Consider the following 55,970-nt stretch of genomic DNA (forward strand, 5'->3'; position numbering starts at 1 on the left):
CCGACCAGCGGCCCGATCGCGGTGCCGCCGGAGACGCTGGCGATCACGACGCCGACGGCGACCTTCCTGGCCTACAAGCGCAACGAGCTTGATCGGTTCTCTCGCTGGGTCACAGACTGGGAGTTCCGCGAGTACAGCTACCACCTGTGACAACACGGTGACCCAACACGACCCAGGCGCTCCGCCGAGCCAACCGGTTCGGCAGTTGCTCCGGGACCTGATCGCTCAGGGCGGTCGGCCAGGCAGCGTCCGCCGCTGTGCCGACGACCTGTGCGTTGGTTGCAGGTGGCCGATGTCGTGTGGAACCGGGCCATATCGGCGGAGGTGAGGGACTTTGTATCGTAGCTCGGGCAGGCGACCAAGTCGCCGAACGCGCCTCGTAGGGCACAGCCTTGCAGGACACGCTCGGCAGCGGCTACTGCATTGCAGTGAGGGTCGTCACGCCGTAACGGCGTCAGGTCGGTCCTCGCCGACGACAGCAATGGCGGACGTCGCGCCGTGGATCACGGCGTGACTGACTGAGCCGAGCAGCATCCCTTCGAACGCACCCCGGCCGCGTGTGCCGACCACGACCATCCCGGCATCTGCCGACGCCTCGACGAGTGTGACTTCTGCCGGACGGTCCTCGACGCGGGTCGTCACTGTGAGTTCCGGGTGGGATCTCCGCAACTGTCCTGCTGCAGACGCCGCAATCCGGTGTGCCGAGGCACGCAGCTCGCGTGCGGCGACGGGCGCCACTTGGCGTCCGCCCGTCGACGTGACGACCTCCAAGGGCGCGGATGTCGTGGCGGCTCGGTCCGCGGCGAAGGTCACGGCGGCTGTTGCTCCGGCGGACCCGTCAGTTCCGACGACGACGGGATGCTCCGGCCCGGCACGTCGGTCCACGGACTCATCTTTGACGACGATCACTGGGCAGTGTGCTCGGGCTGCGACGGCGAACGCGACGGAGCCGAGGAGCGCGCCGGTGACGCGGCCGTAGCCGCGGCTGCCGAGGACAACCACCGCGGCGTCGTTGCTGGCTTCGGTGAGAGCCCGTGACGGACTGGTCACCTCGGTGGCGCCGACGACCCAGCGCCCGGGAAAGGCAGCGTGGGCTTCGACCACCCCCCGAGCGGTCACTTCCTCGGCGGCCTCCAGCGCGCCCGGATCGCGACGGAGGAGCCCTGGTCCGGGTTCGGTGGTCATTCCGGGGTAGTTGGCGGCGAAGAGCACGAGCAGCGGTGCGCCTCGTTGAGCCGCTTCCTCTGCGCCCCATGCCAGAGCGACGCGGCTGTGCTCCTTGCCGTTGTAGCCGACCACAACGGCTCCTCGCGGATGGCGTCTTCCCGACCACGCACCCACCTCGATGTACATCAATCAGCCCCCTGGCGGTTTCTCGCTCGCAACCACGTCGGTAGGTACTAAAAGGGTCGCTACGCACCTGACACGCCGGGCCCGACTCGACCCCATTGACGACGCGGACTCGGCGGCTGCGGTACCTCATTGTCCCAACGCGGCACGCCCAGCCCGGCGACGAGTCGAAGACCATCTCCATGCACGGGTAGGCGAGCATCCTCGAACTTAGTGACGATGCTCTTGCGTGATACGGACACGCGCCGCCCCTCGGAGCACCCCGGGGGCCGGAGGCAGTTGTTCGTCCGCCACCGGTGGGCGACGGGCGTCGTCGGCCTAGCAGTCGAATCACACACCAGGAGCGTCGCGTACGACGACGACCGGGCGCTTGGCGCCGTGGAGCACCGAGCGGCTGACGGAACCCAGCAGCATGCTGCGGACCTGGCCCCGTCCTCGCGAGCCGACGACGATCATTGCTGCGTCCTGGCCGGCGTCGACCAGCACATCGGCGGGATGGCCGGCATCGGTCCGGACGGTGACCGCGACGTCGGAACCGACGGTTTCGCGTGCTCGGTCGATCGCCTCCGCTACGAGATTCTCAGCGTGGCGGTGCTCCGCTCCTGTCGCCTTCACGAGCGCGTCTGGTTCGAAGGCTCGCACTGACAGTGCCCGGCCGTGATAGGCGTTCAGCGCCACGACCTTGGCCGATCTGCGACTCGCTTCGATGAGCGCGAACCGAACGGCGGCGTCGCTCTCGGCCGAGCCGTCGACGCCGACGACGATCGATCCGTCGTCCGGCCTCGTGTTCGGTGGCACGACTACCGTGGGGCGAGGTGATTGGACGGCGACTCGGCCGCTCACCGAACCGAGCGCGAATGCGCCGAAGGTGTTGAGCCCGCGCGTGCCGGCGACAATGAGTGTGGCGTTGCGTGCCACGTCCAGGATCGCATCGACCGGGTGTTTGAGCATCAGGAACGTCTCGGCGCTGACGTCCGGTGCAAGGTCCTTGACCCGTTGCCGAGCCTTCTCCAGGATGTCCTCGGCGTTGACGAGCAGGTCGTCGGACGGTGGAAGGACGGCGACGTCGCTGAAGGGCACTAACGCGACTGGCATGAACAGGCCGTGCACGACGAGCAGTTTCGAACCGCGCAACTCGGCCTCGGCCGTGGCCCAGCCCAGAGCGACACCGCTGTCGGGCGAGCCATCGACACCGACAGCGATGTGGTTGATCATCTTCTGACTCCGATCATTCGTGAGCGGTCAGCTCGAGTGCTCGGAGACGATGTGCTCGAGCTGGCGGACGAACCGCAGCGATTCGTCGTGGCCTGGGGCGGGATGACTGTCCTGCCGTGGAGCGTGAATCAGCGGGACCAGCTCGTCCAGCGGCGTCCGGGACCGTGATACCGATTGGTCCCTTTTTGTCGATGTCGCTCGGTGGTCAAATCTGTCGGGCGTAGACCGGCGTGACGGAGCGCTCGGCCCGGAGCACGATCAGCCGCTCCTGAGGGTCCTGACGCTCCAGCCAGCGGCTGCGCAACGGGTCGTCGGTGGGCAGCCCGGTGTGGCACGCGATGGCGCGGCGTTGCCTGCCGCGGTCGACGTCGACAACCACGACTTGGTGGCCGCGTCCGGCTTCCGATGGGCGGATGGTCCAGGCGTAGAGTGTGCTGCCGTGCTTGGCGGCGGCCCGGAAGGCGGCACTCATCGTGGCGACGTGGTCCGGATGTGCGTCGGCGCCGGTCGCATCGATCGTCAGGAACGCGTCCGTTCCGGCGGCTGCAGTGAGGATCTCGTCTGTGAGCTCGTCGGCGCTGGCGGCGGCGAGTGTGGTCAGGGCGTGGTCGAGCAACGTCACGTCCTCGGCGCCTAGGTGGCGGGCGGCTGCGCCGAGGTCGCGTGCCCGGTCGAGGCGCAGACGTGGGCCACTGTCGGGTCGCCGGCCGTGGGTGAGGCACAGGATATGGACTGATGTTCCGGCGCCGGCGAAGGCACCGATCACACCACCCAGCGCGAACGTCGCATCGTAGGGATGTGCGCAGACGACGAGCAGCCGCCGGACCGCGGGCACGGGCTTCGCGAACTTCCTCATGCTGACGGGTCGCCTCTCTCCACTTCGTGTGCGAATTGGCATGTCATGCAAAGTCGGACCATCGGCAGCGCTTGCAGCCTTTCCATTGGAATAATCGTGCCGCACTCTTGGCATCGTCCGTAACGGTTGGACGCTATGCGGTTCAGTGCGGCGTCGATATCGGCCAACGCCACAGCTGCCGCTGCTCTCAATTCCAAAGTCACCTGGCTCAGCGCATCATTCGTTATCCGTGCTGCGCCGGTCCCTGTGGTGGTATCGAGAGTCTTCAGCTGTTCGGTCCGAAATCGTCGCTGGTGCCTGAGATCTGCGCGTATCGCGTGTAGGTAAGCGGCGATGCCGGAGCGCCGTGCGCGCTTCGGTGCGGCATGTTCGATCGCTGTCACAGATGATCCTTTATTGCGTTGCGTAAAACCCGGTTGCGGGAGGCTTCCAAACGGAAGCCCCTGTCGCACCAGTGGCGACTCTGCCCATCAGGTGCTCGTTGGACGCGAGCAAGACCTCACAGTTCGTGGCGGTCCCTCGGCCTGCCTTCTCTACTCGAGGTCCGAGTACATCTACCATTCACTATGCAGTCATTCATGCATCGATGGAAGGGTCGGTGTCGGCGAACGTTCAGCCACTGTCATTGCCGAGTTGCGGCAACGTTGACGCTGCGCCGGCACACGGGACCGCGGGACAGTTGAACCCTGCGGGGAGATGGGCACGAGTTTGGCACGACGAACCCGTTCCGCGGCGGTCAGGAACGCCATGAGCGCGTCGTGGAGTCTGCTCGCCTCGATGGCGCAGGTGTGGCCCTTTCAGTTCCGCTCCTCGCCCACGTCAGGCGGGCCGAGAGCCTGGGTGAGCGGCCCGGCATCGGCCGGCTTGCGCTCGGCCGTGGCGGTCACTTCTGGGTACTTGAGGTCGAACGCGGGCCGCTCGCTGCGCACCCGCGGCAGCGACGTGAAGTTGTGCCGCGGCGGCGGGCAGGAGGGGGCCCACTCCAGCGAGTTGCCGAAGCCCCAGGGGTCGTCGACCTCGACCTTGGGCGCGAGCCGGGTCTGCCAGACGTTCCACAGGAACGGCAGCGTCGACGCGGCCAGCACGAACGCGAACACCGACGAGAACTGGTTGAGGAACGTGAAACCGTCCTCGGGCGCGTAGTTGGAGTAGCGACGCGGGAAGCCCTCGACGCCCAGCCAGTGCTGCACCATGAACGTGCCGTGGAACCCGATGAACAACAGCCAGAAATGGATCTTGCCGAGGCGTTCGTTCAGCATGCGGCCGGTGAACTTGGGCCACCAGAAATAGAACCCGGAGAACATCGCGAACACGACCGTGCCGAACACCACGTAATGGAAGTGCGCCACCACGAAATAGCTGTCGGACACCTGGAAGTCCAGCGGCGGCGACGCCAGGATCACACCGGTCATCCCGCCGAACAGGAACGTCACGAGGAACCCGAGAGCGAACAGCATCGGCGTCTCGAACGTGATCGACCCGCGCCACATGGTCCCGATCCAGGCGAAGAACTTCAACCCCGTCGGGATGGCGATGAGCATGCTCATGGCCGCGAAGAACGGCAGGTTCACCGCCCCGGTGACGAACATGTGGTGCGCCCACACCGACACCGACAGCATCGCGATGGCCAGCGTCGCGAACACCAGGCCCTTGTAACCGAACAAGGGTTTTCGGCTGAACACCGGTATGACCTCGGTGATGATGCCGAAGAACGGCAACGCGATGATGTAGACCTCGGGATGGCCGAAGAACCAGAACAGGTGCTGCCACAGGACCGCGCCGCCGACCGACGGGTCGAAGATATGGGTACCGAGGTTCCGGTCGGCGAACATCGCGAACAGCGCGGCCGCCAGCAGCGGAAACGCGATCAACACCATGATGCTGGTGATCATGATGTTCCACGTAAAGATCGGCATCCGGAACATCGTCATCCCGGGCGCGCGCATGCACACGATCGTCGTGATGAAGTTGACCGCGCCGAAGATGGTGCCGAAACCGCTCATCGCCAGGCCGGCCACCCACAGGTCGCCGCCGACGCTGGGACTGAACACGGTGTTGTGCAGCGGCGCGTAGGCGAACCAGCCGAAGTCGGCCGCACCGCCCGGGGTGATGAAGCCGGCGCAGACGATCAGCCCGCCGAACACGAACAGGTAGAAGCTGAACATGTTCAGCCGCGGGAACGCGACGTCGGGCGCACCGATCTGCAGCGGCACGATGATGTTGCCGAAGCCGATGAACAGCGGTGTCGCGAACAGCAGCAGCATGATCGTGCCGTGCATGGTGAACAGCTGGTTGTACAGCTGGTCGCTGACCACCTGGCGGCCCGGCGAGAACAACTCGGCCCGGATCAGCACCGCCAGCACCCCGGCGAACAGGAAGAACCCGAACGACGCGATCAGGTACATGTACCCGATGACCTTGTGATCGGTGGACGTCATCCACCGGACGACCACGTTGCCCTTCCGCCTCGGCCTGACAACTCCAGTGCGCGCGGCCGCGGTCCGCTCCAGGAACGTGGTCACCCTTCGCTCCCGCCCTCGTCCAACGGCGTCTGCGGATACGCGTTGGGCAGAGGTGCCTCGACGAGGTGCGCCTGCAGCGAGATCGGATGAGCACAGACGACCTCCGGCCGGCGCGCCGTCGCGGCGGCAGCGATCGCCATCGAATCCGCAATCCGCTCACGCATGAGTGGTGCTCCCGTTAGCGGCTCGGAGCAGGTCATGGGCCTCGGTGGCCGCCGCCGCGCTGCCCTCGACGAGCCTGCCGAACCGGCCGCGGATGGCCGCAACGACCGACTCGAGCGAGACCACGCCGGTGAGCGCCGCAAACGCGCCGAGCATCGCCGCGGTCGGCACCGGCCGGCCGGTGTGCCGCATGGCCAGCTGGCTCGCCGGCACGACGGCGACGTGCCGGGGCGGGTGCCACCGGGCCTGTTCGGTCTGCCCGAGCTCGGGCAGACCGAGCTCGGAGTTCAGCAGCAGGTAGCCGTTGCGTTTCAGCCCGCCGAACACATCCACCTCGGACAGCAGGGTGGTGTCCTGCACGATCAGCGCGTCCGGATCCATCACCGGTTCGTTCCGCCGGATCGCCACATCCGCGATCCGGCAGAACGCCATCACCGGCGCGCCGGCTCGCCCGGAGCCGAAGGCCCGCGAGGCCTGAGTGTGGCGACCCTCGACGAGGGCGGCCATCGAGCGCAGCTCGGCCGCCGTGACGACCTCGCCCCGGCCGCCTCGCCCGTGTATCCGTATCTGGAACATCGGCGTGCCCTTCGTCAGAGACGGTCGGCCATGTACTCCGTGAGGTCGGCGAGCCGGGCCGAGAACGCCCACTCGTTGTCGTACCAGCCGAACACTTTCACCAGGTCACCGCTGGCCTCGGTCAAGCTCGCGTCGAACACGCACGAGGCGGGGTCACCGATGATGTCGCGTGACACGATCGGTCGCGTCGTGTAGGCGAGGATCCCGGCAAGCGGGGCGGTCGTGGCGGCCGCCTCGAACGCGGCGTTCACGTCTGCCACCGTCACGGCCCGGTCCAGGACGACTGCGAGGTCGACCAGGGAGCCGACCTCGACCGGCACTCGCAGCGACAGGCCGTCCAGCTGGCCAGCCATCTCGGGAATGACGAGGCCGACGGAGCGGGCGGCGCCTGTGCTGGTGGGGATGATGTTCACGGCAGCCGACCGGGCCCGGCGTAAGTCCTTGTGCGGGCTGTCGAGCAGCCGCTGGTCACCGGTGTAAGCGTGGATCGTGGTCATGAAGCCCTTCGTGATGCCGAAGCTGTCGTGCAGGACCTTGACCATCGGCACGACACAATTGGTCGTGCAGGAAGCGTTCGACACGACGTCATGGGCGCGCGGGTCGTAGACGCCCTCGTTGACTCCCATGACGACCGTCGCATCGACACCCTTGCCCGGTGCGGAGAGCAGCACCTTGCGCGCGCCGGCCTTCAGGTGTGCGGCCGCTTCGTCGCGGGTGCGGAATCTGCCGCTGGCCTCGACGACGATGTCGACCCCGAGCTCCCCCCACGGCAACCGGTCCGGCTCGCGCTGCGAGAGCACAGCGATCTGGTGCCGGTCGACGGTCAGCGACGTGTCGTCGTGGTCGACGGTCTGGGCAAGACGCCCGTAGGTGGAGTCGTAGGCCAGCAGGTGCGCCAGCGTCTCGGCGTCGGTGATGTCGTTGACGGCGACCACATCGATGTCCCGGTCCAAGACGTTGCGGAGGTAGGTCCGACCGATCCGGCCGAACCCGTTGATACCCACGCGTACAGTCATGGTGGCCTCCGTGTCGCAATGGTCCTACAACCAGCCTCGGCACCTGCACCGGGCGGAAAAAGAGCCCAAGGTCCCGAGTCAGTGGGCCGACAGGACATCCGTCTCGTGATCAGGCATCAGTTATCGGGTCGTGGTGGAATCATGTGAGCAGGAATCGAAGCCAGCGACGGTAGCGGCGAATGACATAGGGCGAACTGAATGCGACGACCGCAAGCAGCAGGACCAACCCCCGGCCACCGAGCATCGCATCAAACCCGACGACCGCTACCGCGGCAACGCCACTACCGAGCGAATGGGTTCCCACCATCCGCCACATTTCGCCCGGCATCGAATCGGTATAGTCCGGGCCGAGTCTGAGCAACGCCACTACGCCCACACCGATGGTTGCGAGCGCGAAAAGCACCAGCATTGCCGATGCCGACCGCGCGAAGGCTGCCGAGGCACCCACAACGCCCAGCACCCCACACAATGTCAACCAGACAATCTGATAAACCTTCACCACGCCACCCGCCAAGCCCGATCAAGGACTTCTCGATCCGATCGATGTGAATGTGCGGCGCAGCTTCATCGATGCGTGACCGGCACAGCACTTCACCTTTAGAGTGCCGTAGAAGGTGTTCGGCGACTATTCCCATCGCCAGCCGAAATCAGGCCATCCTGATTGCCGACCGTCAGCAACCGCGTCCTTCGGGAGAGGACGGAAACCCGCGCTGGTTCAGCCGCTGGCAGGCAGGGGGCGCGAAGGCCAGTCGAGGAGCCGCGCCCCCAGCACGGCGACCTGCAGCGTGAACCTCTGCGCTGGGTCGCTGGCGTCCTTTCCGGTCAGAGCCTTGACCCTGGCCAGCCGGTAGGTGACGGTACGGACCGACACGTTCAAGCGGCGCGCCGATTCGGTGGCGACCCCACCGGTATCGACATAGGCCCCGAGAGTCTTCAGCAGCGGCTCGGCCCCTCCACGGGCCTGTTCAAGAGGGCTGAGCACGGCCCCGACCAGGTCGGTGATCGCGGCCTGATCTCGGCCCAACACGCGGTAGATGAGCATGTCGTGGGCATCGATCACGGGCGCATCGAGGTGGAGCCGCTCTGCGAACATGAGGGCGTCGCGTGCCTCTTCGTAGGACCGGGCTACTCCGTAAGAACCTGGATATGCCCGCCCAGTCGCCACACACCAGGAGGAACCGGGCCGATGGCGGGTCAACGCATGATGAATGAACTTCCCGACGTCGCGATCATCGGGCGATCGTGCCGCAGGCGGTCCGGTGGCCGGGATCAAGACCACCAGCATGCCGTCCTTGGTGGCCACGAGCACATCGCGATCCCCGAACCGGTCCAGGATGGCTCGCTCCAGCATTCCGACCGCGACGTCGGTGTCGGGCATGCCACTCACCGGAGAAGCAAGCGTCACCTGGTGTGGCCGGCCCAGGTCGAGCCCGAAGGGTTCGGCCCGTTCGATCATCCGAGCCACATCGGCCTCTCCGCGGAGGAGGTCGTCGATCAGCTCGCGGCGTAGCGATTCCTCCCGCCGGATCATCTGGTGGCCGGCGGCCTGGTAACTGTCCACGAGGACGGCGACCGCCTCACCCACGGCGCGCAACACCATCTCGGCGGAGGCGCGTACCGTGTCGCGGTCCCGGTAAGGCACCACTTCGGGCAGATCGCGCCACATGCGCCACGCCGCCGACAGGTATAAGTCGACAACCTCGCCGGCCGACACGCCCTGTTCGGCGGCTCGACGCCCCAGTGCTCGCACGACCGCGAGCTCGGGTTCGCGAGGTCGACGGCCGGAGATCGCCGCGTCCGCGAGCAGGGTGAGGTATTCGATCAGTAACTCGAGGGGTGCCGGAGCGTCACCTGCTGCGGCTTGTGCGATCGCCGTGAGCCATGCCTCATCCGGGCCACTGAGAGGACCGCGCTCCTGGCCGTGTCCGTGACCGCTCATCCCGGTCCCCTCGGTAGGTACGCCTGGAGAGTTCTTCGCGTCAGGTCCAGTACAGCACCGTTGCCGGCCCTCAGCCATCAGGACGGTCGTAGGTTCGCCGACCGGGGGCACGCCCGGCGAAGGGCTGGGACGGCGGCGTGAGAGGTGCATGAGCGGGCATCCACCGCTGAGCCCTGACCGCCATACTCCCTTCGCTCTCACGCCTGATGTATACGGGAATTGGAGCCCGGCAGAACCGGGGAGGACCACCGAGGTCTGGCCGTCCAGCCCGATGCCTGCTACGCCTGCGGCAGCGAGGTTGATCACTCATGTCCTCGTCGGCGAGGACGGGCTTCGCGCCGAGGCCGGCGTTGTCTCGCCTTCGCGAACGCATTCGAACGCACCCACCTGAACCAGAGCGGGGGAGGGGAGTGGGTCTACGTCGCAGCTGGTGCTTGTTCGCGTAGCCAGGGGATCAGCCCGCCGGCCAACAGCATCGCTACCTGCCGCTCGGACAACCGGTGTCGGGTTGCGTACTCCTCGTCCCGGCTGGTGTTGTGCACAGTGACATCCGGTCCTGCTCCGATCGCATGCCGCACGCCATGCAGGACGAGAACGTCACCTTGCTCGACACGGTGGTAATCGCCGGGATCGGCGAACTCGAGCGCCAGCACCCCGAAGTTGGCCAGGTTCTGCCAGTGGATACGGGCGAAGGACACCGCGATAACCGCACGCAGCCCGAGGTAGCGGGGCGCGATCGCAGCGTGCTCGCGTGAGGACCCTTGGCCGTAGTTGGCGCCGCCGACCACGATGTGTCCGCCGTCGTTGCGGCTGGCGAGCGCCCGCTCGGGGTAGCTCTCATCGAGCTGGGTGAAGGCGAACTCTGCCAGCTTGGGGATGTTGCTCCGGTAGGGCAGCACCCGTGCTCCGGCGGGCAGGATCTCGTCGGTCGAGACGTCGTCGCCGACCTTGAGCACGACCGGCGCCGCCATGCGGTCCGGTAACGGCGGGAAGTCGGGCAGGGACGAGATGTTGGGTCCCCTGACGAGTTCGACACGATCGGCCTGCTTCGGTGGCGGCGGTTCGAGCATGGCGGTGTTCACGCTGGATTCGTCCGGTAGCTCGATGTGCGGGTACTCGATCCCGAGCAGTTCGGGAAGGTCGCGCGGGTCGGTGATCTGGCCGGTCAGGGCGGCCGCGGCGGCAGTCTCCGGAGAACACAGATACACCGAGTCCTCGCGGGTTCCGGACCGTCCCGGGAAGTTCCGCGGGACCGTGCGCAGGCTGTTGCGTCCGTTCGCCGGCGCCTGACCCATGCCGATGCAGCCCATGCAGCCCGATTGGTGCAACCGGGCCCCGGCCGCGATCAGGGTCAAGGTGGCGCCCATCTTCGTGAGGTCCTGCAGGATCTGCCGAGAGCTCGGGTTGACGTCGAAGGACACCCCCGGATGCGTCTGGCGCCCGGCGACGATAGCGGCGGCCATCGCGAAATCGCGCAGCCCTGGGTTGGCCGACGAGCCCACCACCACCTGGGCCACCGGTCGACCCGCTACCTCGCGCACCGTCACGACATTGCCCGGTGAGCTCGGTAGCGCGATCAGCGGCTCCACGGTCGACAGGTCGATCTCATCGGTGACGTCGTAGGTGGCGTCAGTATCGGCGAGGAGTTCGACGAAGTCCTCTTCGCGTTGTTCGGCACGAAGAAATGCGCGTACCTGCTGGTCGGCCGGGAACACGGTGCTGGTAGCGCCCAACTCGGCTCCCATGTTGGCGATCACGTGCCGGTCCATAGCGGTCAGCTGCGCCAGCCCGGGGCCGTGGTACTCGATGATCCGGTTCACGCCGCCCTTGACCCCGTGTCGGCGGAGCATCTCCAGGATGACGTCCTTGGCGCTCACCCAGGGTGGCAGCTCACCGGTCAGCCTGATTCCCCAGATCTCGGGCATGCGCAGGTAGATCGGTTCGCCCGCCATGGCCATCGCGACCTCGATACCGCCGAGGCCGATGGCCAGCATGCCCAGCGAGCCGGCCGCCGGGGTGTGGCTGTCCGAGCCGACCAAGGTCTTGCCAGGGCGGCCGAAGCGCTGCATGTGCGTCGGGTGCGAGACGCCGTTCCCAGGCTTGGAGTACCACAATCCGAACCGCTGGCAGGCCGAGCGCAGGAAGTCGTGGTCCTCGGCGTTCTTTCCGTCGGTCTGCAGCAGGTTGTGATCGACGTACTGCACCGAGACCTCAGTGCGGACCCGGTCCAGGCCCAGGGCCTCCAGTTCGAGCATCACCAGGGTTCCGGTCGCATCCTGAGTGAGCGTCTGGTCGATCCGAAGTGCGATCTCCGCGCCGGCGACCATATCGCCGGAGACGAGGTGGGTGGCGATCAGCTTGTGTGCGACGTTCTGCCCCATCGGGTGCCTCCTAGCGATCTTCGAGGTGCGCGCCTCACCTCACGGAGAGCTCACATTGCACGTAAGCCTTGTCGGGCGGCGTTTCGATCGAGCCTAGGTCCGTCGCCGACAGGCACAGCCTGATTGGCGTCGCGAATCTCGAGGACGTCGGGCTGGTGCGGGATCGACAGGCCGTCGTCCATCGAGGACTCACTGTCTGACGCGGTCTGGGCGGGCAGCGTCTCGACGGCGCCGGCCGTCCGAGCAGGCTCGGGCGGTGTCGATCGTTCCAGGAATCGGAGTAGCTCGACGGGGAACGGCAACACGAGCGTGGAGTTCTTCTCGGCTGCCACCTCGACAACGGTCTGCAGGAGGCGCAACTGCAGGGCAGCCGGGTGTTCTGCCATAGTTTCAGCTGCCTCGGCCAGTTTTGCCGACGCCTGCAGTTCGCCGTCGGCGGTGATGACCCGGGCCCGCCGCTCGCGCTCGGCCTCGGCCTGGCGCGACATCGAACGCTTCATCGAATCCGGTAGTACCACGTCCTTGATCTCCACCCGGTCGATGTGCACGCCCCAGTCCAAAGCCGGGCTGTCGATCATCAATTCCATCCCCTGATTGAGGCGCTCCCGGTTGGACAGCAGATCGTCCAGGTCGCTCTTACCGATGATCGAACGCAGCGATGTTTGCGCAACCTGACCGATGGCGGCTACGTAATCCTGCACGTCGACGGCAGCGCGTATCGGCTCAACCACGCTGAAGTAGACGACCGCATCCACCCGAACCGTCACGTTGTCACGGGTGATCCCGTCCTGTGCGGGAACCGGCATCGTGATGATCTGCATGTTTACCTTCTGCAAGCGATCAACGAGCGGAATGAGCACTTGGAGACCCGGCCCCCGGACAGCACGATCTACCCTCCCGAACCGGAACACGACACCCCGTTCGAACTGCTTGACGATACGTATGCTCGCCGCCATCCCGACAAGACCGACGGCCAACACCACCAGTAGTACGTAAATGATGGTCATTTCGCCCTCCGTTCACGACGCCCTCGCTCCCCGCTGTGTGTAAGTTCGTTCAGGGACGCGTCGGCTGTCTGGGCGACGTCATGAACGGGTAGCCGGCACCCTTCGACAATGGCCCGGCGCCCGCATGGTCAAGTGTTCGTGATCATCGGGGACGACGCCCCCGCCTTTCTGAGCGCCCAGCATTTTATATCGTATCACGATATGCTGGCGCCAGCTTGCCACTACGGCGGCGAGGACTCTGGTCTCATACTGGTGATGACAACGAAGGGCGGACACGTGGAGTCGGCACCTCTGACGAAGGACGATTACGAAGCGCTCGCACGCTTTCGATTCGGCATTCGCCAGTACCTCCGCTTCAGCGAGGTGACCGTGCGTAGCCATGGCCTCACCCCGCAGCAGTATCAGTTGCTGCTGGCGCTCAAAGGGTTCCCGGGGCGCGAGTGGGCGACCATCGCTGAACTGGCGGAGCGCCTCCAATTGCGACATCACAGCGTCGTCGAGCTGGTCAACCGGGCGCGTGACCAAGGGCTGGTGCAACGAGCAGTGCACCCGGCGGACGCTCGTGCAGTACGTGTGCAGTTGACTCCGGACGGCCAAGGCGCCTTGGCGCGCCTCGGCGCACTGCACCGCGACGAGCTGAGACGCATGGGCGGTGCGTTGGCCCTTCCGAGCTGGGCCGAAGCACCTGACATGGGAAGAGGCGAGACATGACGAAGCACGAGACACAGGTTCGCCGGGTCTACGATGATCCGAGGCCAGGCGATGGCGTACGCGTCCTGGTCGACCGTGTGTGGCCTCGGGGGCTGACCAAGGACGAGGCGGCACTGGACGAGTGGGTCAAGGACGTCGCCCCGTCTACCGAGCTGCGCAAGTGGTACGGCCATACCCCAGCGAAGTTCGATGAGTTCAGGTCCCGGTATCGCGACGAACTCAAGTCCCCGGCCGAGCAGGCGGCGCTCGACCACCTGCGGGCGCTCTTGGACACCAACACCTTGACGTTGCTCACCGCCACCAAGGACGTGGAACGCAGCCAAGCGGCGGTGTTGGGCGAACTGCTTCGGGAATCGCCATGACAGCCGCCAGCGCAGCGGCACCAGTACCTGCTAGAGAAATCCGCCACTCATGGTGGTATCCACAGCGCGCCGGGCGGAGCGGCCAACCCGGACCGCTCGGGGCGGATCCTCTGCGGGTGGCCGCATTGCCGTCACAGAACTCATGACCGCCCCTGATCGTCGCGCTGACGGATTCGACCGGCTCGATCCGTTCGCCGAACCGGATCTCTGCCCGGCGCGTCTTGGCCCAGTCCGTTACCCGCCCATGACCGACGGCGACGAGTGCTCGTCTGGACCCGTTGACGGGAGGCCCCAGTGACTCCATGACTCGCTGTCGCGACCGCGGCCGCGTTCGTCTGGCTCGGTATGGTGCTTGCCATATCGATCATGGAACGCCGGTGAAGTTTCGTGCGCCAGATGTCACGGTGCGGATTGGGCCTGGCGTCGGCCGCCTCGTCTTTCGTGCCTCAACACTGCGGAGGTCGTCCTCGCCACAGCCGTGGCGGTCGGCACCGCGATCAACCGCCGCCAGCGCGCATCGTTACCGTAGAGGCCGTCGCCATGGCGGTGCGGTTGGTTCAGCTCACCCTCGTCTGCCTGCGGCTGACTCGCCGATCAGACCGTGTGCTCACCGGTGAAGACGCGCCTCGTTCTAGCGGCCATTACATGTACGTCACCCCTCGAGGTGATCAAGGTGCTCGCCCTGGCGACCACAGGAATCCTGCTTCCGGCCTTGTGACCAGCCGTTGCCTTGATCGTCCTCGCGAGCCACGCTGTCGGCCGTCGTTCCCGGTGCAGACATGCCGTGGCCGACGGTGACGACGAGCCCTGACAACTGTTCCGATCCCTGCGTTCCGCCGCCGGGGAGCTGGTCTCCGACCTCGATCGGGTGTGCTGGGAGTTCACCATTCGTAGATGCGTTTCATGATGCCGTGTCGTGGCGCTTGATCGGGCCCGGGGAACGTGATCAGGACGGGGACGTTGTCGGGGCCTCGGCCCTCGACCACGCTGAATCCGTCGCCATTGTGGCTGCTGACATATCTGTCCTGCGCCCGCAGCAACTGTTCGCAGCGGCGGAGGTCGGCTTCGTCCGCTGCCGTCCACATGAGGTACTGGATGCCTACGTGGCCGAGAGGATGATGGGCGTTCGTTCCCATGCTGCGCACGTACAGCTGGAACCCGTCCGGGCCGGCCAGCAGGGCGGCCGTGTCGTCACGCACGGTGACGGTCCATCCCAAGAGCTCGCGGTAGAACGTCACCGATCGCTCGAGTTCGGTCACGAACATCACCGCTGTGGCCAGTCTCAGCGGGTTTCGTCCTGCCGCGTCGCCGCTGCCGTCTCCGTCGCCCGCGACGTCGGGCTCAACGCCGCCGGTTGGCGACTTGTCGCGTGGCATCGGACAACCTCCTTCCCGATGGGGAGGTGCCGCCTTCGATTGCCTCGTGGTGATGCTCACCAGCGTACAGGTCTCCTGTCCCGTCTCGTGTGGTCGATGACTGCGGTTCGCGGGGTTCCTGCGACAGCTCACGGGGAGCTGTCACGGAGCGCTAGCGCGGCCTGGATGAGTGCGGCGTGGGTGAGGGCTTGGGGATAGTTGCCGAGGTGGGCTCGCGTGCCGGGGTCCATCTCTTCGGCGAAGAGTCCGAGCAGGTTGCTGAGTGTGAGTAGCTCCTCGAACAGTTCGACGGATTCGGCGCGGCGGCCGGTGCACGCGAGGGCTTGGGCCAGCCAGAATGAGCAGGGTAGGAAGGCGCCCTCGCCGACGGGTAGGCCGTCGTGTCCCGGTGGGTAGCGGTACATCAGCGGTCCTCCTGCCGACAACTCGCCGCGGATGGCGTCGATCGTTCCCCGTACACGGGGCGAATCGACGTCCTCGATACCGATCAACGGCAGGACGAGCAACGCCGCATCGACGTCGGTGGAGCCGTAGCTTCGCGTGTAGCTGGCCTTCGTCGGGTCGAATCCTCGTGCCTTGACGTCGTCCGCAATGGCGTCTCTGGCGGCCTGCCACCGCTGGCGTTGCCGGCCGGGCAGTCGGTGGGTATCAGCGATGCGAAGGGCACGGTCAAGGGCGAGCCAACCCATCACTTTGGAGTGCACGTGGTGGGCCGCGTCGTCGCGAATCTCCCAGATGCCGGCGTCGGGTTGGTGCCATCGGCGCGCGACAAGGTCCGCGAAGCCCCGCATCGCCCGCCAGGTCTCGGAATAGAGGTGATGACCGGCCTGCACGAGCACCCAGGCAGCGTCCAGCACCCAGCCGTAACCGTCGAGTTGGTGCTGGTCGGCCGCGCCGTTGCCGACCCGCACCGGCACGCTTGCGGCGTAGCCTGCCCAGCCGCGCAGCTGGCGTTCGCGAGGTGCGTACCGGCCGTCCAGGGTGAGTAGCGCCGGTAGGCGCGGCCGCTGGAGCCGGCTGGCGTGCAGGAGCCATCCTAGAAATCCCCGGGCCTCGGTGACCATTCCTACGCCGAGGAAGGCGGCGACGCCGATGCTCGCGTCGCGAGGCCATGCGTAGCGGTAGTCCCAGTTGCGGGCGCCGCCGGGATCCTCGGGTAGGGACGTGGTGGGGGCGGCCACCGCGGCCCCTGATGGCGAGTAGGTCAACAGCCGCATTGTCAGCAGGCTTCGCACAACCGCCTCGCGGAACGGGATATCGTAGTCGATTTGTGCGGTCCAGGTCCGCCAGCGAGCCTCGTCGCCGACGAGTAGATCCCAGGCCGCATCCGGGTCGACGTGGACGAGCGGTTCGCGGTGCGCCACGGCCAGCACGAGGGTGAGCGGGTGGCCCGGCGTGACGGTGGTCGAGAGGGGCCGGCCGGGTTCGATGGCCAGTTCAGGTTCGCTGCCCAACGACAGGGCGAGAGATCCCCACTCGCACACCAGGTCCGGCCGGTGGCCGACCCTGGGTCGCCGGTGATCCTCGCCGAGGCGGGGGTCGAACTCGACGACTGCGTCGACGGCTCCGCCAACGGCTGACAGGCGCCGCACTATCAAGGTTGCCGGTAACAGGCGTCCTGCGACCTCGGCGACCATCGCCTCTGTCAGGGTCAGTCGGCGCTCGCCCTCCGCCCAGGTCGTCTCGAGCGTCGCGGTGTGCTGCCGGTAGCGACGTTCGACGATCCGCGATGCCTGAGCAGGCCCGACCCGGAATGTTCCCGCCGACGATCCTCCGACGAGCCGGCCGAAGACGGGTTCCCCGTCGAACCTGGGTATGCAAAGCCAGTCGATTGACCCGGCGGTGGACACCAGGGCCGCGGTGCGGGTGTCGCCGAGCAACCCGTAATCCCCGATGGGCGTGGACGGCTGGGGATAGGTGCCTGGGTCGTCGGTGGTCACGTTGCCGCCTGCTTCCGACTGGGCGTGAGTTCGTGCGTGGATGTCAGAGCGCGCTGCGTGCCGGCGCGCACGTCTGGTTGGCGCATGTCAGCGGGCCTGTAGGAGCAGTCCGAGCACAGTCCCGTAGACGATGTGGGCGATGATCGCCACAGCGGGGGTTTGGAGGCCGTAGTTGAGGGCGAACAGGCCGGGCGGTTCCAGGGCTGCGGTGCTGGACGGTCCGGCCCGATGCGACGCCATCCTCGGGTGGATGCCGGGGAGTAGCGGCAGGAGCACCGTGAGCGCGACGGCGACGTGCAGGGTTCCGAGCAGCGCTCCGAGCCACCAGGTGGCGCGATGGAGGAGGGCGAACGTTGCCGCATAGCCGAGGGCGAAGCCCTGGCCGACGGCGAGGTGGATGAAGAACCCGGCGGCCCGGGCCCGGTCGGGGTCCTCGGTGACGAGGGTCCCGAGCACGAGGGGGAGGTCCAGGCGGGTCAGCCCGGCCAGTTGGGCGGCGATCATCACAGCAGTGAGTGTGGTGGTGGCGATCAGCCCGAACAGTGCCCACCCCGCCCAGTCCATCTCAGCGCCGGATCAGTTGGCGGGCCTTGGCGTCGAGGACGGCGCTCATCTTCGTGAATGAATCGTGGAAGCCTGCGATGCCCTTGTTCTCCAACGTCAAGCCGACCTCGTCCATGTCGATGCCCAGTGCGGCCAGCCGTCGCATCGTCTCGGCTGCCGCGTCCACGTTGGTGTCGATGGTGCGGGCAAGGTGGCCGTGGTCCTCGAACGCAGCGATGGTGGGCTCGGGGAGGGTGTTGACAGTGTCGGTGCCGATGAGCTCGTCGACGTACCGGGTGTCGGGATAGGCAGGGTTCTTGGTGGAAGTAGAGGCCCACAGCGGCCGCTGGGGATGCGCACCGAGGTCGGCCAGGTGCTCCCAGCGCTGTCCGGAGAATCTCTCGCGGAACAGCACGTAGGCGAGCTTGGCCTGGGCGATGGCGGCCTGGCCCCTTGCCTCGAGGGCTTCGCCGGTTCCGATGGCCTCGAGTCGTTGGTCGACCTCGGAGTCGACCCTGCTGACGAAGAACGAGGCGACACTGTGGACTCCGGTGGGGTCTCCGCCGCTCGCGGTGAACGCCTCCAGGCCGGACATGTAGGCCTCGATGATCTCGGCGTAGCGGGTCAGGGAGAAGATCAGGGTGATGTTGATGCTGCGGCCCTCGGCGATCATCGCCTCGACGGCGGGAACGCCCTGCGTGGTCGCCGGGATCTTCACGAACACATTGGGTTGGTCGATCCGCTGGTGCAGACCGCGGGCAGCTGCGACCGTGGCGCGGGTATCGCGCGCCAGCTCGGGTGCGACCTCGACCGACACGAAGCCGTCCGAACCGTCAGTGGCGTCGAACACCGGACGCAGAACGGCGAGGGCGGCGGCGATGTCGGCGACGACCAGTTCCCAGTAGGCGTCGTCCACCGAACAACCGGCCAAGACCAAAGAGGAGAACTGATCGTCGTAGTCCGGTGAGGCCTCGATGGCCCTGGCGAAGATCGTCGGGTTGGCAGTGACTCCGCGGATCCCCCCGGCGACCATGCGAGACAGGGTGCCGTCGCGCAGATAGCGGCGGGTCAGGTTGTCCAGCCACGGACTCTGGCCGAACTCCGTGTACAGGCGTTCGAGCTTGCTCATCAGGTACTCCTTCCGGCCGGACCGGCGCGGAGCCTGACAGGTGTCGGGCGGCGCAACCCGTTCAGAACCGTAGCTCCGTGTGGATGCGGGTCACGGTTGACGTCGCAAGGCCCGAACGCAGCATCGCCCGGTCCCGGGGTCGAGAACCAGGGTGTGCCGATCGTCGTTCGAGCCCTCCGCGGCGCCACAGAGCAGCTCGAGGTTCAGGTGGCAGACGGTGTCGGTGTGCTGCCGGGCCAGTCGATGGAACGGGCAGTTGCCGAGCGTAATCGCGCCGTCGGCATCTGGCCGGGGTTCGTATCCGTGGTCCTCGAGCACCCGCTCCAGCGATCCCGCGTCGGCGCCCAGGGCACGTCCGGTCTCACGCGCCACCCGCAGCAGCGTCTCCGTTGCCGGGCCACCGGTGCGGGTCGATTCCTCGATCGCTGTCAGAAGGAGCAGGGCGGCGAAGTCGTAGCGACGTTCGGGGACCGTGACCGCGACTTCCTCAGTCGTTCGGGTGTACAGCTTCGAGGGTCGTCCCGCGCCTGGCCCCGTCCGGCCGTTGAGGCGCTTGAACTGGACCGTCAGCAGGCCGTCGTCGACTAGCCGGTCGAGGTGGAATACGGCCGTCTGGCGCGTCAGGCCCAGCGCCTGGGCGGCCTCGTTGCGACTGACCGGTGCGTCCCTGCGGGACACGTAGTCGAACAGCTCCCGACGGATCGGATCGTCGAGCGCGCTGATAGCCGCCACCCGATCCATCAACGGCCGCAGCTCCATGCACACATTGTAAAGCACGAAAGTCTTAATGAAAGAAACTCTGGCGAGACTGCCGACGACCGGCAAGGGAGTCCGATCTGAATCGGCCGGCGACGCCCGCTGCGCAGATGTGGGTGTACGGAGCAGCCTTGGAGTTGTCGGACACGGCCGACCGGCAGGCAATCGCCGGCCCGTGATCCAGGGCCGGGCTCCCCGTGTTCGGGACACAGTCTCTCTCGTCTGGCGTGCAAGCCATGGGACGCCCGGCCGCCCGAGCCGCTGCGGCCGACCGGTTCCAAAGCTCTCTAAAGCAGGAAAATCTTGACGAAAGACTTCGGGCGGAGTCTAATGCAGGAAAGGGTCATTTTTAGAACGGAGTCCACCATGGCCATCATCCGTCGTCCGGGCCGCATCGAGGTCAGTAGCGACCCGGCGCCTGCCCCGTCGCGTCAGGCATTCCTGCTCCTGCGCACGGTCTTCACCGTGGCGCCGATCGTGTTCGGACTGGACAAGTTCACGAACGTGCTGACCGACTGGCCCGGCTATCTCGCACCGCTGATCAACGACATCGTGCCCGGCACAGCCCAGCAGGCGATGTACGCCGTCGGCATCGTCGAGATTCTCGCCGGAGTCGCCGTTGCGCTGCTCCCGCGCTATGGAGGCTTGCTGGTCGCCGCCTGGCTGGCCGGCATCATCGTCAACCTGCTGCTGATCCCCGACCACTACGACATCGCCCTGCGCGACTTCGGACTGCTCGTCGGAGCGTTGGCGCTGTCCAGGCTCGCGGTCGCACACGACGGACCGAGAGCCCCATGACGGCCACAGCGGTACGCCTGGCACCGGCGGGCGTCGGGACACACCGGCTTCGGATCGTGGGTCCGCGGAAGGAGCCGGACGGGCCGGCTGTCGAGCGGGCCATTGCCGATCTGCTCGTCGCGTTGGGCCGTGATCCGACAGACGCACATCTGGCCGAGACGCCGTCACGAGTGGCCGACGCCTACGCCGAGCTGCTCACCCCGCGTTCATTCGACCTCACAACGTTCCCCAACGACGAGGGGTACGACGAGCTGGTCATGGCCCGTGACATCCCCATCCACTCACTGTGCCAGCACCACCTGCTGCCCTTTCACGGCGTCGCACATGTGGGATACCTCCCCGGCCAGCGAATCCTGGGCCTGTCCAAACTGGCCCGGGTAGCGGAACTGTTCGCCCGAGACCTGCAGGTCCAGGAGCGGCTCACCCAGCAGATCGCCAACTGGTTGCAGGACAACCTTGCACCTAACGGCGTCGGCGTCGTGATCGAAGCCGAGCACCTGTGCATGTCCCTTCGCGGTGTCCGCGCTGCGGGAGCACACACGGTCACTTCTGCGCTTCACGGGTCGCTGCGAAACGACGACCGCTCCCGGCAAGAGTTCTTCGCCCTCGCGGTCGGCGCCCACTGAACCACGTCCCATCGTGACCCGACCCAGGAGTTGAGACATGGCACAGCACACGTTCCTCATCGTCGGCGGAGGCCTCGCCGGAGCTAAGGCCGCCCAGACGCTGCGCGAGGAGGGCTTCACGGGCCGGATCAAGATCGTGGGCGCAGAACTCGAGCGTCCATACGAGAGGCCACCGCTGTCCAAGGGCTACCTCACCGGCACCGCCGAACGGGACACCATCTACGTCCACGAGCCAGGCTGGTATGACGAGCACGAGGTCGAGCTGCGGCTCGGCATCCGAGCGGTGGATCTCGACGCTGCCGGCCACCAATTGACGCTCGAGGATGGCGAACACCTTGGGTACAGCAAGCTGCTGCTCGCCACCGGTTCCTCGTCTCGGCGACTGCCTGCCACTGACCTGCAAGGGCTCTATTACCTGCGCGATGTCGGCGAAGCCGACAAGCTACGTGCCGCGCTGGCCACCGGAGGTCGCGGGGTGGTGGTGGTCGGTGCCGGATGGATCGGGATGGAGACAGCTGCGGCCGCATGCGTCAACGGCAACGTGGTCACCGTAGTCGACCCGCAGCCGACGCCGTTACGCGCCGCATTGGGCGATGAACTCGGTGAGATGTTCGCCGAGCTGCACCGCGAGCACGGCGTCGACCTGCGGCTCCTGTCCGGGGTACGCGAGTTCACCAGTTCCGCCGGCCACGTCACAGGGCTGATCACCCAGGGCGGTGAGACACTCTCCGCGGACGTCGTGGTGGTCGGCGTAGGCGCCCAACCCAACGTTCAGCTCGGCGAGAGCGCCAGGCTCACGATCGACAACGGGATCGTCGTCGACCAGGCCCTGCGCACATCCGATCCGGACATCTACGCCGCCGGCGATATCGCCAACACCTACCATCCGATGCTCGGCCGACACGTGAGAGTCGAGCACTGGGCCAACGCATTGCACGGCGGTCCGGCGGCCGCCCGATCGATGCTGGGCCAGCATGTCGTCTACGACCCGGTGCCGTACTTCTACACCGACCAGTACGACCTCGGAATGGAATACTCCGGCTACGTCGAACCTGGTGGCTACGACCAGCTCGTCTACCGCGGCGACCGCCGTGGACGGCAGTTCATCGCATTCTGGCTCAAGGCAGGGCAAGTTGTGGCCGGCATGAACGTCAACGTCTGGGACGTGACACCCGCCGTCCAAGGCCTGATCCGCTCAGGGAGACACGTCGACGTCGAACAACTCACAGACCCAGACATTCCGCTGGAGGCGCTCTTTTCACCTGCCGCCGCGACCCGGTGAGCCCTCTGTTCGTCTGGGCCGGCCGCCGGGGCGAGCGGGTGCTGGCCGTGCCGACGCCCGGGCACACCGTCGGGCACCAGTCCGTGGTGGTCGGCGGATCCCGCGACGAGGTGATCATCACCGGTGACGTGCTGGTCCACGCTGTGCAACTGGCCGACCCCGGCGTCGCCTACGCGCTGGAGAACGACCAGGCGACGGCGCGCGCGACCCGGCGGGCGCTGCTGCGGCGCGCGGAGCGGGCGGACGCGGTGCTGGCCACCGCGCACCTGCACACGCCGTTCGTCCGCAGCCGCCCGCCGAGGTGACCTCCCACGGCGCCCACGCCGCCTGGCCGGGGTGATGTCTAGCCAGGTTGGTCGGGGGGATCTGTGACGACACGGTTTGATGTCGTGGATGGGTGAGGGCCTACGGGTGTGGAGTGGATGTTGAGGAACCGCTCCGCCACCAAGGGAGGCCTTCAATGTCCCACGCTTCCCATGCCGACGCTGCGCTGACTGTTCGTGCCCGACTCCGACTCGCCCGCCTGATCGTCGATCAGGGCAGCTGGTCCCCGGCCCGTGCCATGCCGTCCTCGCCCGGGGCGTCACCGTGCGCCGCCTGCTCGCCAGCAAAGCATCACGTTCCTCAACATCGAGGACGAGACCGGCATGCTCAACGTCGTCTGCGGCGGCGGGCTGTGCCAGCGGCCCCGGCGGGTGGCCCGCAACGCCGCCTGCATGATCGTCCGCGGCATGCTGGAGCGCAAGGACGGTGTCGTCAACCTGGTCGCCGACCGGCTGGTGTCGCTGGCCGAGCTGCAGCCCGAGGCCGCCCGTGCCCTGCACGCCCGGCACCGCTCGCGCGACTTTCAATGACGGTGACGAGGGGCGCCGGGCGTCCGTGCCCTAGACCATCGGTCCGATGGGGGTGCCGTAGGCCTGGCGGATCGCGTCGGTGCGTGGCGCGTACCTGACTGCGGCCAGGTAGGCCGAGCGCATGGTGCCGTGGTCGGCTACGCCTTGGCCGGCGATGTCGAAGGCGGTGCCGTGGTCGACGGATGTTCGCAGGATGGGCAGGCCGACAGTGATCGAGATGGTGCCGTTGAAGTCGTAGGTCTTGGCGGCGATGTGCCCCTGGTCGTGGAATTGCGACAGCACCGCGTCGTGGCGGCCCTGGATGCCTTGGTGGAAGACCGAGTCCGCGGGGATCGGCCCGCGGACGTCGTGTCCGCGGCTTCGTGCGAGTTCACAGGCCGGCGCGATCATGGTGAGTTCCTCGTCGCCGAAGGCGCCGTTCTCACCTCCGTGCGGGTTGAGCGCGGCGACGGCGAACCTGGGCTGCTCCACGCCGAAGACGACGAGCGCTCGGATCGAGGACTCGATCGACTCCAGGATCCGTTCGGTGGAGAGCTGCTCGATGGCTTTCGCCAGGGACATGTGGCGGGTGGTGAAGAAGATCTTCAGGTCGTGTTCGTCGTCGGCGCCACCGACGACGAACATCGTGTCCTGCTGGGTCACGCCGGTCAGTTCGCCGAGCATCTCGGTGTGGCCGAGGTGTTTCGCGCCGGCCGCCCAGATCGCTTCCTTGTTGATCGGGCCGGTGACGACGGCGGCGGCGTCGCCCTTCATCGCCGCCTCGGTCGCCACCTCGATCGCGTCGACGGCGGCCTTGCCGGCGCGTTTGTCCACCACGCCCCATTCCACGGGCCGGCCGCCGAGCGCGCCGGTGTCGACGATGTCGATGGAGCCTTCCTGCGGCGGGGTCGCGAAGGAGTCGATCTCGCGGACGTCGACCTCGAGACCGCACGCGCTGACGGCGCGCCGCAGAGCGATCGCGTCGCCGACGGCCACGCCGCGGGCCTGGCCGCTCGCCGGCGTCTCGGCCAGGGTGCGTGCGGTGATCTCGGGACCGATCCCGGCCGGGTCGCCCAAGGTGATGGCGAGTACATGGGGATGCATCTGGGTGTCCTCCTACGGGGGTGAGACTCGGTGGGGGAGCACGGGTCCGGGTGAGCCGCGGCTGAGCTGTTCGATGCAGTGCAGGAGGGTCTCCTCCTGGCCCACGAGCCCGCCCTTGGTGACGACCGGGAGGCCCGACCACGGCCCGCCCATGACGACGCCGCGAACGGCGAGTGGCTCCACCTCGGCGGCCGGCCGGACGCCCGAGGCGCCGAGCCGGGTCAGCACGCCCGCCGCCACGTCGCCTCCTGTCAGCAGCAGCCCGGTGACCGGCCTCGACGCCAGGAAGAGCTGGACGACCTCGCCCAGGATGACCGGGACGTGCTGGCTGATCGCCGGGTCGAGCCGGCCGCCGCCGTCGGTCATGGAGGTCAGGACGAGGACCGAGCCCGGCGTCGCGGCCGCGGCGGCTTCGGTCAGCTCACGGACGACATCGACGACGCCGCGGAGCGTGACACCAGCTGTGGCCGAGCACTCCAGGACCGAGACCGGCCGGGTGGGCCGGCTCTCGGCTAGGCGGGCCAGTTGGCGGCGGGTCAGCTCCGACGCCGACCCGATGACCGCGAGGACCGGCGCCGCGGGTGCGGCCGGCGTCGCCTCGACGATCCTGTACAGGCGGGTGGTGAGCGGCCCCGGGTCGACGGTGACGACCAGGACGTCGGGACGCTCGGTGATCAGGCGGCGGGCGCACTCCGCCACCCGTTCGACGTCGTCCACGGTCTCGCTGTCGAAGACGACGAGATCGAGTCCGTCGTCGAGAGCCGCGTCGACGGCCTTCCCGCAGCGAGCGGCGCCGGCTCGGACCGTGGCCAGGCGCACCTCGGTGCCCCGGAGACCGCCGTCGGCCGTGAGCGACGGAAGGACTCCCGACCGGTCCAGCGGCTCGATCTCCGCACGGCTGTCCGCGGACGCGTCCAGGGGTACGCCGTGCAGGTGCTGACGGCCGGCGAGCGTCACCCGGCCCGCGTCGGGGTGCGCGGGGCAGGCGAGGGCGATGACACGCCGCCCCGACAGAACGGCCAGCTCACGCACGAGGGCGCCGAGCTCGGAGCCGATGGGTCCGCGCAGTGTGCTGTCGATCCGCTTGCTCACCAGCGACGCCGGCCACCACCGCCGCACCACGGCCCGGACGGCTTCGGCCGCGGGCTCCGGGGACGCATTGCGTGTCCCGGTCGAGCAGACGACGACGGCCGCCAGGTCCGCGACCGCGTCTCGTTGCGCGTCGGTGACCTCGGACGACACCACGACCGACACCGCGCCGCCCGGTCCACGCATCGATTCGGCCGAGGCATGGGCCCCGGTCAGGTCGTCGGCCACGACGAGGACGGAGATCATCGGTCCCACCACCGGTTACCGGACACGGGCCGCCTCCTGGATCCGGCGCAGCCGCTGGGGAGACAGCGGCGGTGGCTGCTTGGGGACCGAGGCCAGCAACCGCTGGGTGTAGGCCTCGCGCGGGTGGTCGAAGACCTGCTCCGTCGGGCCGGACTCGACCAGTCGCCCGTTGGCCAGCACCGCGGCGCGGTCTGACAGGTGCCGGACCACGCCCAGGTCGTGGGCGATGAACACGTAGGAGACATCGAGCTCACGCTTCAGCCGCTGGAACAGGTTGATGATCTGGGCCTGGACGGAGACGTCCAGCGACGACACCGGCTCGTCGCAGACCAGCACCGACGGGTCGACCGCCAGCGCGCGGGCGATGCCGAGACGCTGTCGTTGCCCGCCGGAGAGCTCGTGCGGGTACCGGTCGGCGTAACTCGGGCTCAGGCCGACCAGCGCGAGCAGTTCGCGGATCCGTTCGGGGCGTTCCCGGCGGCTGACGACGCCGGGGTTGGCGATCCATCCCTCGGCGACGATGGCGGAGACCTTGAGCCGCGGGCTCAGTGAGGTCTCGGGATCCTGGAAGACCATCTGCACCTGACGGCGATAGTGGGCGCGGTCCGCGCGGCTCATCGTGGCCAGCGCGGCGCCGCGGTACGCCACGGATCCCGCCGTCGGCGCCTGCAGGCCCATGATGATCCGGGCCAGGGTGGACTTGCCGCTGCCGGACTCGCCGACGACCGCGAGGGTCTCGCCGGCCTGCAACTCGAGCGAGACGTCATCGAGCGCCGGAGCGGTGCCGCCGGGACGCCGGCCGCGTCGCGCCGCCCAGTAGTCCATGGTCACGTGATCGACGCTGATCAGCACGTCGCGCGGCGACACCGGCTCAGTCATGGAACACCTCCTGCGCGAAATGGCAGCGCGACAGGTGAGCGGCGCCGACGGCGACGCCGGCCGGTTCCTGGCCGGCGCAGATCGCCTCGGCCCGCCAGCAGCGCGGATGGAAGGCGCATCCCGCGGGCATGTTCTCGATCTCCGGCGGCGAGCCGCTGATTACCGACAGCTCGCCCGGCGAGTCCAGGCGGGGGACCGAGGCCATCAGGCTCACCGAGTACGGATGCGCGGGCCGGTCGAACAGTTCGGCGGCGACAGCGGTCTCCACGATCCGGCCCGCGTACATCACGGCCACACGGTCGGACATCTCGTAGGCGACCCCCATGTCGTGGGTGATCAGCAACAACGACATGGTGCGTTCGGCCTGGATGTCCCGGAGCAGCTCGAGCACCTCGGCCTGCACGGTCACGTCGAGAGCGGTGGTCGGCTCGTCCGCGACCAGCACGTCCGGGTCGAGCGCCAGCGCCATGGCGATGGCGGCGCGCTGCCGCATGCCGCCCGAGAACTCGTGCGGGTACTGATCCACCCGGGTGGCCGCCTGCGGGATACGGACCTGGTCCATGAGCTCCACCGCGCGCAGCCGGGCGGCTTTCCGGTTCAGTCCGCGCCGGGTACGGAGCATCTCGCCGATCTGCCAGCCCACGGTGAAGCTCGGGTTCATGGCGCTCATGGAGTCCTGGAAGACCATGGCGATCCGCTCGCCACGCAGGGCCGCCCGAGCCTTCGACGGCATCGTCAGCACGTCCTGCCCGCCGAGTTCCACGCTGCCGCCGGTCACCCTGAAGGGAGGGACGGGCAACGTGCCGAGCAGCACGCTCGCGGTGATGGACTTGCCGCTGCCGGATTCGCCCAGCAGCGTCAGGGTCTCGCCGGTGCGAAGGTCGACGTCGACACCGCGCAGGACGGGGCGCCGGCCCGCGGCCGTTCGGATGTCGACGGTGAGGTCACGGACCCGCAGCGCCGGCGTACCGTCCTGCGGCAGCTTCCGGCGCGCACCGTCATCGGGCGCCATGGTCCCGCGCTCCTTGCGGATCGACGGCGTGCTCATGGCCGAGTCCCGGGGTCGGTCTGCTCGGCACGGTCACGAATGAACCTCCATCGCTGCTTGGGGTCGGTGACCGATCGGCTCCAGCCCGACACGATGTTGATCGCGATCACGGTGAGACAGATAGCCAGCCCGGGGAAGAAGCTGAGCCACCAGGCGGTCGCCAGGTAGCCGCGTCCCTCGGCGGCCAGCGCACCCCAGGAGATCTGGGGTGGCTGCACCCCGATGCCGAGGAAGGTCAGCGACGACTCGATCAGCATCACCAGCCCCAGCTCGACTGTGACCAGCGCCAGCACGATCGGCACCACCGCCGGGATCCCGTGGCGGACGACGATCCGCGCGCGGCCGAGGCCCAGGCCGCGCGCCGCCTCGACGTACGGCAGATCGCGGATGGCACGCGTCCGGGCCCGTGCGGTGCGCAGGTAGACCGGCAGCCGGGTGATCGCCAGCACGACCACGATGAGTGTCGCCTGCGGACCGAACACGTAGAGCACGATCAGCGCGAGCAACAGCGACGGGAAGCTCATGATGACGTCGGCGACGCGCATCGCGACCGCCTCGGGCCAGCCGCCCAGGTAGCCGACGGTGGCGCCGATCACCGAGCCGGCCACCGCGGATATGGCGACCGCGCAGAGCGCGATCAGCAACGTGGTGCGTGCGGCCATGATCACGCGCGCCAGCACGCTCCGGCCGAGGGAGTCGGTGCCGAGCAACCCCCAGAGGCCATCGCCGAAGCCCGGCGCGGCCGTCGGGTTCGACAGATCCTGCCGGGTCACCAGGTCGGAGATGAAGAACGGCGCGATCATCGCGACCAGCACGAGGATCGTCAGCGCGACCACGGAGATCATCGCGGCGACATCGCCACGCAGCGCCGACCAGAGGAAGCCGCGCCGCGAGGGCCGGGCGGTCCCGGCCGGTTCCACCGGATTCGTCGTCATCGCGCCGCCTTGTCCTCGTGCCGGAGTCGCGGATTGGCCCACGTGTAGACGAACTCGATGAGGATGTTCATCACGAAGATGAACGCGGCCGTGGTCACGACACCGGCCAGGATCACCGAGAAGTCACGCCGCAGGATCGAGTCGATCATCAGCCGGCCGATGCCGGGCCAGCCGAAGATGGTCTCGATCACGACGGCCCCGTTGAGGATCGCCGCCGCTTGGTCGCCGGCCACCGTCACCACCGGGGCGACCGCGTTGCGCATCGCATGGACGTTGACGATCCGTGCTTCGCTCGTCCCCTTGGTCCGTGCGGCCCGGACGTAGGTGGACGACAACTCGTTGACCAACGCCTCCCTGCTGACCTGGACCAGGACCCCGAGCGGCCGGGCGACCAGGACCAGGACGGGCAGGACCCAGTAGGCGAGGCCGCCAGTGCCCGCGACCGGGAGCCAGCCGAGGTTGACGGCGAACACCATGATCGCCACGAGCGCCAGCCAGAAGTCCGGGACGCTCGCCGTGACCAGTGTCAGGTTGGACACGACCCGGTCCAGCCGGGAGCCCGGCCGGCGGGCGGCCGCCGCGCCGAGGGGCACGGCGGCCGCTACCGCGATGAGCATCGTGGCGGCCGCCAGCCCCAGGGTCCACGGAACCGCCTCCCAGACCACCGTCATCGCCGGCCTGCCGTCGAGGAGCGACGTGCCGAAGTCGAGCCGGACCAGGCCGCCGACGAAGTCGCCGAACTGCTGCCACAGCGGGTCGTTCAGGCCGTGCTGGTCCGCGAACTGGTCGCGTAGCTCCTGACTGGCGTTGATCGGGAGGTAGAGGCCGGCCGGGTTGCCGGTCAGCCGTGACAGGAAGAAGACCGCGACGATCAGTCCGACGAAGGCGATCAGGCTGTGCAGGACCCGCCTACCGATACCACCGAACGACATCGCTCCACCTCCCGTCGAGTCCACGTCCATGGGCCGCCGGCCGGCCCGCCGCGGGGATGTGCACGGCTCAGCCGACCGACATGTCGGCGATCCGGAGGATGTCAGCGCTCTGCAGGTTCGGTGTGTAGTCGAGCCGGTCGGATGTGATCAACGAACCGCCGAGGTGCGCGATCGGGACCATCGCCACGATGTCGGTCGTGATGTAGGACATGACCTCGCGGAACAGCTCGGCCCGTTCGTCGCCGGTGGCCGCGGCGGCAGCGTTGATCATGCTGTCGAGCTCGGCGTCGTCCAGGGTGCTCTCGTCGCCGGTGGAGCTGTACTTGGTGACGACGGTGAACACGGCGTCGCCGGTGTTGTTGCCGTGCACGTTCTCCGTCAGGCCGACCCGGTCGGGATTCTTCGGCTGGCGCAGGACGTCGTCCAGCCAGGCGGCCGCGTCCAACTGCTGGATCGTCACGTTCAGCCCGATCTGGCGCAGCATCTCCGCGACCCCCTCCATCACCTGGTCGGAGTTGGCGTAGAAGCCCGCCCGGGTGTAGAGGGTGATCTCCTTGGATACGTCGACCCCGCGGTCGGCGGCGCCCTGGACCAGCGACTCTGCCTGCTCGGGGTCGTAGGGCCAGACCTCGATGTCAGGGTCGTACCCGCCGATGTTCTGCACGATGATCTGCGAGGCCGGCGTGCCCTGGTCCTGCATGACACCTTGGACGAGGCCCTCGCGGTCGATGGCGAGGTTGATCGCCTTGCGGACGTCGAGATCGTTCAAGGGCTCGGCGAACGTGTCGATGCGCAGGAAGAGCGTCTCGGCGAGCTCGAACGTCTGGACACCCGTGCCGTCGCCGGTGTCCTGGGGCGCCAGCGAGATCGCCAGGTCGGCGTCGCCCGTCCGCACGAGGTTGGCTCGTACCGACGACTCGGCCCGGAAGACGTACTGCACCCTCTCGATGCTCGGTTCGTCGCCCCAGTAGTTCGGGTTTCGTTCGAGGGTGATCGAGGTCCTGCGCTGCCAGTCGTCCAGAACGTAGGGCCCTGTCCCGATCGGGGAGTCGGTCTTGGCGTTCTCGTCCGTCAGGCCGATCTCGATGAACGAGATCCGCAGCGGCAGGATGGGGTCGTCCTGGGTGGCCTGGATACGGACGGTCAGGTCGTCGACCGCGGTCGCCTGGAGGTCCTCGTCGTTGAAGATGAAGCCCTTCACCCCGCACTCGTGCTCGGGCTTGAACGACCGGTTGACCGCGACCGCGACGGCCTCGGCGTCCAGCGGGGTGCCGTCGGAGAACTCCACGCCGTCCCGCAGGGTGAAGTCGTAGGTGCGGGCGTCGACCTGGGTCCACTCGGTGGCCAGGGCGGGGATCAACTCGCCGGTCTCCGCGTCGCGCCGCATCAGCGCCTCGGTGACGTTGTCGGTCAGCACGCGGTTGTTCTCGGTGTACGACGCGTCGCACGGGTCGAGCGAGACGGGTTCCTCCGGCAACGCGATGACGACGGAGGAGGCGTCGTCGCTCCCGCCGTCGCCTTCACCGGCGCTGGAGGAGCCACCACATGCGGACGCCGTCACCAGACTGAGACCCAGGCCCAGAGCCAGCATCAGACGTCGAGTACGAGCACCTTCATTGCTGCACGTGAGCATGCCTTGTTCCGCCTTTCATCAGCCGAGGAAGGCCCCTTGCGCGGCGAGGCGCTCCTGGAGCGCGGGCACGTCGAGAAGCCGGGGGTCGGTACCGGACTTGCTGGTCATCGCGGCGGCCACGCCCGCGGCCTCGCCGGTGACGAGGCACTGCGCCATGTTGCGGGTGGTTCCGTGCGCCGCATGGGTGGCCGAGATGCACCGGCCGGCGACGAGCACGTTGTCGAACGACCTCGGGACCAGCGCGCCGTAGCGGATGTCGAAGGAGCCGTCACCGCCGATGTCCGTGTGCACCACGTCGCCGGTGATCGGGTCGTGGATGTCGGACGGGAAGGCGGACCGGCCGATGGTGTCCTCGTGCTTGAGACCTTCGCGCACGTCCTCGTCGGTGCACTGGGCGATGCCGACGATGTTCCGGGTCTCGCGCACGCCGACGATGGATGCGGGGATGGTGCGCGAGTGCTCGAAGCCCGGCACATTTGCCTTGATGACCCGGCTCAGGATCGCCACCTGCCGGGTCAGGTCGACGGTGGCCGCCGACATCGAGTCAGCGTCAGTGCCGTCGACACCGATGCCGACACTCAGGTTGAGGTTGAGATGGAACGGCCAGACCGTGTTGATCCAGATCTGCTTCTTCTGCTTGGCGAAGATCTCCCCGGCCTCGACGAGCTGGTCCTCCCACGCCTCCAGCGTCCCGTTGAAGTAGACCGGGAACTCGCCGTCGTAGTCGGGCCTCGTCGCCATCGCGGGCTCGTAGATGGCCAGCGCCTTCGCGGCCCGGCGGGTGTCGACGTTGGACGCGGCGAACATCATGGTCACCGGCTGCATGCCGCGCCGGCCGCCGGCGATCGGCTGTCCCTTCGTGTACTCGCCGCCGGCCAGCGCGACGACGTCGCCGTCGCCGCTGGCATCGAGGTAGATCCCGGCGGTGTACTCGCGGAGCTCCGCCTTGACCGCGACCTGCAGCGCGTCGATGTGCTCGCCGGTGCGCCGGGCGCCGATGACGGTGGCGCCGTAGATGATGGTCACCCCGGCCTCGTGCAGCAGCCGCGTGGCCACCATCCGGAAGGTGTCGCCGTCGACCGGGGTGACCATGCTGACGTATCCGTCATACGGCACGTGCCCGACCGAGCCACCGGCCGCCTGGCAGGCGTCCACCAGTTCCTGTGCGACGCCCTTCACCACCTGCTCGCGGTACCGCGTGAAGTAGCTGTGGATGGCCAGGCCCGTCGTGGCGTTGCCGCCCACGAAGGGGTGCGCCTCGAGGAGCGTGGTGCGGGCACCGTTCCGCGCGGCGGCCAGTGCTGCCCCCACGCCGGTGACGCCGCCGCCGACCACCAGGACGTCGCAGTCCTTCTCAGTCATTCTCTTCCTCTCTGTTGGCGCGGTCGATCGCGCCGTCGGATGCCGTCGATGTGGCGTCGACGGCTGCGATCTCGATGTGCAGGCCCCAGGAACGGACCTCCTCGATCTGCGCGGGCGTCACGTTCGAGTCGGTGACGAGCGTCCAGCCAGGCTGGAACGGGGCCCAGTGCCGATGGGGGGCCTGGCCGATCTTGGAACTGTCGGCCAGCAGGTAGACGCGCGATGCGCGAGAAGCCATGAGCGACTTGAGGCCCGCGTGATTCGTCGTCGGGCAGCACAGGCCGAAGGGGCCGAGGCCGTTGGCGCCTAGGAAGGCCACGTCGGCGGACAGGTGCCGCAGCACCGTCTCCGCCAGCGGCCCCAGGAACGCCTGGGAGATGTGGCGCAACGAGCCGCCGAGCGAGATCAGCTCGACGTTCTCGGCACTGGCCAGCGTGAAGATCGAACTGATCCCGTTCGTGATGACGCAGAGCTCGCCGAAACCGCCCAGGTGCGTGGCGAGCTGTCCGATCGTGGTGCCCGCGTCGAAGATCAGCGTGTCGCCGTCGTCGATGTGGGCGGCGGCGCGGCGCGCGATCGCCTCCTTGCGGTCCTCGAACAGTGCTTCCTTCTCGTGCAGCGACAGCTCGAACCGGCGCGGTGCGCCGACCGCGCCGCCGTAGGTGCGCGTCGTCTTGCCTTCTCTGGACAGCACGGCGAGGTCGCGGCGGATGGTCGCCTCGGAGACTCCGAGTCGCTCGCTCAGTGCGCTGACGTTGCCGTTGCCGGCGAGGATCTCGCTCAGCACCGCGTCGCGACGCCGTGCCAGCGCCTGAGCGCTCCGGCCCGAACTGATCGATTCAGTCACCTTAAACCCATCGTTGTGACGGTTTCGTGCAATGAATGTAGGACGCTCCCAGGGTGAATGTCAAGACTGAGCACTTTAGTGATCACAATGCGCAACCTGTGAGGTGGCTGTTAGCGCCGGCGGTGGTCCCGCGGTGCCCGGTAACGTCCCGGCGTGCCTACCTACCGCGCTGACGACGCCACGACGCTGCGCTATAACGAGCTGGCAGGCGGACCGGCGCTCGGGGGAATGCCCGTCGTCGGAAGAAGGGGGGTGAATGCCTCCAGGCGTGTGGAGTGGAGCCGTCGAGGAACCACGTCGCACCCGGGAGGCCTTCATGTCCCACGCTAGTGCTGCGCTCACGCCGCGGCATCGCTTGCGTCTGACGCGTCTGATCGTCGATTGGGGCTGGCCGACCTCGCGGGCAGCCGTGTTCTTCAACGTGTCCTGGCGAACCGCGTGTGCAGCCCGGTGACGAGGCCCACCTGATGCGCAACCGCGGCCCCGGCCAGGCCGTTCCTCTGCCCGCGCCGGGCCACGTCGGGCATGGCCGGCTCATCGGGGCCGTTGGTCAGCAGGTGCGCGAAGCCGTAGTGCATCGACACCTCGCCAGAACTGGCCTGCCATGCCGCCGATCTTCGCGGTAGGGGTGGAGCGCATGGCCAGGGCAGTTTCGGTCCGTGGGCCGAGGTCGGTGTCCAAGTTCGCCTGCCTGCCACCGCTACGGACGTGTTGGAGCAGGTCAGATGATGCGGACCCACCGCCGGCACGGCGCCCTCTCGACCGTCAAGCTGCCGGGGCGAGGTGCGGTGGGCGGGGCGAGGATGCGGATGAGCAGTAGCGCGGCGACGGCAACTGGAGCCAGAGGGGTGGTGCGGAACCGGCCGTCATACCAGACGTAGGTGCCGTCGAGCAGTCTGTGCCAGACGCTGAGGATGGAGACGACGATGATCGAGCTGTGCAGGACGCGCGCCAGGCCTTGGCGCCGATCGAGCGACGGGTGTAGAGGGCGAGTCCGAGGGGATGGCGAGGTAGAACGCGAACAGGCCGATGAGGATCGCAATGACGACGCCGGTGCCGCTGGGGCAGTAGCCGGGCACGAAGACGTTTTCGCCCGGCACAAGCCGATACGGGTTATGCTCCCCGCTGGCAAGCAATCGATTTCTCAGCGAGGAGTAGCGCGATGGGTCTGGGCCTCAGCGGGCTGGCGAATCGGACGTCTGCGGTCAGCCGTTCAATCAGCGCCGAGAACTTCACCGGTGCGAAGGGCGCCGGCGGAGCTGCCGTGGACGGAACGGGCGCCGTGCCGGCGAGCCTCCTCGGCCAGGGCTGGAAGGTCTCGCCTAGCATCATGGTCGCACCGGGCGCGACGGCGGCGCTGGGCCGGATCGAAGGCCCGGGGACGATCACCCACATGTGGTGCACCACCGCGCCGCAGCGCGCATGGCGTGGGATGGTCCTCAAGTTCTACTGGGACGGCAGTTCCGACCCCGCGATCGAGGTCCCGGTCGGTGACTTCTTCTGCAACGGCTGGAACAGCTTCAGCCAGGTGTCGTCGGCCGTCGTCGCCGCCAATCCGAACGGCGGGTTCAACACGTATTGGCCGATGCCGTTCCGCGAGTCGGCCGAAGTCACCATCGAGAACCACACGGCGGAAGAGGTCGTCGTCTACCACCAGCTCGACTACGAACTCGGTGACGTGCCCGACACGGCTGCCTACCTGCACGCACAGTGGCGGCGCAGCCACCCAGTCCCGTACGGCGAGGTGCACACCCTGCTGGACGGGATCGAGGGGGCCGGGCACTACGTCGGCACCTATCTCGCGTGGGGTGTGAACAGTCCCGGGTGGTGGGGCGAGGGCGAGGTCAAATTCTACCTCGACGGCGACGACGAGTTCCCCACCATCTGCGGCACCGGCACCGAGGACTACTTCGGCGGCGCCTGGAACTTCGACGTGCCCGGCCAGGGCTACACGGAGTTCACCACCCCGTACCTCGGGCTGAACCAGGTGCTCCGGCCGGACGGGTTGTACGCCAGCCAGCAGCGGTTCGGCATGTACCGCTGGCACGTGCCCGATCCGGTCCGGTTCGCCGAGGACATCCGGGTCACCGTACAGAGCCTCGGCATCGGACCCGGGCATCACAACGGACTGCACCATCGGTATCGGCACACGAGTGACGACATCGCCTCGACCGCCTTCTTCTACCTCGACGCCCCGAGCTGTGTCCGACCGCCCGCGCCCGACCTGCACACGATGGAGGTCGACTGACGCCGCATCAGGTGGTGACGGAGACCACCGGCACATGCTCAGGCCCCTCGCCGAGGTAGACCGACCACGCCCGAGCCAACCGATACACACCAGCCGCGATCACGCTGTGCGGCAGCGAGTAGGGCAGTCGGGTGTGGTCGGCACCCAGCCCACCTGCAGAGAAGACCGATCCCGGCAGGATCGCCACGCCGAACCTCAGTGCGACCTGCGCGAAGTGTGCGGTGTCCGCGGCAGGCAGCGCGACCCATAACGAAGGTCCGCCGGCCGGTTCAGTCCAGGTCCATTCGGGCAGGTGCTCGGCCAGTAGTCGGGTCAGGTGCTCGCGGCCGACCGCCAATTCAGCCCGCCGCGACTCCGCCGCCTCGTCCATGTGGTCCAGGAGGCGCGCCGCGATCTGCTGACTGACCAGAGACGTGCCGAGGTCGCTGAAGCCCTTGAGCTGCGCGAGCCTGGAGATCGCGCGCGTCGAGCCCCGGATCCAGCCCAGCCGCAGTCCGCCCCAGAACAGCTTGCTCATCGAGCCGACCGTGAGAATCCGGGCGTTGTCGTCGATGGCGGCCAGCGGCTGCAGCGACGGCCCGTCGAACACCGTCCCGGCCAGCACGGTGTCTTCTACCAGGACGGCGTCGTGTTCGGAGGCGACCTTGACGAGTCGGAGGCGCCGGTCCGGCGTGAGGACTGCTCCGGTGGGGTTATGGACCGTGGACTGCGCGTACACCAGCCGGGGCGGACCGGCCGCCGCCAGACGGGCCAGCGCCGCCACGTCCATGCCGTTCTCGTCGCAGCGCACCGGCCGGATCCGGCAGCCGGCCTGATCGAAGGCTTCGATGGCGCCGCGATACGTGGGGTCCTCGACGACGACTCCGTCGCCGGGCTGCACACACCCGGCGATGATGATCTCCAGCGCCTGCTGGGCGCCGTTGGTGATCAGGATCTGGTCGGGCGTGGTCGGTAGTCCGCTCTCGGTATACCAGCCGGCCAGCCGCTCGCGCAGAGCCGGCAGACCCCTCGGGTGATAGCCGTGATGCTCTCCACCCAGCCGGAGGTAATCATCCCGGGTGACCGACGACGCGACGTCGGCGACCAGGGGGAGAAATGGAAGCGCGGCCGAGGAGAAGTCGATGGTGGCGAGCGGCCCGTTCAAGAACGGCGTGGCCGCGTGATCGCCGGCCAGCACGTTCGCGGACACCGTCTCCCGCGCACCATGGTGAGCCACAGGCAGGCTGACCCGGGTCCCGCTGCCTTGCCGGCGCTCCAGCCGGCCTTCCTGGTGCAGCGTCTGGTACGCGGTCACCACCGTCGTCCGACTGACGGCAAGGGCGACGGCCAGGTCACGTTCGGAGGCGAGCAGAGCCCCCGGCGGCAGCTCACCGAGGTCCACCAGCTCGCGGATCCCATCGCTGACCCGTCGGTGCAATGGACCCGTACGGGCACCCGATTCGAGCAGCATTCGAGCCAGCTGATCTGCTGTGAACTTCATACCAAGTCCAATTCTGGCTGATTGGCTATAGAACTCCGCCATTGGCGCTTGCCACTCTAACGGGCAAGGAAGCGATTGACACCACCCATCAGCCGCAAGAGACCGCCATGAGAACCAACAGAGGAAGGTCGGATGAGCGACACGGTCACCTTTCAGTTCGAGTACGACGAACGGATTCGGTGCGCGTTCATCGGAGCCGGCGGACACTCGTACCGGAACGTGTACCCGGCCTTTCAGTACGCGCCGGTCGATCTCGTCGCCGTCTGCGACGTCGACGTCGACCGAGCGGCCACGTACAGCCGGATGTTCGGTGCGCCGAACCACTACGCCGACCATCACGAGATGCTCGCCGCCGAACGGCCCGAGGCCGTCTTCATCGTCACTGCCTACGACGACGACACCGGCCGGGTCCAGGCCACCGGCCTGGCCGTCGACTGCCTGCGCGCCGGCGCGCACGTATGGATGGAGAAGCCGGCTGCCGCGTCGGTGACGGAGATCGAGACGCTGCGCCGCGTATCGGCCGAGACCGGCAGGTTCGTCGTGGTCGGCTTGAAGAAGATCTTCTCGCCAGCCTTCGAGAAGGTCGAGTCGTTGATCGCCAAGCCCGAGTTCGGGCCGGTGTCATCGGTCTACGTCCGCTACCCCGAGTCGCTGCCGCCACCGGAGCAGCGGAATGACCTGCATGCGATGCGTGGCTTCCTCGACCACATCTACCACCCGGCCGCCATCCTCACCCGGCTCCTCGGCCCGGTGCAGCGGTTCGGTTACGAGTGGGAACCGCAGACCGGCAGCAGCGTCGCCACCATGCGATTCGGCTCCGGCGCGATCGGAACCCTGCACCTCGCCGGGGGCGCCGCCCACACCTCGCCGCTGGAGCGGGTCGAGGTCGTCGGGCGCGGCGCCAACGTCGTCGTCGACAACGGCGTCCGGGTCACCTATTACCGGCCGGGTGCCCACCGCGAGTACGGTCGCTCGGCGTCGTTCCTGGTCGACGACGATGTGGCACCGCTCGTCTGGGAACCGGAGTTCTCGCTCGGCCAGCTCTACAACAAGAACCTCTTCTATCTCGGTTACGTGCAGGAGGTCTTGCACTTCTGCACCAGCGTCCGGTCCGGTGTCGCACCGACGAAGGGGACGCTCGAGGACGCCCTGGCGATCATGCACCTCTTCGAGGCGTATCGGCAGACACCGGCCGGCGCCACGGTCACCCTCCCCTCACCTCGACCGATCACTCCTGAACACGCACCCGGAGGCAGCTGAATGACACTCGACAAAGCGACGGTCTCCCGGGCGGACGACCACCTCGTCGAAGACCAGCCGTGGGGCCGGCTGATCTGGATGGTGGCCGGCCGCATGGGCAACTCCGACACGATGACGGTCGGCCGTTGCTACATCGACCCGGGCCAGGAGAATCCCCGGCACCACCACCCGAATTGCGACGAGATCCTCCACGTCCTGCAGGGAACCATCGAACACAGCGCCGGCGAAGACATCGTCGAGATGGGCCCGGGAGACACCATCAGCATTCCGACTGGGGTGGTCCACAACGCCAAGAACATCGGCAGCGACCAAGCCGTGTTCGTCATCGCGTTCTCGTCCGCAGACCGGCAAACGATCGGCGAATAGCTCGAGAGCCGATACCAATATCGACCGATTGGCTATCGCGCAGTTCGCTCCACTTGGAAGGGGGAGACCAGTGCCTACCGTCGTTCTCGTCGGAACCCTCGACACCAAAGGCGACGAGTATGCGTTCACCCGGGACAGGCTGCGCGCCGCCGGGGTGGACGTCGTGGTCGTCGACACCGGTGTGCTCGGTGAACCCGGCTTCGAGGCCGACCTGCCGCGTGACCAGGTGGCCGCGGCCGCCGGCGCGGATCTGGCCACACTCGCCGCAGCGGCCGATCGCGGAGCCGCCATCGTCGCGATGGCCGCGGGTGCGGCCGAGGTCGTGCGGAGCCTGCATGCCGAGGGGCGGCTCGACGGAGCGATGGCCCTCGGCGGCACGGGCGGGTCCGCTCTGGCCTCGGCCGCATTCCGCGAACTGCCGCTGGGTGTCCCGAAGCTGATCGTCTCCACCGCCGCGTCAGGCGACACCCGGCCCTACGTGGGTGAAACCGACCTTGCGCTGATGCCGAGCGTTGTCGACATCGCGGGCATCAACCGGGTCTCCGCCCGCATCCTCGCCAACGCCGCGGGCGCCATGGCGGGAATGGTCACCGCAAGTCCACTGCCCGACCTCGCCACGCGCGATCTCGTCGCGGCCAGCATGTTCGGAGTCACCACGCCGTGCGTGACCGAGGGTCGGCTGGCCCTCGACCGGGCCGGCTATGAGGTCCTCGTCTTCCACATGACCGGGGTCGGCGGGCGGACCCTGGAGTCGCTTGCCGCCCAAGGGCTGCTGACCGGCATCTACGACGTCACCACCACTGAACTCGCCGACGAGCTGGTGGGTGGTGTGTTCTCCGCCGGGCCGGAGCGACTCGTCACCGCCGGGCAGGCAGGGGTGCCCAGAGTGGTGTCCACCGGTGCGCTCGACATGGTCAACTTCGGTCCGCCCGACACCGTGCCGGCCGTATTCCGTGACCGGGTGCTCTACGAACACAACCCGAGTGTGACGCTCATGCGCACGACGCCCGAGGAGTGCCGTGAGCTGGGGATCCGGCTGGCCCAGCGGGTGTCAGCATGCACCGGCCCGACGACGGTCGTGCTGCCGCTGGGCGGCGTCTCCGCGATCGCGGTCGAGGGCGGAGCCTTCCACGACCCGGCCGCCGACGACGCCCTGTTCGGAGCGATCCGCGAGCACCTCGACCAGCGCCGGGTCCGCCTGATCGAGCTCGACACCCACATCAACGACCCCGAGTTCGCCCACGTGGCCGCCGACGAGCTGGACGACCTCATCGCCCGGGCGCAGGACGCCGCGACCGCGGCCCGATCCTGAGAAAGAGGTCAGCACATGCCGAACGTCAGCAGGACGCAGATCCTGGACCGCCTCCGGGCCAAGGCCGAGCGGCGCGAGCCGATCATCGGCGGCGGCGCCGGCACCGGCCTCTCCGCGAAGTGCCAGGAGGCAGGCGGCGTCGACCTGCTCGTGATCTACAACTCCGGCCGTTACCGCATGGCCGGACGGGGCTCGCTGGCCGGGCTCATGGCGTACGGCAACGCCAACGAGATCGTGCTGGAGATGGCGCACGAGGTCCTTCCGGTCGTCCAGCACACCCCCGTCCTCGCCGGCGTCAACGGCACCGATCCGTTCCTGCTCCAGGCCGCCTTCTTCGCCCGGATCGTCGAGGCCGGGTTCAGCGGCGTCCAGAACTTCCCGACCGTCGGCCTCATCGACGGGGTCTTCCGGGCGAACCTCGAGGAGACCGGCATGAGCTACGCGCTCGAGGTGGACATGATCCGGCGCGCTCATGAGCTCGACCTGCTGACCACGCCCTACGTCTTCAGCTCCGAGGACGCAGTGGCCATGACCGAGGCCGGCGCCGACATCGTCGTGTGCCACCTGGGTCTCACGACGGGAGGGACCATCGGCGCGCACACCGCGCGCTCCCTGGACGACTGCGTCGCGACGGTCGACGAGTGGGCCGCGGCGGCCCGCGGCGTCCGCGACGACGTCCTGGTGCTGTGTCACGGCGGCCCGATCGCCGAACCCGGTGACGCGGCCCACGTCCTCGAGAACGCCACCGGGATCCACGGCTTCTACGGCGCCTCCTCCATGGAGCGCCTCCCGGTGGAGGAAGCACTCGTGGCCCGTACTCGGGCCTTCTCAGGCATCACCTTCTGACGTTCTCCGCACCACTCCGAATTCCGGGCATCGCCCGACACGTCGCGGCATCGTCGCCGCGAGGAATGGAAGGTCCACCGTGAAGCGTCGACGGCTACTCCTGCTCTGCATACCGATCGTCGTGGCCGCCGCCCTGGCCGCCTGTGGAGCACCTGGCGGCGGTGACGACGACGAGGGCTCCGCTACCGAGGAGACCACCGGCCCGGCTACCGGCACACTCGTGATCGGCGGCACCGAGGCCGGCTACATGGATGCCGTGGTGGAGGGCTTCAAGGAGTCCCATCCCGACATCGACGTGCAGTACAGCACGCTGGGCGTGAACTTCGAGGGCGGGGGCATCCAGACCCTGCTGCGGTCCGGCAGCGGGCCGGACGTGCTACTGGTCAACTCCGGCCCCGGCCGGGTGGGCCTGCTCTCGGAGGCCGGTCTGATCCGTCCGCTCGACGACGTCTACGAGGAGTTCCACCTCGACGACGTCTACGAACCGTGGATCACCGACCAGATCCGCGCTCAGGGCGACGGCACCATCTACGAGATCGTCGAGGGCGTAGGCGTCTACCAGGTCTACTACAACAAGAAGATCTTCGAAGACGCCGGCATCGAACCCCCGCAGACGTGGGACGACTTCCTGTCCAACTGCACGACGCTCAGGGACGCGGGGGTACTGCCGATCGTGGCAGGCGTCCGCGACAACTTCGCCGGCGGCTGGATGCTCGGTCAGCTGCTCCAGTCGTCAGCCGGCACCGACACCATGGCCGACGTCATCTACAACGGCGGCGAGTTCGCCCAGCCCGACGTCCTGCGCGGCGCCGAGATGCTCAAGGCGCTGCTCGACCAGGGCTGCATCGACGGCAGCGCTGCCGCCGCGCTGGACGCGTTGCAGGCCAAGGCCGCGTTCATCGACGGCCAGGGCGCCATGGCCTTCGTCGCCCAGGAGCTCCCGGGCGAGGCGGAGAAGGCGGGTGCGAACCGCGACGACTTCGGCTCGTTCTCGATGCCGTCACGCGACTCGAGCCGGCCGGCCACGCCCACCGCGGGCCTGGGCTACAGCTGGGTGATGAACGCCGACACCGAGAACGTGCCGGCGGCCAAGGCCTGGATGGAGTGGGTGGCCAGCGAGGACTATCTGAGGCTGACCGCCGAGAACGGGCTGGTGCAGGTCCCGGCGCGGACCATTCCCGACGGCGTGGACATCGACGAGTCGCTCGCCAATTCCGCCGAGGCGCGCAACGACGGTGCCGGCTTCAACCCCAGCGTCTACCTCGAGAGCGGTGTGGTCGACGCCTATTACGCGGCGATCCAGGGCCTGTTCACCGGCCAGCTGTCGCCGCAGCAGGCGATGGAGCAGATCGATGCCGCACGCAGATAGGGCTCCGATCAGGGCGGATCGACGCCTCGGCGCGAAGGCCGGCCGTTGACCGTCACCGCCGATGAGGCTCGGGTGCGAGCAGCCGGCAGCGGCCCGCCGCGGCGCCGCCGGGTGTGGGGTTACGTCACTCCGTTGCTGCTGCTCGCCCCGTCTCTGATCTTCTACGGCGTCTTCGTCCTGCAGCCGCTGGTGAAGTCGGTCGAGCTGAGCTTCACCGACTGGGACGGCGCCGCGCCGACGCTGAACTACGTCGGCCTCGACAACTACGCCCAGCTGATCGGCGACGACCGGTTCCTGCTCGCCCTCGGCCGGACCGTCATCTGGTCAGCGCTGTACATCGCGCTGGCCGTGGGCGGCGGACTGCTCTTCGCCGCATTGATCACCGAGCTGAGACGGGGACAGGCCCTGGTCCGAGCCCTGGCCTTCCTGCCGCACGCGCTCGCGCTGGCGGTGACCGGCGTGATCTGGGCCCAGCTGTTCCATCCCAACATCGGCGCGATCAACGCCGGGCTCGAGGCCATGCACCTCGGTGGGCTCGCTCAGGCGTGGCTGGGCGAGCCACTGCTGGCCTTGCCGTCAGTGGCCGTGTCATCGGGCTGGCACGCGTACGGGTTCTACATGGTGATCTTCCTCGCGAGCATGCAGACCATCGACCCGCAGCTGTACGAGGCGGCGGCGATCGACGGCGCCGGCGGGTGGCATCGGTTCCGCCACGTCACGCTGCCGGGCCTGCACAACGCGACGACCGTGGTCCTCACGCTAGCGACCATCAACTCGCTCAAGGGGTTCGACGCGGTGTGGGCGATGACCGGCGGCGGACCCGCGTACGCGACCGAGATCGTGGCCGTCTACATCTGGCGGGTCGCCTTCCAGGTCGGTGAACTGGGTCTGGCCGCGGCGGCCAGCGTCATCCTCACGATCATCGTGCTGGCCTTCACGATCGGCTTCAACCGGAACCGCGATCGGAGGGCGGTATGAGGACGGCGAGCCATCGGCGGCACCCGGCCCTCCTCGTCGCGGTCATCGTGATCACCGGAGCCACGCTGTATCCGTTCGCGTGGGTGGTCTTCGGCGCTTTCAAGAGCCAGCAGGAGATCTTCGGCAGCCCGCTGCTGCTCCCGCAGGAGTGGCGGTGGGACAATTTCGCGACGGCGTGGACCACCGGCAACTTCGGCCACTACTTCGCCAACAGCATGATGGTCGCGCTCGCGGTCACCGTGCTCGAGGTCGCCGTGGCCTGCCCGGCGGGCTACGCGTTCGCCAAGACCAGGCTCCGCAACCACGCCTGGGTGTTCTACGTCTACCTGTTCGGGCTCACCCTGCCCGTCCAGGCGATCATCATCCCGCTCTTCTACCAGCTGCAGTCGTACGGGCTGGTCAACAGCCGTACCGGGCTGTCGCTCGTGATCGTCGCGACCGCGGTCCCGTTCGCGGTCTTCCTGATGCGCAGCTTCTTCCGCGACCTCCCCGACGCGATGGTCGAGGCGGCGCGGATCGACGGCGCAAACGAGTGGAAGATCTTCTGGCGGGTGATGCTGCCGATGGCCACGCCCGGCCTCCTCGCGCTGGCGGTCTTCAGCTTCCTTGGCGCCTGGAACGAGTTCCTGCTGGCCCTGCTGTTGCTGACCGACGACGCCAGCCGCACGCTGCCGCTCGGCCTGGTGCGCTTCCAGAGCGAGATGACCGCCAACTACGGGGCGCTGTTCGCAGGCATCGTCCTGGCCATGATCCCGTCCGTCCTCGTCTACGTCGCGCTGCAGCGTTCGTTCATCCGCGGCCTGTCCGCAGGCTCCGTGAAGTGACCCGCCAACGAAGGAAACGCACCGATGACCCTCACTCTGGGCTCCGACTCGATCACCATCAGCTTCGACGACCGCACCGGCCGGATCGTGTCCGTCCGGAACGAGCGCCGCGACCTCGAGCTCGTCGAGAACGACGCGGCAGAGGTCCCCGCCTTCCGGGTGCGACGCCCCGACGGGACCTGGCGCGAGCCCGCGTCCGACGTCTTCACCCATGAACGCAGCGACGACGGGTTGCGCCTGCGCTGGCGGGGTGACGACGGCCTGGAGCTGGTCGCGACCGCACGGGTCGTCGAGTCGGGCATCGCGTTCGGCGTCACCGCGACCACCGCCGACGCAGCCGGTATCGCTGTCGTGGAATACCCGCTGGTCGCCGGCATCGGGCGGCTGGGCGGTCCGGGGCGGGACAAGCTGCTGCACAGCCACGGCACGGGCCTCCTCGTCGACGACCCGCTGGACCTGTTCGAGGAGGACGGCCTCGACGACACCCGCTGCCTGCGCTATTCGCCGTACCCGGACGGATTCCACGGCTCCACGCTGCAGCTGTTTGCGTACTACGCCGAGGGCACGGGCGGCTTCCTGGTGCACACGCCGGACCCCGAGCGGGCCACCAAATGGTTTGGTTTCCACAAGTCCGGCGGCGACCTCTCCGCGTCGGTCCTCCATGACGTCGCCTCGCCCGAAGGCGGCGCGGTTCCGTACGAGACCGTCGTCACGCCGATGACCGCCGGCACGTGGTACGAGGCCGCCGACGTGTACCGCGGCTGGGCACGAACGAACACATGGGCGCAGGTCCGGCCCCAGCACTCTGACTGGCTGCGCAAGGACGTGGGACTGGCGACGTTCGGGATCAACGCCTCCCACGACCGGTCGGTGTGGTTCGACCTCTACCACCGGGTCGCCGGGACCCCGGTCTTCCACATCCTCGGGGCGAACTGGCCGCGGTACGGGCAGGACTACCACAACACCCATCCCCGAGGCCGCGCCGACTGGTTCCCCACCCGGCTCTCCCAGGAGAACCTGGACATGATCGCCAAGAACGGCGACTACTGGGCGCCGTTCGAGTTCGACCTGCTCGCCGATCTCGGTGGGCCCGAGGACGCCGACGTCGAGAACGGCCGGCTCGGCCAGAACCTGCTGTCGCTGCGGCCGGTGACCTACGTCCGTCCCTACATGTGCGCCGGCACCGAGTACTTCCGCGACCTGCACCGCTGGCGCGACACCACGCTCGTCGAGGAGCACGGCACCGACGCGCTCTACTACGACATCTCGGTGAGCAACCTGCTCCTGCACTGCGACGCGACCACCCACGACCACGCTCCTGGCGGCGGACTGGACGTCGCCGACTGCTTCCGGCGCATGTACCGCGCCACGTCGGCGTCCGCTTCCACGGCGAAGCGCCGACACGTGCCGATGGGCACCGAGGTCATCAACGAGGCGGTACTCGACCTGTTCGACTTCTACCAGGCCCGCGCCCAGGCCACCCCGATCGGACCGTTCGAGCTCGACTACTTCCGCGACTGGATCGTGGCCGGACACGCCGAACACGTGCCCCTGTTCCGGTACGTGTTCGGGCCGGCGGCGCCGATCGCGATCGACGGCTGGTCCAATCTCGCCCCCGAGACCGGCGAGCTCACGAACTGGGTGGCGGCGAAAGTCCTGATCAACGGCGGGCTGCTCGAGCTCAACTACGAGTTCGCCGGACTCGAGGACCTCGACGGGCACATCGACGACCCCAGCGAGCACTACTGGGACTACCCGCATCGTGGCTACTCGGTCGACGCCGACCGAGCCGCCTTCTTCGGCCGGATCGCAGCTGTCCGCACAGGTGAGGCCGGCCGCTGGCTGTCCGACGGCGACATGCTGCCCGCGCCGGTCATCGAGGCACCTACTGTCGAGCTCGACTACTTCCGCTACAACACGTTCCGCGACGGCGGCTACGAAGAGCGGGGCACCATGACTGTGCCGGCGGTGGTCGGGACCGCGTGGACGCTGCATGGCGAGGTGATCTGGCTATTGGCGAACCCGACAGCCGAACCCGTCGACGCCGTCGTGGACGGTGAGTCGGTGACGGTCCCGGCACGGGAGATCGTGGTCATCACCCGTTGATCTCACCCGGCGTGGGGAATGTGGTCTGCATCCAGGCTACGGAACACGCCGGGCGGGCTTGGCCGTCGCCGTGATCAGGTCGACCAGTCCAGGCCCTCGATGTCGTTCTTGCGCCCGCGAAGTGGTGGGCGTGCCTCACCGCTCCCGCTGCTCGCGCTGAACGCGTTCCGGATCGTCGGCCTGGACGCCCCGGTCTGCAACATCATGTGGGGCTTCTCCGACGATGTCTGCGAGACATCGCTGGCCAACCTGGCTGCGGACGCACCGGCCGCCTACGACTTGCTGCGCGACTACTTCGAGGAGGAGGGCAAGGAGCCGCCAGCGTTTCCTCGACGAGGCGCTCTACGCCCAGGGCCTGGTGCTGGCGAACATCATGGCCGAGGCCATCCGCCAGGCCGACCTGCTCGCCCGGGGAGGGTGAGATCACCGGCGACCTACTGAGGCGGGGCATGGAGAAGGTCGCCGACTTCGACGCCAACGGCCTCTCCTGCCCGGTGACGATGACGCCGGACGACCACATCGGCACCCGCCAGGTGCACCTGTATCGGATCAAGGACGGCGCCCCGGTGCGTGTCGGCGAGTGCGTGGAAGGCGTCACGATATGAGTGACGGCGATGTCCTGGGTGCGGATCTTGGCGATGCCTGGCTGGCGCGAGTGGAGGCGGCCGATGGTGAACGCCACGAGCGGGGATGCGCACGGTGAGCGGGGGACGGCGGCGTGCGGTGATCGGCACCTACGCAGCTTAACCCGGGATCGGGGCGCCGGAGCAGCGTCCTGTCGGGTGCCGAGCGGGCGTCGTCCGGGTCACGTGGCAGTGTCAACGCGGGGGTGGGCTGGGCCGTTCTTCCGTTGTGGCTCGGAACGCGCGTCGGTATGCCGACGGTGACGTGCGCATGGCGCGGTGGAAGTGGTGCCGGTAGGTGACTGGACTGTCGAAGCCGACCATCGTGGCGATCCGTTCGACCGGAGTGTCGCCGGCTTCAAGCAGAGGCAGGCTCGCTTGCACCCGTTGCGCGATCAGCCAGCGGATCGGGCTGGTGCCGGTGGCGCGGGTGAAGTGCCGGAGGTAGCTGCGCGGAGACATCGCGGCGTGGTGGGCCAGTATCTGCACCGTCATCGGTTGCCCGAGCCGCCCGAGTGCCCATGTCATGCTGGCGGCCATCCGGCTGTCCTGCGGGTCGTCGGCGACTGGCGCCTCGGCGTATTGCGCCTGGCCGCCGTCGCGATGCGGTGATATCACAAGCCGCCGCGCCACCGTGTTGGCTGCGACCGCGCCGTGGTCGCGACGAACCAGATGCACGCACAGATCGAGGCCTGCGGCGCTTCCGGCGCTGGTCAAGATGTCGCCCTCGTCGATATAGAGGGGCGTCGGGTCGACGTCCACGCGTGGGTACCGGCGGCGGAGGATGTCGGCATACAGCCAGTGCGTGGTGGCCCTGCGCCCGTCGAGCAGGCCCGCGGACGCGAGAGCGAAGGCGCCAGTGCAGATCGAGACGATCCGAGCGCTCCGGTGGTGCGCTTGGCGCAGCGCCGCCGCCAGTTCCGGGCTCGCCTCGTCGTCGATGTCCGAGACGCTCGGGATGATGACGGTGTCAGCGGTGGCGAGGGTCTCGAGCCGATGCCGTGTGCGCAGCGTCGCGTCGCCGATCATGTTCACCTGTCCTGGCTCCTCCGCGCATACGGTGAGCCTGTATGCGGGCGCTCCTGGCCATTTGACGCCGAACACCTCTGTGACGATGCCCAGTTCGAAGGCGGACATCCCTTCGTATGCGAGGACGGCCACGTGGTGGAGCGATTCCTCAACCGTCATGGCGAGATCTTATCGGGGAGTGGCTTTTACGCCACTGGCAGTCGGTGGCGGCACATCGAAGCATGGTCACCATGCCGATCGCCACCAACCGCACGCACGCCACCTGCTCCTCGCACCCCAGCTTGTCACGCCGCGAGTCGTCGGACGCTCGCCGGCTGGGATTCGCCGGCCTGGCCGCGGTGGGCGTCTCGTTCGGCTTCGCCCGCTACGGCTACGGCCTGTTCCTCCCTGACATCCGGAATGACTTCGACCTGCCGATGTCCGCGGTGGGGCTGATCGGAAGTGCGACCTACGCCGGATACCTCGGGGCCCTGGTCCTGGTGGGCGTCCTCGCCGCGCGCGTGGGACCCCGTGCGCTCATCACGGTCGGTGGTCTGTCCGCCACGCTCGGCATGACGCTGGTGGCTTCGGCCAACGCGTGGCCGGTACTCGCCGCAGGTCTCATCCTCGCAGGCACCAGCCCTGGCTGGATCTGGGCGCCTTACTCTGACGCGGCCGAGCGGATGGTCCCACCCGGACGGCGGGAACGGGTGCTGGCCCTGATACCCAGTGGCACCGCGTTCGGTGTTGCCGCCGCCGGCCTTCTGGCCCTGGCACTGCATGGTCCGAGCTGGACATACGCATGGCTGATCTTCGCCGCCGGCGCGCTCGCTGCCACCGTCTACAACCTCTGGGTCCTGCCGCCTGGGCCGGCCACCTGCCGACCGCGACACCTGCCGCGGCTCAGCCTGGGTTGGTTCGCCCGAGGTCCGGCCGTACCGCTCTACCTGACCGCCTGGTCGTATGGCGTCGTGGGTTCGGTCTACTGGCTGTTCGCCGTCGAGGCCGTCACCACGGCGGCGCCTTCCGGCGACCACGACCGCATCGCGGCCCTCTTCTGGACCGTCATGGGAACGGCCGGGACAGCCGGCATCTTCGCCGGCGCAGTCTTCGCCAAACTGGGCCTGCGCCGCGCCCACCTGGCGATCTTCGGTCTGCTCGCCGTCGCATCGGCACTGCTGGGCTTGGCGCCCTCAGCCCTGCCCGCCGTCGGACTCTCCGCTGTGCTCTACGGCCCGAGCTTCATGGCCGTTTCAGCACTTCTCGCCGTATGGAGCTACCAGGTCTTCCCAGAACGCCCGACCATAGGGTTCAGCGCATCCGTCTCCTTTCTCGGCATCGGCACAATCGCCGGACCTGCCACGGCAGGAGCGCTGGCGGATCATCACAGCGTCGGCTCCGCGCTCGTCGCTGCCGCCGCTCTTTCGGTGGCGACCTGGCTGGCGTCACCGCCGCGGCGAACCAAGCGAGAGACTCCCGATCCTGAACGTGCGACGTGACGTCGCTGAGCAACCTGGTGGGGGCGGTCGAGCCGGGTGATGATCGCCAGGCGCAGCTCCCGGTGGGAGGCCCCGCCGGTCGAGGACATCTTCTGCCGGTGCAGCGGCACCAGCGGGCCTACAGCCAGCCGCCCTACTGACCCCCGGTGAGCGTAGACCGGCGAGCAGGGCACGGGGGACTCACCTGCTCGCCGGGTTGCCCCCGAGGGTGTGTCCATATAGTCGCGTCCCGAGGGAACCCCCGACACGCTCCTCCGCGACAGCAGCACCGTCAACCCCAGAGCGCGATGATGAGAGGTCTCTCATCGAAACTGGCCCCCTTCTGCCGCGCGGCAGTGTGGGCTATTTTGGAATGCCGGTTCCGCCGTGTGAGGTCGGATGACGACCTGCTAAGAGGCCGGACGCGCCGTGGGAGGCCTAGCGCGGGGGCCTGCACGCGGCGGGACCGGCACCAGACCGCGGAAACGGCCCGGCTCCACCCACGGAGCCGGGCCGGTCCCGATCGGCTCACAGCCGCCGCTGTGGCAAGGCTTCGAGCCGTGCCGCCAGGTCGATGACGTACTCCCGGAGCTTGGCTCCGTCGTAGTCGCGGGCGGCCGTGCGCATGCTCTCCGCCGTGCGTTGCCAATCCTGGACGTCGGTCCCGTCACCGCCCGATGCGAGGGCTGAGGCCGCCACCGACGACGCGAGTGCGGCCTGCTTCGCCGTGTGCTGCTTCGCCACCGTCTGGACGCGCACCGCGAACTTCTTGGCCTTGTCGATCTTCTTGCGGTCGACCTTGTCCGCCCACGCGAACTCGGGACCCTCGATGGTCATCCACCACTCGCCGCCGCGGCTCTTCTTCGCCGCCAACGAGAACACGCCGAGGGTGACGAGCCGCGTCGCGGTGATGCGCTTGTCCAGTTCGGTGCCGCTCTCGACCGTGGCCGTGACGCCGTCGAGCGGGTAGGTCTCGATGCTGAAGCCGTCGAACTTCTTGATCTCATCCTGGAACAGGTGGATCTTGCCCCACGTCGCCACCAGTAGCTTCATGATGGCTCCTTTCATCAGCGTCGCCACGCGATGGACGCGCCGATGATCAGGCCGACAACCACACCAATGCCGATGACCGCGGCCAGCTCCGCGACGCCCATCGAGATCCGGACCAGCGCGGTGATCACGTAATCCCCTGCCAGATCTGCTTGATCAGCAGCGCCAGCGCCAGGATTACGACGATGCCGACCAACGTGCCGATGACGTAGCCGATGACCTGCGCAACGATCATCGCGGACACCCCCTCTCGCGCACGTTCTCGACGATGACTGAGCCTCGATCCACCGATCTACCCGCTAGTACATCCAGACCGTGGCCTCGCCGAACGGGCACTCGTCCGCGAGTTCGCAAAACTCGCCGAACTGCGCAACACCGGCACGCTCACACAGGACGAGTTCGAGGCCCAGAAGGCGAAACTGCTCGCGCACGCGTAGCCGACGACGGCGTCGGGACGCTGCGACCTGGGCTCGCCGACGAAGCCGAAGCGGGGGAGGCTCCCATGCCCGACGTTCGCCGAGCACAGACCGTCGACGCGACGAGGCGCGAGCGCGGTTCCGCCGCACGTTCCATCGCCGCCGTCCTCTGTGTCGTGCTGGCTGCGCTCCTGACGGTGCCGGCAGCGGTGGCGTACTGGGGACAGCGCACGCTGAACGACACGCAGCGGTACACCGACACGGTTGGTCCACTGGTGGACTCGCGGCGCATCCATTCGCCGAGACCGGGTACTGAGCGGCCGGCGGCCTGGGCGTTCAAATGACGGCGTCGACACATCGGACCATCCCTGCCAGTTCGTCAGCGCCGGTGATAGCAGCGAACGTCCGGCTGCGAGCGACGACGTCCGGCTATCTACGACTGTGGTTTGGCGAATACGTGTCCAAGTTCCTCTCCATGCCGCCGCTTCGCGCGCATTACGGCAGGTCAGGGCAGGTGCTGCTGCCGCCGGTGCGCCGCCCTCTCAAGGCGGTAGCGCGGGTTCGAATCCCGTCGGGGCTACAGAGAGCGCCCCTCACCTGCGGAAACGTCAGGTGAGGGGCGCTTGTGTCTGTCCGGCCGTCGACGGCTCTCTACGGTTTCTCACGCGTCGTCGCCGTCGATGCACTTGGCGTAGATCTTGAGCAGGATGTCGACGGAGTGTCCTGCCCAGGTTGCGACCTTGGTGGGTGGGACGCCGGAGTTGAGCCAGGTAGAGACGGCCGCGTGGCGCAGGTCGTAGGGGCGCAGCGCAACCAGCGAGCGATTCGCGTCGACGCCGAAGACTGCCTCGCGGGCGCGGTTCCAGACACGGAACACAGTGAAGGCAGGAAGGTGGTCGGTGCTGCGTTCGCCGACGAACAGTCGCCCGTCGGGCGTGGTGCCGAAGGTACCGAGGTGGTGATGCAGCAGGGCCGTGAGCTCCGGTGGCGACGGGACCTTGCGGACCTCGCCGATCTCGCGTTGCTTCAGCGGTCGGTCGTCGCGCGCGTTGCCGGTGTTCGTCCATTCGCCGCCGGCGTGCGGCTTGGCGGCTTCCAGGTAGATCCAGCCCCAGCCCCGGTCGGGGAGGTCGAGGTTGTCAGCACGTAGGTCGGCGGCTTCCTCGGGGCGCATGGCGGCGTAGTAGAGGCAGCCGAAGTAGGCCTCGAGTCGCTGCCCGGTGACGCTCTGGGCTGCGACGGCGGTGAGCAGGTCGCGTGCTTGGGTCGGGTTGGCAACGCTGCGCCGGTCGACCTCGGCGATGCGCTGCGCCGGCTGCTTGACGCTGGGGAGCGGGTTGGTGACGAGCACCTTCCGGTCGATCGCGTACTCGGCGAGGTTGTAGAGGATCTTCCGCCACCGTGACGTGACGCTGGTCGCTCTGGCTCCGCCGTCGAGGCGGACCGCGAGGCCGTCCAGGAGCTGGCGGAGCACGTCGGTGCCGGCGAGGGTGGAGGCTCGCCGGGTGTGGGTGGACGCCAACCTGGCCATCCAGAACCAGGTCAGTGCGGTGATCATGATGTTCCTGTTCGGGGTCGCCGGCTTCTCGGTCGTCGCGCCCCTCCAGTTGCGGGTGATGAACGCTGCCGGCCATGCCCCGGACGTCGCCTCGGCGGCCAACATCTCCGCGTTCACCCTGGGTAGCGCCATCGGCATCACCCTCGGCGGCGCGGCGATAGACGGCGGATGGGGCCTGACGTCGGTCAACTGGGTCGGAGGCCTGATCACCAGCACCGGCCTCGTGATCGCGCTCCTCACCTGGGTGCTGATCGACTGGCGCTCGCCGGGAACGGCTCACGACGGCGGTGCCGCGGACGCCGTACCGGCGCATCACGAGCACCACCACGCCGCCAGCCACTCACACCACTGAGCGGGAGCGGGTCCGGCAGGACGGCCGGTGGCCACGGACAGTGGTCACCGGCCGTCGGCCTGAGCCCACGAGCCGGCCGGCCGGGCGGAAACCGGCTCACCTACCGCCCGGCACCGCGTCGGACTCGCACCATACGGAGCGTATGAGCGCGGACGCCCGCAGCGACGAGACAATCCAGCGCGCAACGAAGCACGGCTATCGTCGCTGCATACCGCAGCAGCGACGCTGCTCCGCTGGCCAGCTGGATGGGCCGGCGCGTCGTCACAGCTCCGCGCCATTCGCACGCTGCCGCGCGGACGTTCTCGGCGGCCAGGGCGACGCCGGCCATCCTGGAGGCCACGCGGACCACGCCACGATGACGCACGGTGGCCACGACGGGCATGGTGGCTATGACGGGCACGACCGGCACGATGACCATGCCGGGCATAGCGAGCACGGTGGCACGACGAGCACGCCGGCCATGGCGATCACCGCATGCACCGCGGCGGCGTCGTCGCGGGTTTGGCGATGGCGAGCACGGCGCCGGACCGTGACGGGTTGGAGCTGGATGTGCTGCGCGTGTACTTCGGCCCGGTTCTTCCCGGCTGGCCGACCGGCCTGGTGGTGACGGGGCTGCTCCAGGGTGACCTGCTCACCGGGGCGGACGTGTCCTGGCTGGACGGCCGGCCCGCCTCGACGAGTGGCGGATCGGCGAGCGCGGCGGCGCTGGACGCGCTGGCGCGGTTCCTGCTGATCGCCGGGTGGCCCGCCGCCGCCCGCCGGGCACGGGCGGCGCGCGAGGATCTGGGGTCGGCGGACGAGGGCGTCGTGGAGCGGGGGCGCCGCGGAGCCGCCGCGCTGACCCGGACCCTCCGGCGGTCACGTACACCGTCCAGCCTCCGGCTGCTCTCTCAGCTGGCGAGTCGTTGTCCGGCTCACCTCACCTCCGGTGCCCGATCGGCTAGTGGTCGTAGAGGCGGACAGCAGCCATGTCCGGGTCGTTCTCGAACAGCTCGCGCTGATCCTCCAGGTACGCCGTCACGGCCTTCACCGTGGCTGCAACCTGCCCCTTCTCGATGTGGGTGACGATCCGCCACCGGTCATCTCGGAACTGGTCGATCTGACCCCGCCAGTAGTCGACGCCGTAAGCACGTTTGGCCTCCACCTGCAGGCCGAGCAGCACCCGGATCAGTAACTTGTCGATCGCATACAGAAGTGGGTTGTGCGCCGCCGCCGACACAGCGGCCTGGAAGCGGACGACAGACTCCGCAAGCTCCTCTACCGTCGACAGGCCAGCGTTCGTGTCACAGGCAGCTGCGGCCTGCCTCAACAGGTCCTTGTCCGCCTCTCCCGCCCGGCGCGCGGCCTGACGGGCGCCGAGCGTACCGAGAGCGCCACGCACCTCTAGGACCTCAACCAGCCCGACATCCTCAAACTCCAGATAGGTGTGCAGCGTCGCATCGAGATGGTCACCAAGATCGCCGGAGACAAAGACGCCGCGGCCGTGGTGAACCTGCAACAGGCCCATCGCCTCAAGCGCCCTGACCACCTCACGCATCGTCGGCTGACTGACGCCGAACTGTTCCGCGAGCTGACGTTCACTGGGAAGCCTGCCGCCGCGTGACAACGCCCCCGTCGCGATCTGGCGGCGCATGTCGGCGATGATCTCCGCAGAAAGTGACGGGCGGCTGCGCCGGCCACTCGCATCGGGGTCTCGCCCCATGGCTCCGAGACTCTTAGTCACCAGGTGAGTATAACCCGAACGCGTCGAACGTCGCGCTGCCGCCGGCGCGCCGCCCCGAAAAGCTGCCTAGCCCTCCCTGATCATCGGGCATTGCGAACCCGGACCCTCAGATTCGTCCCGAACTCGTCCTCAAAAGTCGGCACCACCAAACTTTCGACGCAGCCCTTGCGGAAGTAGCATCCCGCGCAGCTGCCGACGAACTCCAATACGACCTCAGCCTGGTCCACAGTCCGAAGTCGCACCGAACCGGCATGTGAGCTCAACGCCGGCCGCACCTGGTGAACCAGCAGCTTCTCCACCGACTCCGGTGTGACTGCTTCATGCTCCGATGAGCCGCAGACGCTCACTGCAACGCACCCCGCCGCTGACTGCCGCCGATCTCGGTGCGAATCCGGTCCGGGTCATCTGGCAGGCCCAGCAGCCGCAACAGGTTTCCGCCGAACATCAACGACCGGTCCTCCTCAGTGATCTCCGGGAACCCCCAGCCTGCCTGCAGGTCGGTGGGGATCTGGAAGTCCCACGAAAGGTCCAGCAGATGCTGCGCGCTGGGCCACAGCGGGGTTTCGCTGCCCCAGATGATCTTCTCCGGCGTGCACCACCGCAACGCCTTGCCCAGCCGCATCGCCGTCTCGACCGGCGCGGTCTTGACCATGTTGATCCATGTCGACATCGCCAGGTAGACGTTCGGCAAGCGGGAGGCCAGATCGATGGCGATGTCATCGAACGGGAACGCGAGGTGATGGACGATGAAGTTCATCTCGGGGAAGTCCAGCGCGGCCCGGTGTACGTCGTCGGGCATCAGGTCCAGCAGAGGCTCCAGTCCCTGCGGATCGCCCTTGTGCACCTGAACCAGGTTGCAGTCCAGCTCGAGCATGCGTTGCAGCATCGGGTAGCACACGTCGGCATCGTCCATTCGCCATGAGTTGCCGTAGGCGTGCGCCGTGTAGAGCTTGATCGACCGGGCACCGAGGTCCTCGATCTGCCAGGTGATATCTCTCAGCGCCCCGGGAACCGTGCGCAGAACCGGGTCCGTGCCGCCGGCGAACACTATCGAGTCGGGCCGCACCTGGGTCATCTGGTGGACGCGTCTGATGTTGTCCTCGGGGTCCTCGACGAACAGGTCGAACAACGGCACGACCTGCGCCATGGCGAAGTCGATCTGGGAGCCGCCACCGAAGATCTTGTCAACGACCCCTTCTGGGTCGGGGGGGATCTGGAAGAACTCGTCGGCGGGCGGAAGCTCCTCCACCTCCTCTTTGAGGATTTTGAGATGCTCGTACTTGAACGGTTGCGCGACGCTTCCCGCCGGCTCGGCGAAGTTGCTGTTCAGCAGGTTGTGCACATGGACGACCAGGTCGAAGACGACGTTGCCGTTACGCATCGGGGGTCCTTTCGGGGTTGCGGTGCTCGACGACGCGGGCAGCTCCTTGAAGCCAGTCCCGTCGCCAGGCCCCAGCGCGAATCTGGGCCAGCTGCTTCTGCTCGGAGCGGAGGATTCTCTGGGCATCCTCCAGCACC

Annotated in this window: 56 protein-coding genes and 3 pseudogenes (1 of these 59 running past the window's edge); 23 read left to right on the forward strand and 36 right to left on the reverse strand. The window is 68.0% G+C overall.

Features of this window, described 5'->3' with window-relative positions; translation table 11 throughout:
* Positions 1-438: 438 nt before the first annotated feature.
* The 12 genes from ACW62_RS29095 to ACW62_RS29140 all read right to left on the reverse strand — a co-directional run bounded on the left by ACW62_RS29095 (position 439) and on the right by ACW62_RS29140 (position 13,024).
* On the reverse strand, positions 439-1,299 hold the full coding sequence (locus ACW62_RS29095; protein ID WP_169792150.1) for a universal stress protein: 861 nt from the start codon (positions 1,297-1,299) through the stop codon (positions 439-441).
* A gap of 381 nt (positions 1,300-1,680) precedes the next feature.
* Entirely contained in the window at positions 1,681-2,565 is an 885-nt protein-coding gene (locus ACW62_RS29100) for a universal stress protein (RefSeq protein ID WP_053207633.1), read from the reverse strand.
* 205 nt (positions 2,566-2,770) lie between these two features.
* Entirely contained in the window at positions 2,771-3,421 is a 651-nt protein-coding gene (locus tag ACW62_RS29105; RefSeq protein ID WP_053207634.1) for a PIG-L family deacetylase, read from the reverse strand.
* Positions 3,418-3,804 (reverse strand): TraR/DksA family transcriptional regulator, encoded by a 387-nt coding sequence (locus tag ACW62_RS33480; RefSeq protein ID WP_083460296.1) that lies wholly within the window; start codon positions 3,802-3,804, stop codon positions 3,418-3,420. Before ACW62_RS33480 ends, ACW62_RS29105 begins: the two co-directional genes overlap by 4 nt.
* A 414-nt stretch (positions 3,805-4,218) precedes the next feature.
* On the reverse strand, positions 4,219-5,859 hold the full coding sequence (ctaD, locus tag ACW62_RS29110) for an aa3-type cytochrome oxidase subunit I (RefSeq protein ID WP_083460312.1): 1,641 nt from the start codon (positions 5,857-5,859) through the stop codon (positions 4,219-4,221).
* A gap of 80 nt (positions 5,860-5,939) precedes the next feature.
* Entirely contained in the window at positions 5,940-6,107 is a 168-nt protein-coding gene (locus tag ACW62_RS34450; protein WP_157575057.1) for a hypothetical protein, read from the reverse strand.
* Entirely contained in the window at positions 6,100-6,681 is a 582-nt protein-coding gene (locus ACW62_RS29115) for a 2-oxoacid:acceptor oxidoreductase family protein (protein WP_053207635.1), read from the reverse strand. The genes ACW62_RS34450 and ACW62_RS29115 overlap by 8 nt, the downstream gene beginning before the upstream one ends.
* A gap of 14 nt (positions 6,682-6,695) precedes the next feature.
* Positions 6,696-7,697 (reverse strand): type I glyceraldehyde-3-phosphate dehydrogenase, encoded by a 1,002-nt coding sequence (gene gap, locus ACW62_RS29120; RefSeq protein WP_053207636.1) that lies wholly within the window; start codon positions 7,695-7,697, stop codon positions 6,696-6,698.
* A gap of 139 nt (positions 7,698-7,836) precedes the next feature.
* Positions 7,837-8,196: a hypothetical protein gene (locus ACW62_RS29125; RefSeq protein ID WP_157575058.1), complete on the reverse strand. Its 360-nt coding sequence runs from the start codon at positions 8,194-8,196 to the stop codon at positions 7,837-7,839.
* Positions 8,197-8,412: 216 nt separating this feature from the next.
* Complete coding sequence (locus ACW62_RS29130; protein ID WP_053207638.1) at positions 8,413-9,636, reverse strand: PucR family transcriptional regulator; 1,224 nt, start codon at positions 9,634-9,636, stop codon at positions 8,413-8,415.
* 416 nt (positions 9,637-10,052) lie between these two features.
* Positions 10,053-12,017 (reverse strand): aconitate hydratase, encoded by a 1,965-nt coding sequence (locus tag ACW62_RS29135; protein WP_053207639.1) that lies wholly within the window; start codon positions 12,015-12,017, stop codon positions 10,053-10,055.
* Positions 12,018-12,067: 50 nt separating this feature from the next.
* Positions 12,068-13,024, reverse strand: a complete 957-nt coding sequence (locus tag ACW62_RS29140; RefSeq protein ID WP_083460297.1) for a slipin family protein — start codon at positions 13,022-13,024, stop codon at positions 12,068-12,070.
* A 255-nt stretch (positions 13,025-13,279) separates the two neighbouring features.
* On the opposite strand from ACW62_RS29140, the gene ACW62_RS29145 reads away from it, so the two are divergent.
* From ACW62_RS29145 to ACW62_RS36660, 3 genes and pseudogenes are all read left to right on the forward strand, one after another.
* Positions 13,280-13,735 (forward strand): MarR family winged helix-turn-helix transcriptional regulator, encoded by a 456-nt coding sequence (locus ACW62_RS29145; RefSeq protein ID WP_053207676.1) that lies wholly within the window; start codon positions 13,280-13,282, stop codon positions 13,733-13,735.
* Entirely contained in the window at positions 13,732-14,097 is a 366-nt protein-coding gene (locus ACW62_RS29150; protein WP_053207640.1) for a DUF488 domain-containing protein, read from the forward strand. Before ACW62_RS29145 ends, ACW62_RS29150 begins: the two co-directional genes overlap by 4 nt.
* 345 nt (positions 14,098-14,442) lie before the next feature.
* Positions 14,443-14,815: pseudogene (locus tag ACW62_RS36660) on the forward strand (hypothetical protein).
* A gap of 163 nt (positions 14,816-14,978) precedes the next feature.
* Here ACW62_RS36660 and ACW62_RS29155 read toward each other — a convergent pair.
* From ACW62_RS29155 to ACW62_RS29175, 5 genes are all read right to left on the reverse strand, one after another.
* Positions 14,979-15,473: a VOC family protein gene (locus ACW62_RS29155; protein WP_205629679.1), complete on the reverse strand. Its 495-nt coding sequence runs from the start codon at positions 15,471-15,473 to the stop codon at positions 14,979-14,981.
* 128 nt (positions 15,474-15,601) lie between these two features.
* On the reverse strand, positions 15,602-17,413 hold the full coding sequence (locus tag ACW62_RS29160; protein ID WP_053207641.1) for a glycoside hydrolase family 15 protein: 1,812 nt from the start codon (positions 17,411-17,413) through the stop codon (positions 15,602-15,604).
* Positions 17,414-17,500: 87 nt separating this feature from the next.
* The gene (locus ACW62_RS29165) at positions 17,501-17,977 is read right to left on the reverse strand and encodes a hypothetical protein (protein ID WP_053207642.1); all 477 of its coding nucleotides are present in this window, start codon (positions 17,975-17,977) and stop codon (positions 17,501-17,503) included.
* Between the two features lies 1 nt (position 17,978).
* Positions 17,979-19,085: a transaldolase gene (tal, locus tag ACW62_RS29170; protein WP_083460298.1), complete on the reverse strand. Its 1,107-nt coding sequence runs from the start codon at positions 19,083-19,085 to the stop codon at positions 17,979-17,981.
* Between the two features lie 90 nt (positions 19,086-19,175).
* Positions 19,176-19,844 (reverse strand): helix-turn-helix transcriptional regulator, encoded by a 669-nt coding sequence (locus tag ACW62_RS29175; protein ID WP_157575059.1) that lies wholly within the window; start codon positions 19,842-19,844, stop codon positions 19,176-19,178.
* A gap of 363 nt (positions 19,845-20,207) precedes the next feature.
* Between ACW62_RS29175 and ACW62_RS29180 the strand changes: the two genes are divergently transcribed.
* The 5 genes from ACW62_RS29180 (at position 20,208) to ACW62_RS29200 (ending at position 23,401) form a co-directional block, all read left to right on the forward strand.
* On the forward strand, positions 20,208-20,639 hold the full coding sequence (locus ACW62_RS29180) for a DoxX family membrane protein (RefSeq protein ID WP_083460299.1): 432 nt from the start codon (positions 20,208-20,210) through the stop codon (positions 20,637-20,639).
* A complete protein-coding gene (folE, locus tag ACW62_RS29185) occupies positions 20,636-21,265 on the forward strand; it encodes a GTP cyclohydrolase I FolE (RefSeq protein WP_053207643.1) in 630 nt (209 codons plus the stop codon). The genes ACW62_RS29180 and folE overlap by 4 nt, the downstream gene beginning before the upstream one ends.
* 37 nt (positions 21,266-21,302) lie before the next feature.
* Positions 21,303-22,547, forward strand: coding sequence for an NAD(P)/FAD-dependent oxidoreductase (locus tag ACW62_RS29190; protein WP_053207644.1), 1,245 nt, complete (start codon positions 21,303-21,305; stop codon positions 22,545-22,547).
* Positions 22,544-22,852: an MBL fold metallo-hydrolase gene (locus ACW62_RS29195; protein ID WP_053207645.1), complete on the forward strand. Its 309-nt coding sequence runs from the start codon at positions 22,544-22,546 to the stop codon at positions 22,850-22,852. The genes ACW62_RS29190 and ACW62_RS29195 overlap by 4 nt, the downstream gene beginning before the upstream one ends.
* Before the next feature lie 342 nt (positions 22,853-23,194).
* Positions 23,195-23,401: a hypothetical protein gene (locus ACW62_RS29200; protein WP_053207646.1), complete on the forward strand. Its 207-nt coding sequence runs from the start codon at positions 23,195-23,197 to the stop codon at positions 23,399-23,401.
* Positions 23,402-23,431: 30 nt separating this feature from the next.
* Here the strand turns inward: ACW62_RS29200 and pdxA are convergent, their stop codons facing one another.
* The 9 genes from pdxA to ACW62_RS29245 all read right to left on the reverse strand — a co-directional run bounded on the left by pdxA (position 23,432) and on the right by ACW62_RS29245 (position 33,455).
* Positions 23,432-24,484 (reverse strand): 4-hydroxythreonine-4-phosphate dehydrogenase PdxA, encoded by a 1,053-nt coding sequence (pdxA, locus tag ACW62_RS29205; RefSeq protein ID WP_053207647.1) that lies wholly within the window; start codon positions 24,482-24,484, stop codon positions 23,432-23,434.
* 12 nt (positions 24,485-24,496) lie between these two features.
* Positions 24,497-25,819 carry a four-carbon acid sugar kinase family protein gene (locus tag ACW62_RS29210; RefSeq protein WP_053207648.1) on the reverse strand — a complete coding sequence of 441 codons (1,323 nt, stop codon included), beginning with the start codon at positions 25,817-25,819 and terminating at the stop codon, positions 24,497-24,499.
* A 15-nt stretch (positions 25,820-25,834) separates the two neighbouring features.
* A complete protein-coding gene (locus tag ACW62_RS29215) occupies positions 25,835-26,698 on the reverse strand; it encodes an ATP-binding cassette domain-containing protein (RefSeq protein ID WP_083460300.1) in 864 nt (287 codons plus the stop codon).
* The gene (locus ACW62_RS29220; protein WP_053207681.1) at positions 26,691-27,710 is read right to left on the reverse strand and encodes an ABC transporter ATP-binding protein; all 1,020 of its coding nucleotides are present in this window, start codon (positions 27,708-27,710) and stop codon (positions 26,691-26,693) included. Before ACW62_RS29220 ends, ACW62_RS29215 begins: the two co-directional genes overlap by 8 nt.
* A gap of 32 nt (positions 27,711-27,742) precedes the next feature.
* Positions 27,743-28,681, reverse strand: coding sequence for an ABC transporter permease (locus ACW62_RS29225; protein WP_053207650.1), 939 nt, complete (start codon positions 28,679-28,681; stop codon positions 27,743-27,745).
* Positions 28,678-29,613 (reverse strand): ABC transporter permease, encoded by a 936-nt coding sequence (locus ACW62_RS29230; RefSeq protein ID WP_053207651.1) that lies wholly within the window; start codon positions 29,611-29,613, stop codon positions 28,678-28,680. Before ACW62_RS29230 ends, ACW62_RS29225 begins: the two co-directional genes overlap by 4 nt.
* A 67-nt stretch (positions 29,614-29,680) precedes the next feature.
* Positions 29,681-31,204 carry an ABC transporter substrate-binding protein gene (locus ACW62_RS29235; RefSeq protein ID WP_053207652.1) on the reverse strand — a complete coding sequence of 508 codons (1,524 nt, stop codon included), beginning with the start codon at positions 31,202-31,204 and terminating at the stop codon, positions 29,681-29,683.
* 60 nt (positions 31,205-31,264) lie between these two features.
* Complete coding sequence (locus ACW62_RS29240) at positions 31,265-32,608, reverse strand: FAD-dependent oxidoreductase (protein ID WP_053207653.1); 1,344 nt, start codon at positions 32,606-32,608, stop codon at positions 31,265-31,267.
* A complete protein-coding gene (locus ACW62_RS29245; RefSeq protein ID WP_053207654.1) occupies positions 32,601-33,455 on the reverse strand; it encodes a DeoR/GlpR family DNA-binding transcription regulator in 855 nt (284 codons plus the stop codon). Before ACW62_RS29245 ends, ACW62_RS29240 begins: the two co-directional genes overlap by 8 nt.
* Before the next feature lie 316 nt (positions 33,456-33,771).
* Between ACW62_RS29245 and ACW62_RS36020 the strand changes: the two are divergent.
* A pseudogene (locus ACW62_RS36020) lies at positions 33,772-33,894 on the forward strand (IS481 family transposase); the annotation flags it as partial.
* Here the strand turns inward: ACW62_RS36020 and ACW62_RS34455 are convergent.
* Both ACW62_RS34455 and ACW62_RS36665 read right to left on the reverse strand, forming a co-directional pair.
* Positions 33,872-34,033, reverse strand: a complete 162-nt coding sequence (locus tag ACW62_RS34455) for a hypothetical protein (RefSeq protein ID WP_157575060.1) — start codon at positions 34,031-34,033, stop codon at positions 33,872-33,874. The pseudogene ACW62_RS36020 and the gene ACW62_RS34455 sit on opposite strands and share 23 nt — an antisense overlap.
* Before the next feature lie 215 nt (positions 34,034-34,248).
* Positions 34,249-34,537 (reverse strand): annotated as a pseudogene (locus ACW62_RS36665) (ferric reductase-like transmembrane domain-containing protein); the annotation flags it as partial.
* Between the two features lie 80 nt (positions 34,538-34,617).
* Here ACW62_RS36665 and ACW62_RS29250 point away from each other — a divergent pair.
* Positions 34,618-35,703 carry a glycoside hydrolase family 172 protein gene (locus ACW62_RS29250; protein WP_053207655.1) on the forward strand — a complete coding sequence of 362 codons (1,086 nt, stop codon included), beginning with the start codon at positions 34,618-34,620 and terminating at the stop codon, positions 35,701-35,703.
* A 7-nt stretch (positions 35,704-35,710) separates the two neighbouring features.
* Here the strand turns inward: ACW62_RS29250 and ACW62_RS29255 are convergent, their stop codons facing one another.
* Positions 35,711-37,183, reverse strand: coding sequence for an aminotransferase-like domain-containing protein (locus ACW62_RS29255; protein WP_169792151.1), 1,473 nt, complete (start codon positions 37,181-37,183; stop codon positions 35,711-35,713).
* Between the two features lie 132 nt (positions 37,184-37,315).
* On the opposite strand from ACW62_RS29255, the gene ACW62_RS29260 reads away from it, so the two are divergent.
* The 9 genes from ACW62_RS29260 (at position 37,316) to ACW62_RS34460 (ending at position 46,849) form a co-directional block, all read left to right on the forward strand.
* On the forward strand, positions 37,316-38,443 hold the full coding sequence (locus ACW62_RS29260; RefSeq protein WP_053207657.1) for a Gfo/Idh/MocA family protein: 1,128 nt from the start codon (positions 37,316-37,318) through the stop codon (positions 38,441-38,443).
* Entirely contained in the window at positions 38,444-38,809 is a 366-nt protein-coding gene (locus tag ACW62_RS29265; protein ID WP_053207658.1) for a cupin domain-containing protein, read from the forward strand.
* Between the two features lie 70 nt (positions 38,810-38,879).
* The gene (locus ACW62_RS29270) at positions 38,880-40,121 is read left to right on the forward strand and encodes a Tm-1-like ATP-binding domain-containing protein (protein ID WP_053207659.1); all 1,242 of its coding nucleotides are present in this window, start codon (positions 38,880-38,882) and stop codon (positions 40,119-40,121) included.
* 15 nt (positions 40,122-40,136) lie between these two features.
* Complete coding sequence (locus ACW62_RS29275; RefSeq protein ID WP_053207660.1) at positions 40,137-40,967, forward strand: phosphoenolpyruvate hydrolase family protein; 831 nt, start codon at positions 40,137-40,139, stop codon at positions 40,965-40,967.
* A 79-nt stretch (positions 40,968-41,046) separates the two neighbouring features.
* Complete coding sequence (locus ACW62_RS29280) at positions 41,047-42,336, forward strand: ABC transporter substrate-binding protein (protein ID WP_157575061.1); 1,290 nt, start codon at positions 41,047-41,049, stop codon at positions 42,334-42,336.
* Positions 42,337-42,408: 72 nt separating this feature from the next.
* Positions 42,409-43,314: a carbohydrate ABC transporter permease gene (locus ACW62_RS29285; RefSeq protein WP_169792152.1), complete on the forward strand. Its 906-nt coding sequence runs from the start codon at positions 42,409-42,411 to the stop codon at positions 43,312-43,314.
* Positions 43,311-44,138 (forward strand): carbohydrate ABC transporter permease, encoded by an 828-nt coding sequence (locus ACW62_RS29290; RefSeq protein ID WP_053207662.1) that lies wholly within the window; start codon positions 43,311-43,313, stop codon positions 44,136-44,138. The genes ACW62_RS29285 and ACW62_RS29290 overlap by 4 nt, the downstream gene beginning before the upstream one ends.
* 24 nt (positions 44,139-44,162) lie before the next feature.
* Entirely contained in the window at positions 44,163-46,244 is a 2,082-nt protein-coding gene (locus tag ACW62_RS29295; RefSeq protein WP_053207663.1) for a DUF6259 domain-containing protein, read from the forward strand.
* 449 nt (positions 46,245-46,693) lie between these two features.
* Positions 46,694-46,849: a hypothetical protein gene (locus ACW62_RS34460; RefSeq protein ID WP_157575062.1), complete on the forward strand. Its 156-nt coding sequence runs from the start codon at positions 46,694-46,696 to the stop codon at positions 46,847-46,849.
* 213 nt (positions 46,850-47,062) lie between these two features.
* On the opposite strand, the gene ACW62_RS29300 is transcribed toward ACW62_RS34460, so the two are convergent.
* Complete coding sequence (locus tag ACW62_RS29300; RefSeq protein ID WP_053207664.1) at positions 47,063-48,055, reverse strand: helix-turn-helix domain-containing protein; 993 nt, start codon at positions 48,053-48,055, stop codon at positions 47,063-47,065.
* 71 nt (positions 48,056-48,126) lie between these two features.
* Here ACW62_RS29300 and ACW62_RS29305 point away from each other — a divergent pair, with 71 nt between their 5' ends.
* Entirely contained in the window at positions 48,127-49,374 is a 1,248-nt protein-coding gene (locus ACW62_RS29305) for a YbfB/YjiJ family MFS transporter (protein WP_053207683.1), read from the forward strand.
* Positions 49,375-49,881: 507 nt separating this feature from the next.
* On the opposite strand, the gene ACW62_RS29310 is transcribed toward ACW62_RS29305, so the two are convergent.
* Entirely contained in the window at positions 49,882-50,433 is a 552-nt protein-coding gene (locus tag ACW62_RS29310) for a hypothetical protein (RefSeq protein ID WP_053207665.1), read from the reverse strand.
* A 260-nt stretch (positions 50,434-50,693) separates the two neighbouring features.
* Here ACW62_RS29310 and ACW62_RS36670 point away from each other — a divergent pair, with 260 nt between their 5' ends.
* The gene (locus tag ACW62_RS36670) at positions 50,694-50,840 is read left to right on the forward strand and encodes an SHOCT domain-containing protein (RefSeq protein WP_420843627.1); all 147 of its coding nucleotides are present in this window, start codon (positions 50,694-50,696) and stop codon (positions 50,838-50,840) included.
* Between the two features lie 65 nt (positions 50,841-50,905).
* Positions 50,906-51,163: a hypothetical protein gene (locus ACW62_RS34465; RefSeq protein WP_157575063.1), complete on the forward strand. Its 258-nt coding sequence runs from the start codon at positions 50,906-50,908 to the stop codon at positions 51,161-51,163.
* 317 nt (positions 51,164-51,480) lie between these two features.
* Here ACW62_RS34465 and ACW62_RS29315 read toward each other — a convergent pair whose 3' ends face one another.
* Entirely contained in the window at positions 51,481-52,293 is an 813-nt protein-coding gene (locus ACW62_RS29315) for a tyrosine-type recombinase/integrase (protein ID WP_205629681.1), read from the reverse strand.
* A 31-nt stretch (positions 52,294-52,324) separates the two neighbouring features.
* On the opposite strand from ACW62_RS29315, the gene ACW62_RS35465 reads away from it, so the two are divergent.
* Complete coding sequence (locus ACW62_RS35465; RefSeq protein WP_053207667.1) at positions 52,325-52,729, forward strand: MFS transporter; 405 nt, start codon at positions 52,325-52,327, stop codon at positions 52,727-52,729.
* Positions 52,730-53,669: 940 nt separating this feature from the next.
* Here ACW62_RS35465 and ACW62_RS29330 read toward each other — a convergent pair.
* From ACW62_RS29330 to ACW62_RS29340, 4 genes are all read right to left on the reverse strand, one after another.
* Entirely contained in the window at positions 53,670-54,452 is a 783-nt protein-coding gene (locus tag ACW62_RS29330; RefSeq protein WP_083460305.1) for a FadR/GntR family transcriptional regulator, read from the reverse strand.
* Positions 54,453-54,532: 80 nt separating this feature from the next.
* Positions 54,533-54,751 carry a NifU family protein gene (locus ACW62_RS33495; RefSeq protein ID WP_169792153.1) on the reverse strand — a complete coding sequence of 73 codons (219 nt, stop codon included), beginning with the start codon at positions 54,749-54,751 and terminating at the stop codon, positions 54,533-54,535.
* 44 nt (positions 54,752-54,795) lie between these two features.
* Positions 54,796-55,833 (reverse strand): amidohydrolase family protein, encoded by a 1,038-nt coding sequence (locus ACW62_RS29335; protein WP_053207670.1) that lies wholly within the window; start codon positions 55,831-55,833, stop codon positions 54,796-54,798.
* On the reverse strand, positions 55,826-55,970 hold the 3' end of the coding sequence (locus tag ACW62_RS29340; RefSeq protein ID WP_083460308.1) for an RraA family protein. Its footprint extends 545 nt past the window's final position; only the last 145 of its 690 coding nucleotides appear in the window; the start codon falls outside the window, past its right edge; it ends in the stop codon at positions 55,826-55,828. Before ACW62_RS29340 ends, ACW62_RS29335 begins: the two co-directional genes overlap by 8 nt.

Origin of the sequence: Jiangella muralis (assembly GCF_001270745.1) — a bacterium.
In the GTDB taxonomy this organism is placed as follows: domain Bacteria; phylum Actinomycetota; class Actinomycetes; order Jiangellales; family Jiangellaceae; genus Jiangella; species Jiangella muralis.

What these genes read in the sequence shown, in the direction of transcription:
- tal (WP_083460298.1), bottom strand. Translation starts at nt 19,085, where the DNA reads ATGAGCAAGCTCGAACGCCTGTACACGGAGTTCGGCCAGAGTCCGTGG.
- ACW62_RS29250 (WP_053207655.1), top strand. Translation starts at nt 34,618, where the DNA reads ATGGGTCTGGGCCTCAGCGGGCTGGCGAATCGGACGTCTGCGGTCAGC.
- ACW62_RS29115 (WP_053207635.1), bottom strand. Translation starts at nt 6,681, where the DNA reads ATGTTCCAGATACGGATACACGGGCGAGGCGGCCGGGGCGAGGTCGTC.
- ACW62_RS29275 (WP_053207660.1), top strand. Translation starts at nt 40,137, where the DNA reads ATGCCGAACGTCAGCAGGACGCAGATCCTGGACCGCCTCCGGGCCAAG.
- ACW62_RS29260 (WP_053207657.1), top strand. Translation starts at nt 37,316, where the DNA reads ATGAGCGACACGGTCACCTTTCAGTTCGAGTACGACGAACGGATTCGG.
- ACW62_RS29290 (WP_053207662.1), top strand. Translation starts at nt 43,311, where the DNA reads ATGAGGACGGCGAGCCATCGGCGGCACCCGGCCCTCCTCGTCGCGGTC.
- ACW62_RS34455 (WP_157575060.1), bottom strand. Translation starts at nt 34,033, where the DNA reads ATGCACTACGGCTTCGCGCACCTGCTGACCAACGGCCCCGATGAGCCG.
- ACW62_RS29240 (WP_053207653.1), bottom strand. Translation starts at nt 32,608, where the DNA reads ATGACTGAGAAGGACTGCGACGTCCTGGTGGTCGGCGGCGGCGTCACC.
- ACW62_RS29300 (WP_053207664.1), bottom strand. Translation starts at nt 48,055, where the DNA reads ATGACGGTTGAGGAATCGCTCCACCACGTGGCCGTCCTCGCATACGAA.
- ACW62_RS29150 (WP_053207640.1), top strand. Translation starts at nt 13,732, where the DNA reads ATGACGAAGCACGAGACACAGGTTCGCCGGGTCTACGATGATCCGAGG.
- ACW62_RS34460 (WP_157575062.1), top strand. Translation starts at nt 46,694, where the DNA reads ATGGAGAAGGTCGCCGACTTCGACGCCAACGGCCTCTCCTGCCCGGTG.
- ACW62_RS29100 (WP_053207633.1), bottom strand. Translation starts at nt 2,565, where the DNA reads ATGATCAACCACATCGCTGTCGGTGTCGATGGCTCGCCCGACAGCGGT.
- ACW62_RS29335 (WP_053207670.1), bottom strand. Translation starts at nt 55,833, where the DNA reads ATGCGTAACGGCAACGTCGTCTTCGACCTGGTCGTCCATGTGCACAAC.
- ACW62_RS29225 (WP_053207650.1), bottom strand. Translation starts at nt 28,681, where the DNA reads ATGACGACGAATCCGGTGGAACCGGCCGGGACCGCCCGGCCCTCGCGG.
- ACW62_RS29220 (WP_053207681.1), bottom strand. Translation starts at nt 27,710, where the DNA reads ATGGCGCCCGATGACGGTGCGCGCCGGAAGCTGCCGCAGGACGGTACG.
- ACW62_RS29155 (WP_205629679.1), bottom strand. Translation starts at nt 15,473, where the DNA reads ATGCCACGCGACAAGTCGCCAACCGGCGGCGTTGAGCCCGACGTCGCG.
- ACW62_RS29230 (WP_053207651.1), bottom strand. Translation starts at nt 29,613, where the DNA reads ATGTCGTTCGGTGGTATCGGTAGGCGGGTCCTGCACAGCCTGATCGCC.
- gap (WP_053207636.1), bottom strand. Translation starts at nt 7,697, where the DNA reads ATGACTGTACGCGTGGGTATCAACGGGTTCGGCCGGATCGGTCGGACC.
- ACW62_RS29105 (WP_053207634.1), bottom strand. Translation starts at nt 3,421, where the DNA reads ATGAGGAAGTTCGCGAAGCCCGTGCCCGCGGTCCGGCGGCTGCTCGTC.
- folE (WP_053207643.1), top strand. Translation starts at nt 20,636, where the DNA reads ATGACGGCCACAGCGGTACGCCTGGCACCGGCGGGCGTCGGGACACAC.
- ACW62_RS29235 (WP_053207652.1), bottom strand. Translation starts at nt 31,204, where the DNA reads ATGCTGGCTCTGGGCCTGGGTCTCAGTCTGGTGACGGCGTCCGCATGT.
- ACW62_RS29180 (WP_083460299.1), top strand. Translation starts at nt 20,208, where the DNA reads ATGGCCATCATCCGTCGTCCGGGCCGCATCGAGGTCAGTAGCGACCCG.
- pdxA (WP_053207647.1), bottom strand. Translation starts at nt 24,484, where the DNA reads ATGCATCCCCATGTACTCGCCATCACCTTGGGCGACCCGGCCGGGATC.
- ACW62_RS34465 (WP_157575063.1), top strand. Translation starts at nt 50,906, where the DNA reads ATGCCCGACGTTCGCCGAGCACAGACCGTCGACGCGACGAGGCGCGAG.
- ACW62_RS29255 (WP_169792151.1), bottom strand. Translation starts at nt 37,183, where the DNA reads ATGAAGTTCACAGCAGATCAGCTGGCTCGAATGCTGCTCGAATCGGGT.
- ACW62_RS29165 (WP_053207642.1), bottom strand. Translation starts at nt 17,977, where the DNA reads ATGGACTGGGCGGGGTGGGCACTGTTCGGGCTGATCGCCACCACCACA.
- ACW62_RS34450 (WP_157575057.1), bottom strand. Translation starts at nt 6,107, where the DNA reads ATGCGTGAGCGGATTGCGGATTCGATGGCGATCGCTGCCGCCGCGACG.
- ACW62_RS29130 (WP_053207638.1), bottom strand. Translation starts at nt 9,636, where the DNA reads ATGAGCGGTCACGGACACGGCCAGGAGCGCGGTCCTCTCAGTGGCCCG.
- ACW62_RS29190 (WP_053207644.1), top strand. Translation starts at nt 21,303, where the DNA reads ATGGCACAGCACACGTTCCTCATCGTCGGCGGAGGCCTCGCCGGAGCT.
- ACW62_RS29135 (WP_053207639.1), bottom strand. Translation starts at nt 12,017, where the DNA reads ATGGGGCAGAACGTCGCACACAAGCTGATCGCCACCCACCTCGTCTCC.
- ACW62_RS29265 (WP_053207658.1), top strand. Translation starts at nt 38,444, where the DNA reads ATGACACTCGACAAAGCGACGGTCTCCCGGGCGGACGACCACCTCGTC.
- ACW62_RS29295 (WP_053207663.1), top strand. Translation starts at nt 44,163, where the DNA reads ATGACCCTCACTCTGGGCTCCGACTCGATCACCATCAGCTTCGACGAC.
- ACW62_RS29200 (WP_053207646.1), top strand. Translation starts at nt 23,195, where the DNA reads ATGCTCAACGTCGTCTGCGGCGGCGGGCTGTGCCAGCGGCCCCGGCGG.
- ACW62_RS29145 (WP_053207676.1), top strand. Translation starts at nt 13,280, where the DNA reads ATGACAACGAAGGGCGGACACGTGGAGTCGGCACCTCTGACGAAGGAC.
- ACW62_RS29305 (WP_053207683.1), top strand. Translation starts at nt 48,127, where the DNA reads ATGCCGATCGCCACCAACCGCACGCACGCCACCTGCTCCTCGCACCCC.
- ACW62_RS29140 (WP_083460297.1), bottom strand. Translation starts at nt 13,024, where the DNA reads ATGACCATCATTTACGTACTACTGGTGGTGTTGGCCGTCGGTCTTGTC.
- ACW62_RS29210 (WP_053207648.1), bottom strand. Translation starts at nt 25,819, where the DNA reads ATGATCTCCGTCCTCGTCGTGGCCGACGACCTGACCGGGGCCCATGCC.
- ctaD (WP_083460312.1), bottom strand. Translation starts at nt 5,859, where the DNA reads ATGACGTCCACCGATCACAAGGTCATCGGGTACATGTACCTGATCGCG.
- ACW62_RS29215 (WP_083460300.1), bottom strand. Translation starts at nt 26,698, where the DNA reads ATGACTGAGCCGGTGTCGCCGCGCGACGTGCTGATCAGCGTCGATCAC.
- ACW62_RS29175 (WP_157575059.1), bottom strand. Translation starts at nt 19,844, where the DNA reads ATGGAGCTGCGGCCGTTGATGGATCGGGTGGCGGCTATCAGCGCGCTC.